The 55,752-nt window shown below is 64.3% G+C and carries 62 protein-coding genes; 5 read left to right on the forward strand and 57 right to left on the reverse strand.

What is annotated here, in order from left to right:
* The 5 genes from G3N96_RS09405 to G3N96_RS09425 all read right to left on the reverse strand — a co-directional run.
* A partial coding sequence (locus tag G3N96_RS09405; protein WP_277399436.1) for a 2'-5' RNA ligase family protein occupies positions 1-278 on the reverse strand: 278 nt, incomplete at its 3' end.
* Entirely contained in the window at positions 275-1,765 is a 1,491-nt protein-coding gene (locus G3N96_RS09410) for a sodium:alanine symporter family protein (protein ID WP_124583768.1), read from the reverse strand. The genes G3N96_RS09405 and G3N96_RS09410, both read right to left, overlap by 4 nt.
* A gap of 361 nt (positions 1,766-2,126) precedes the next feature.
* Positions 2,127-3,593, reverse strand: a complete 1,467-nt coding sequence (locus tag G3N96_RS09415; RefSeq protein WP_206137033.1) for a glutamate synthase subunit beta — start codon at positions 3,591-3,593, stop codon at positions 2,127-2,129.
* An 85-nt stretch (positions 3,594-3,678) separates the two neighbouring features.
* Positions 3,679-8,382 (reverse strand): glutamate synthase-related protein, encoded by a 4,704-nt coding sequence (locus tag G3N96_RS09420; protein WP_206137034.1) that lies wholly within the window; start codon positions 8,380-8,382, stop codon positions 3,679-3,681.
* Positions 8,383-8,671: 289 nt separating this feature from the next.
* Positions 8,672-9,385, reverse strand: a complete 714-nt coding sequence (locus G3N96_RS09425; RefSeq protein WP_006477151.1) for a transposase — start codon at positions 9,383-9,385, stop codon at positions 8,672-8,674.
* A gap of 193 nt (positions 9,386-9,578) precedes the next feature.
* On the opposite strand from G3N96_RS09425, the gene G3N96_RS09430 reads away from it, so the two are divergent.
* Positions 9,579-10,310 carry an OmpW family outer membrane protein gene (locus G3N96_RS09430; protein WP_124583758.1) on the forward strand — a complete coding sequence of 244 codons (732 nt, stop codon included), beginning with the start codon at positions 9,579-9,581 and terminating at the stop codon, positions 10,308-10,310.
* 170 nt (positions 10,311-10,480) lie between these two features.
* Here G3N96_RS09430 and ugpQ read toward each other — a convergent pair whose 3' ends face one another.
* From ugpQ to G3N96_RS09490, 12 genes are all read right to left on the reverse strand, one after another.
* Positions 10,481-11,254 (reverse strand): glycerophosphodiester phosphodiesterase, encoded by a 774-nt coding sequence (gene ugpQ / locus G3N96_RS09435; protein WP_124583756.1) that lies wholly within the window; start codon positions 11,252-11,254, stop codon positions 10,481-10,483.
* 28 nt (positions 11,255-11,282) lie between these two features.
* Positions 11,283-12,368 carry a sn-glycerol-3-phosphate import ATP-binding protein UgpC gene (locus tag G3N96_RS09440; RefSeq protein ID WP_206137035.1) on the reverse strand — a complete coding sequence of 362 codons (1,086 nt, stop codon included), beginning with the start codon at positions 12,366-12,368 and terminating at the stop codon, positions 11,283-11,285.
* Between the two features lie 32 nt (positions 12,369-12,400).
* Complete coding sequence (gene ugpE, locus G3N96_RS09445; protein WP_089444814.1) at positions 12,401-13,246, reverse strand: sn-glycerol-3-phosphate ABC transporter permease UgpE; 846 nt, start codon at positions 13,244-13,246, stop codon at positions 12,401-12,403.
* A complete protein-coding gene (gene ugpA, locus G3N96_RS09450) occupies positions 13,243-14,127 on the reverse strand; it encodes a sn-glycerol-3-phosphate ABC transporter permease UgpA (RefSeq protein ID WP_206137036.1) in 885 nt (294 codons plus the stop codon). Before ugpA ends, ugpE begins: the two co-directional genes overlap by 4 nt.
* Positions 14,128-14,230: 103 nt before the next feature.
* Positions 14,231-15,565, reverse strand: a complete 1,335-nt coding sequence (ugpB, locus tag G3N96_RS09455) for a sn-glycerol-3-phosphate ABC transporter substrate-binding protein UgpB (RefSeq protein WP_206137037.1) — start codon at positions 15,563-15,565, stop codon at positions 14,231-14,233.
* Positions 15,566-15,655: 90 nt separating this feature from the next.
* A complete protein-coding gene (locus tag G3N96_RS09460) occupies positions 15,656-16,840 on the reverse strand; it encodes a deoxyguanosinetriphosphate triphosphohydrolase (protein ID WP_241022567.1) in 1,185 nt (394 codons plus the stop codon).
* A gap of 65 nt (positions 16,841-16,905) precedes the next feature.
* Positions 16,906-17,985: a 3-dehydroquinate synthase gene (gene aroB, locus G3N96_RS09465; protein WP_206137038.1), complete on the reverse strand. Its 1,080-nt coding sequence runs from the start codon at positions 17,983-17,985 to the stop codon at positions 16,906-16,908.
* Positions 17,982-18,536 (reverse strand): shikimate kinase, encoded by a 555-nt coding sequence (locus tag G3N96_RS09470; RefSeq protein WP_089424313.1) that lies wholly within the window; start codon positions 18,534-18,536, stop codon positions 17,982-17,984. The genes aroB and G3N96_RS09470 overlap by 4 nt, the downstream gene beginning before the upstream one ends.
* A 40-nt stretch (positions 18,537-18,576) precedes the next feature.
* On the reverse strand, positions 18,577-20,208 hold the full coding sequence (gene pilQ / locus G3N96_RS09475) for a type IV pilus secretin PilQ (RefSeq protein WP_206137039.1): 1,632 nt from the start codon (positions 20,206-20,208) through the stop codon (positions 18,577-18,579).
* Positions 20,205-21,074, reverse strand: a complete 870-nt coding sequence (locus G3N96_RS09480) for a pilus assembly protein (protein WP_206137040.1) — start codon at positions 21,072-21,074, stop codon at positions 20,205-20,207. The genes pilQ and G3N96_RS09480 overlap by 4 nt, the downstream gene beginning before the upstream one ends.
* Positions 21,071-21,679 carry a fimbrial protein gene (locus G3N96_RS09485; RefSeq protein ID WP_206137041.1) on the reverse strand — a complete coding sequence of 203 codons (609 nt, stop codon included), beginning with the start codon at positions 21,677-21,679 and terminating at the stop codon, positions 21,071-21,073. The genes G3N96_RS09480 and G3N96_RS09485 overlap by 4 nt, the downstream gene beginning before the upstream one ends.
* Positions 21,676-22,602 (reverse strand): competence protein ComA, encoded by a 927-nt coding sequence (locus tag G3N96_RS09490; protein WP_206137047.1) that lies wholly within the window; start codon positions 22,600-22,602, stop codon positions 21,676-21,678. The genes G3N96_RS09485 and G3N96_RS09490 overlap by 4 nt, the downstream gene beginning before the upstream one ends.
* A 220-nt stretch (positions 22,603-22,822) precedes the next feature.
* Here G3N96_RS09490 and G3N96_RS09495 point away from each other — a divergent pair, with 220 nt between their 5' ends.
* A complete protein-coding gene (locus tag G3N96_RS09495; RefSeq protein ID WP_179255031.1) occupies positions 22,823-25,213 on the forward strand; it encodes a penicillin-binding protein 1A in 2,391 nt (796 codons plus the stop codon).
* A gap of 91 nt (positions 25,214-25,304) precedes the next feature.
* Here the strand turns inward: G3N96_RS09495 and cyaY are convergent, their stop codons facing one another.
* Positions 25,305-25,634 carry an iron donor protein CyaY gene (gene cyaY, locus G3N96_RS09500; protein ID WP_124583742.1) on the reverse strand — a complete coding sequence of 110 codons (330 nt, stop codon included), beginning with the start codon at positions 25,632-25,634 and terminating at the stop codon, positions 25,305-25,307.
* 36 nt (positions 25,635-25,670) lie between these two features.
* Between cyaY and G3N96_RS09505 the strand changes: the two genes are divergently transcribed.
* Positions 25,671-25,946 carry a lipoprotein gene (locus G3N96_RS09505; RefSeq protein WP_089455451.1) on the forward strand — a complete coding sequence of 92 codons (276 nt, stop codon included), beginning with the start codon at positions 25,671-25,673 and terminating at the stop codon, positions 25,944-25,946.
* 78 nt (positions 25,947-26,024) lie between these two features.
* On the opposite strand, the gene msrQ is transcribed toward G3N96_RS09505, so the two are convergent.
* The 5 genes from msrQ to G3N96_RS09530 all read right to left on the reverse strand — a co-directional run bounded on the left by msrQ (position 26,025) and on the right by G3N96_RS09530 (position 32,155).
* Positions 26,025-26,711: a protein-methionine-sulfoxide reductase heme-binding subunit MsrQ gene (gene msrQ, locus G3N96_RS09510; protein WP_124583740.1), complete on the reverse strand. Its 687-nt coding sequence runs from the start codon at positions 26,709-26,711 to the stop codon at positions 26,025-26,027.
* A gap of 20 nt (positions 26,712-26,731) precedes the next feature.
* Positions 26,732-27,727, reverse strand: a complete 996-nt coding sequence (gene msrP / locus G3N96_RS09515) for a protein-methionine-sulfoxide reductase catalytic subunit MsrP (RefSeq protein WP_124583738.1) — start codon at positions 27,725-27,727, stop codon at positions 26,732-26,734.
* Positions 27,728-27,885: 158 nt separating this feature from the next.
* The gene (gene ccsB, locus G3N96_RS09520; RefSeq protein ID WP_124583737.1) at positions 27,886-29,076 is read right to left on the reverse strand and encodes a c-type cytochrome biogenesis protein CcsB; all 1,191 of its coding nucleotides are present in this window, start codon (positions 29,074-29,076) and stop codon (positions 27,886-27,888) included.
* 4 nt (positions 29,077-29,080) lie between these two features.
* Positions 29,081-31,297, reverse strand: a complete 2,217-nt coding sequence (locus G3N96_RS09525) for a cytochrome c biogenesis protein ResB (RefSeq protein WP_206137042.1) — start codon at positions 31,295-31,297, stop codon at positions 29,081-29,083.
* Between the two features lie 204 nt (positions 31,298-31,501).
* Complete coding sequence (locus tag G3N96_RS09530) at positions 31,502-32,155, reverse strand: c-type cytochrome (protein WP_206137048.1); 654 nt, start codon at positions 32,153-32,155, stop codon at positions 31,502-31,504.
* A gap of 214 nt (positions 32,156-32,369) precedes the next feature.
* Here G3N96_RS09530 and yihA point away from each other — a divergent pair, with 214 nt between their 5' ends.
* Both yihA and hemB read left to right on the forward strand, forming a co-directional pair.
* Positions 32,370-33,029, forward strand: a complete 660-nt coding sequence (gene yihA / locus G3N96_RS09535; protein ID WP_089444802.1) for a ribosome biogenesis GTP-binding protein YihA/YsxC — start codon at positions 32,370-32,372, stop codon at positions 33,027-33,029.
* Between the two features lie 252 nt (positions 33,030-33,281).
* Positions 33,282-34,280 carry a porphobilinogen synthase gene (gene hemB, locus G3N96_RS09540; RefSeq protein WP_089424302.1) on the forward strand — a complete coding sequence of 333 codons (999 nt, stop codon included), beginning with the start codon at positions 33,282-33,284 and terminating at the stop codon, positions 34,278-34,280.
* 144 nt (positions 34,281-34,424) lie between these two features.
* On the opposite strand, the gene dsbD is transcribed toward hemB, so the two are convergent.
* The 34 genes from dsbD to rpsG form a co-directional block, all read right to left on the reverse strand.
* A complete protein-coding gene (gene dsbD, locus G3N96_RS09545) occupies positions 34,425-36,281 on the reverse strand; it encodes a protein-disulfide reductase DsbD (protein ID WP_206137043.1) in 1,857 nt (618 codons plus the stop codon).
* Positions 36,274-36,600 (reverse strand): divalent-cation tolerance protein CutA, encoded by a 327-nt coding sequence (gene cutA, locus G3N96_RS09550; RefSeq protein ID WP_206137044.1) that lies wholly within the window; start codon positions 36,598-36,600, stop codon positions 36,274-36,276. The genes dsbD and cutA overlap by 8 nt, the downstream gene beginning before the upstream one ends.
* 202 nt (positions 36,601-36,802) lie before the next feature.
* Positions 36,803-37,198, reverse strand: coding sequence for a 50S ribosomal protein L17 (gene rplQ / locus G3N96_RS09555; protein ID WP_006477175.1), 396 nt, complete (start codon positions 37,196-37,198; stop codon positions 36,803-36,805).
* Between the two features lie 137 nt (positions 37,199-37,335).
* Complete coding sequence (rpoA, locus tag G3N96_RS09560; protein ID WP_006477176.1) at positions 37,336-38,313, reverse strand: DNA-directed RNA polymerase subunit alpha; 978 nt, start codon at positions 38,311-38,313, stop codon at positions 37,336-37,338.
* Between the two features lie 124 nt (positions 38,314-38,437).
* On the reverse strand, positions 38,438-39,061 hold the full coding sequence (gene rpsD / locus G3N96_RS09565; RefSeq protein WP_021161733.1) for a 30S ribosomal protein S4: 624 nt from the start codon (positions 39,059-39,061) through the stop codon (positions 38,438-38,440).
* Between the two features lie 154 nt (positions 39,062-39,215).
* Complete coding sequence (gene rpsK, locus G3N96_RS09570) at positions 39,216-39,617, reverse strand: 30S ribosomal protein S11 (protein WP_004197937.1); 402 nt, start codon at positions 39,615-39,617, stop codon at positions 39,216-39,218.
* Between the two features lie 28 nt (positions 39,618-39,645).
* Entirely contained in the window at positions 39,646-40,011 is a 366-nt protein-coding gene (gene rpsM / locus G3N96_RS09575) for a 30S ribosomal protein S13 (RefSeq protein WP_006477178.1), read from the reverse strand.
* A gap of 38 nt (positions 40,012-40,049) precedes the next feature.
* Entirely contained in the window at positions 40,050-40,166 is a 117-nt protein-coding gene (gene rpmJ / locus G3N96_RS09580; RefSeq protein WP_004199844.1) for a 50S ribosomal protein L36, read from the reverse strand.
* 20 nt (positions 40,167-40,186) lie between these two features.
* The gene (gene infA / locus G3N96_RS09585; RefSeq protein WP_004521905.1) at positions 40,187-40,405 is read right to left on the reverse strand and encodes a translation initiation factor IF-1; all 219 of its coding nucleotides are present in this window, start codon (positions 40,403-40,405) and stop codon (positions 40,187-40,189) included.
* A gap of 7 nt (positions 40,406-40,412) precedes the next feature.
* Positions 40,413-41,762 (reverse strand): preprotein translocase subunit SecY, encoded by a 1,350-nt coding sequence (secY, locus tag G3N96_RS09590; RefSeq protein WP_006482915.1) that lies wholly within the window; start codon positions 41,760-41,762, stop codon positions 40,413-40,415.
* Between the two features lie 42 nt (positions 41,763-41,804).
* Positions 41,805-42,239 (reverse strand): 50S ribosomal protein L15, encoded by a 435-nt coding sequence (gene rplO / locus G3N96_RS09595; protein ID WP_006477180.1) that lies wholly within the window; start codon positions 42,237-42,239, stop codon positions 41,805-41,807.
* A 26-nt stretch (positions 42,240-42,265) separates the two neighbouring features.
* The gene (gene rpmD, locus G3N96_RS09600) at positions 42,266-42,448 is read right to left on the reverse strand and encodes a 50S ribosomal protein L30 (RefSeq protein ID WP_006400644.1); all 183 of its coding nucleotides are present in this window, start codon (positions 42,446-42,448) and stop codon (positions 42,266-42,268) included.
* 15 nt (positions 42,449-42,463) lie between these two features.
* The gene (gene rpsE / locus G3N96_RS09605; RefSeq protein ID WP_006482895.1) at positions 42,464-42,982 is read right to left on the reverse strand and encodes a 30S ribosomal protein S5; all 519 of its coding nucleotides are present in this window, start codon (positions 42,980-42,982) and stop codon (positions 42,464-42,466) included.
* A gap of 14 nt (positions 42,983-42,996) precedes the next feature.
* Positions 42,997-43,362 (reverse strand): 50S ribosomal protein L18, encoded by a 366-nt coding sequence (gene rplR / locus G3N96_RS09610; RefSeq protein WP_006477183.1) that lies wholly within the window; start codon positions 43,360-43,362, stop codon positions 42,997-42,999.
* A gap of 12 nt (positions 43,363-43,374) precedes the next feature.
* Positions 43,375-43,905 (reverse strand): 50S ribosomal protein L6, encoded by a 531-nt coding sequence (gene rplF, locus G3N96_RS09615; protein WP_085042828.1) that lies wholly within the window; start codon positions 43,903-43,905, stop codon positions 43,375-43,377.
* Positions 43,906-43,923: 18 nt separating this feature from the next.
* Positions 43,924-44,319, reverse strand: a complete 396-nt coding sequence (gene rpsH / locus G3N96_RS09620; RefSeq protein ID WP_011350677.1) for a 30S ribosomal protein S8 — start codon at positions 44,317-44,319, stop codon at positions 43,924-43,926.
* A gap of 14 nt (positions 44,320-44,333) precedes the next feature.
* Complete coding sequence (rpsN, locus tag G3N96_RS09625; RefSeq protein ID WP_011350676.1) at positions 44,334-44,639, reverse strand: 30S ribosomal protein S14; 306 nt, start codon at positions 44,637-44,639, stop codon at positions 44,334-44,336.
* Between the two features lie 7 nt (positions 44,640-44,646).
* Positions 44,647-45,186, reverse strand: coding sequence for a 50S ribosomal protein L5 (gene rplE, locus G3N96_RS09630; protein ID WP_006477186.1), 540 nt, complete (start codon positions 45,184-45,186; stop codon positions 44,647-44,649).
* A gap of 16 nt (positions 45,187-45,202) precedes the next feature.
* Positions 45,203-45,511, reverse strand: a complete 309-nt coding sequence (rplX, locus tag G3N96_RS09635) for a 50S ribosomal protein L24 (protein WP_006477187.1) — start codon at positions 45,509-45,511, stop codon at positions 45,203-45,205.
* A gap of 9 nt (positions 45,512-45,520) precedes the next feature.
* Positions 45,521-45,889, reverse strand: a complete 369-nt coding sequence (gene rplN / locus G3N96_RS09640) for a 50S ribosomal protein L14 (RefSeq protein ID WP_006482918.1) — start codon at positions 45,887-45,889, stop codon at positions 45,521-45,523.
* A 309-nt stretch (positions 45,890-46,198) separates the two neighbouring features.
* Positions 46,199-46,471: a 30S ribosomal protein S17 gene (gene rpsQ / locus G3N96_RS09645; protein ID WP_006477189.1), complete on the reverse strand. Its 273-nt coding sequence runs from the start codon at positions 46,469-46,471 to the stop codon at positions 46,199-46,201.
* A complete protein-coding gene (rpmC, locus tag G3N96_RS09650; protein ID WP_006400652.1) occupies positions 46,468-46,662 on the reverse strand; it encodes a 50S ribosomal protein L29 in 195 nt (64 codons plus the stop codon). Before rpmC ends, rpsQ begins: the two co-directional genes overlap by 4 nt.
* 9 nt (positions 46,663-46,671) lie before the next feature.
* Positions 46,672-47,088 (reverse strand): 50S ribosomal protein L16, encoded by a 417-nt coding sequence (gene rplP, locus G3N96_RS09655; RefSeq protein ID WP_006482873.1) that lies wholly within the window; start codon positions 47,086-47,088, stop codon positions 46,672-46,674.
* 2 nt (positions 47,089-47,090) lie between these two features.
* A complete protein-coding gene (gene rpsC, locus G3N96_RS09660) occupies positions 47,091-47,891 on the reverse strand; it encodes a 30S ribosomal protein S3 (protein WP_006482899.1) in 801 nt (266 codons plus the stop codon).
* Positions 47,892-47,902: 11 nt separating this feature from the next.
* Complete coding sequence (rplV, locus tag G3N96_RS09665; RefSeq protein WP_004199272.1) at positions 47,903-48,232, reverse strand: 50S ribosomal protein L22; 330 nt, start codon at positions 48,230-48,232, stop codon at positions 47,903-47,905.
* 12 nt (positions 48,233-48,244) lie between these two features.
* A complete protein-coding gene (rpsS, locus tag G3N96_RS09670) occupies positions 48,245-48,520 on the reverse strand; it encodes a 30S ribosomal protein S19 (protein ID WP_004199273.1) in 276 nt (91 codons plus the stop codon).
* Between the two features lie 10 nt (positions 48,521-48,530).
* Positions 48,531-49,358: a 50S ribosomal protein L2 gene (rplB, locus tag G3N96_RS09675; protein WP_006482900.1), complete on the reverse strand. Its 828-nt coding sequence runs from the start codon at positions 49,356-49,358 to the stop codon at positions 48,531-48,533.
* A 2-nt stretch (positions 49,359-49,360) separates the two neighbouring features.
* Positions 49,361-49,675 (reverse strand): 50S ribosomal protein L23, encoded by a 315-nt coding sequence (gene rplW / locus G3N96_RS09680; RefSeq protein WP_004199275.1) that lies wholly within the window; start codon positions 49,673-49,675, stop codon positions 49,361-49,363.
* Entirely contained in the window at positions 49,672-50,292 is a 621-nt protein-coding gene (rplD, locus tag G3N96_RS09685; RefSeq protein ID WP_011350675.1) for a 50S ribosomal protein L4, read from the reverse strand. The genes rplW and rplD overlap by 4 nt, the downstream gene beginning before the upstream one ends.
* Positions 50,292-50,942 carry a 50S ribosomal protein L3 gene (gene rplC, locus G3N96_RS09690; protein ID WP_006482922.1) on the reverse strand — a complete coding sequence of 217 codons (651 nt, stop codon included), beginning with the start codon at positions 50,940-50,942 and terminating at the stop codon, positions 50,292-50,294. Before rplC ends, rplD begins: the two co-directional genes overlap by 1 nt.
* A 177-nt stretch (positions 50,943-51,119) precedes the next feature.
* Positions 51,120-51,431: a 30S ribosomal protein S10 gene (rpsJ, locus tag G3N96_RS09695; RefSeq protein WP_004199280.1), complete on the reverse strand. Its 312-nt coding sequence runs from the start codon at positions 51,429-51,431 to the stop codon at positions 51,120-51,122.
* 287 nt (positions 51,432-51,718) lie between these two features.
* Positions 51,719-52,909, reverse strand: coding sequence for an elongation factor Tu (gene tuf, locus G3N96_RS09700; protein ID WP_011350666.1), 1,191 nt, complete (start codon positions 52,907-52,909; stop codon positions 51,719-51,721).
* A gap of 39 nt (positions 52,910-52,948) precedes the next feature.
* Positions 52,949-55,051, reverse strand: a complete 2,103-nt coding sequence (gene fusA / locus G3N96_RS09705) for an elongation factor G (protein ID WP_089472003.1) — start codon at positions 55,049-55,051, stop codon at positions 52,949-52,951.
* Between the two features lie 123 nt (positions 55,052-55,174).
* Entirely contained in the window at positions 55,175-55,645 is a 471-nt protein-coding gene (gene rpsG / locus G3N96_RS09710; RefSeq protein ID WP_006477195.1) for a 30S ribosomal protein S7, read from the reverse strand.
* Between the last annotated feature and the right edge of the window lie 107 nt (positions 55,646-55,752).

The raw sequence follows: 55,752 nt of genomic DNA on the forward strand, positions 1-55,752 counted from the left end.
TCGGCGACGATCAGCCGCGCACGCGGCAGGCTCGGCCACCACGCGATCCGTTCGACCGGCATCAACGGCAGCGCATGCGCGGCCGCGAGCGCCGGCAGGCACGCGGCCAGCGCGTCGCAGCACGCCCGCTCGATCGCGCCGACGAACGCAAGCGTCACATGCAGTTGCGCGGGCAGCGGACGCCGCGCGCCCCGGGTGACCGGCAACGCGTGCAGCGCGTCGCGCGATGCCGCATCGGGCATCAGCGCGACGAACACGCGCAGCCGGTCGCCGTTCATGACTCGCTCGCCACCGCGCGCGGCGCGCGCGCCGGATCAGCCGCGGCCGGACGTTGCGGCAGCGGGCCATGCTCGCCCCACACGTCGGTCGGCAGCACGTTCGCGAGTTCCGGGATCGTGTTTCGCGTGAACACCGGATCGGCCACGCCTGCCTCGCGCTGGCGGCGATAGTCGCGCCAGGCCGCGTGCGCGTACTTGCCGAGCGCGAGGATCGCGATCAGGTTGATGATCGCCATCAGCCCCATGCTCGTATCGGCCATCGCCCACACGAGCGGCAGTTGCCCGACGCTGCCGAACATCACCATCGCGAGCACCGCGACGCGGAACAGCGGCAGCACGCCGCGGCGCTTCGTGATGAATTCGACGTTGCCTTCCGCATACGCGTAGTTGCCGATCACCGACGAGTACGCGAAGAAGAAGATCGCGAACGCCATGTAGATGCCGCCCCAGTCGCCGACGTGGCTCGCGATCGAGCGCTGCGTGAGCGCCGCGCCTTCCATGCCGGTGCCCAGTTCGTACTGGCCCGACAGCAGGATCACGAAGGCGGTCGCGCTGCAGATCACGATCGTGTCGACGAATACGCCGAGCATCTGGATCAGCCCCTGCACGACCGGATGCCGCGTGCTGGCGGTTGCCGCCGCATTCGGCGCGCTGCCCATGCCTGCCTCGTTCGAGAACAGCCCGCGCTTCACGCCCATCGCGACCGCCTGGCTCACCGCATAGCCCGTCAGGCCACCCGCCGCCTGCTCGAGGCCGAACGCGCTCTTCACGATCAGCGCGATCACGCCCGGCACCAGCGCGATATGCGTCGCAACCGCATAGACCGCCAGCGCGAGGTAGCCGATCGCCATCAGCGGCACGATCACCTGCGCAACCGCCGCGATCCGGCGAATCCCGCCGAAGATGATCGGCGCGGTCAGCAGCACGAGCCCGAGACCGACCGTCGCGCGGCTCCAGCCGAACGACGTGTCGAACGCATCGGCGATCGCGTTGGCCTGCACCGCGTTGAACACGAAGCCGAACGCGAGGATCAGCGACAGCGAGAACAGCACGCCGAAGCCGCGCGAGCGCAGGCCCGTCTGGATGTAGTAGGCGGGGCCGCCGCGATAGCTGCCGTCCGGATGCGACACCTTGAAGATCTGCGCAAGCGTCGCCTCGACGAACGCGGACGACATCCCGACCAGCGCCGTCATCCACATCCAGAAGATCGCACCCGGCCCGCCAACGGTCAGCGCGACCGCGACGCCGGCGATGTTGCCGGTGCCGACGCGGCTCGCCAGCCCGGTCGCGAACGCCTGGAACGACGAGATGCTGCCCGGCTCGCCCTTGCTGCCGACCAGCTTCACGCTGAGCAACAGCGCCTTCAGCTGGATCATCCGGAACCGCAGCGTGAACCAGAGGCCCACGCCGAGCAGCAGCGCGATCAGCACGTAGTTCCACAACACGCCGTTGACGGCGTCGATCAGCCCTTGCACGAGTGCTTCCATCCAGAATCCTTGTAAATAGGGTCAGTCACATGCAGCCACCGCGAATGCGGTCCAAGGGGCGACATGATATGACAGTTTTCAAGGATTATTACAAAACGAAAGGTTTGGGATGGCGGGAAATTGCGGCCGGATGTGATCAGATTAGGCGACGCTTCGCGAAAATGCGGAGTCGCCAGGGTCGTAAAGCCGCGACATGGGACCGTGCCGTGGCGCGCCCGGGCGGTGGTCGACGCGCCGAAACGCCGGTCGGGCGCACGATACGGAGCGCGCGGCGCGCGCCGCACGATCACCGAATCGCGTGCGCAAAAAAACCGGGCGCCCTTTCGGACGCCCGGTTTCCACGACGGCTACCGACCTACGCTTATCGCGGCAGGTTCGAATGCCCCATCAGGTACGCATCGACCGAGCGTGCGCACTGGCGGCCTTCGCGGATCGCCCACACGACGAGCGACTGGCCGCGGCGCATGTCGCCAGCCGCGAACACCTTGTCCACCGACGTGTAGTACGAACGATCGCCTTCGGTCGCTGCACGCGCATTGCCGCGCGCATCCTTCGCGACGCCGAATGCCTCGAGCACGGGGGCTGCCGGCTGCGTGAAGCCCATCGCGAGCAGCACGAGGTCGGCCTTCATTTCGAACTCGGAGCCCGGCACTTCCTGCATCTTGCCGTCCTTCCACTCGACGCGCACCGCGATCAGCTTCTCGACCTTGCCGTTCTTGCCTTCGAGACGCTTCGTCGCAACGGCCCAGTCGCGCTCGCAACCTTCGTCATGCGACGACGACGTGCGCAGCTTGATCGGCCAGTACGGCCACACGAGCGGCTTGTTTTCCTCCTCCGGCGGCTGCGGCAGCAGCTCGAACTGCGTGACCTGCTTCGCGCCGTGACGGTTCGACGTGCCGACGCAGTCCGAACCCGTGTCGCCACCACCGATCACGATCACGTGCTTGCCCTTCGCGAGCAGCTGGTCCGTGAGCTTGTCGCCCGCGTTCACGCGGTTCTGCTGCGGCAGGAAGTCCATCGCGTAATGCACGCCTGCGAGTTCGCGGCCCGGCACCGGCAGGTCGCGCGGCGTTTCCGAACCGCCGGCGATCACGACCGCGTCGAATTCTTCCTTCAGCGTGTCCGGCGAGATGGTTTCCTTCGCGAGGCTGCCGATCGACTCGGGCAGCGGATCCTTGCCGATGAACACGCTGGTGCGGAACGTCACGCCTTCCGCTTCCATCTGGCGCATGCGGCGGTCGATCAGCCACTTCTCGAGCTTGAAATCGGGGATCCCGTAGCGCAGCAGGCCGCCGACGCGATCGTTCTTCTCGAACACCGTCACATCGTGGCCCGCACGCGCGAGCTGCTGTGCGGCGGCGAGGCCCGCGGGGCCCGAACCGACGACCGCGACCTTCTTGCCCGTCTTGTGCTCGGCCGGCAGCGGCTTCACCCAGCCCTCCGCCCAGGCCTTGTCGATGATCGCGTGCTCGATCGACTTGATGCCGACGGGGTCGTTGTTGATCCCGAGCGTGCACGCTGCCTCGCACGGCGCCGGACAGATGCGGCCCGTGAATTCCGGGAAGTTGTTGGTCGAGTGCAGGACTTCGATCGCCTGCTGCCAGTCCTGGCGGTAAACGAGATCGTTGAAGTCCGGAATGATGTTGTTGACCGGGCAGCCGTTGTTGCAGAACGGGATGCCGCAATCCATGCAGCGCGCGCCCTGGACCTTCGCGTCCGCGTCGGTCAGTGCCGCGACGAATTCCTTGTAGTGCTTCACGCGCGTGAGCGGTGCTTCGTACGCCTCGTGGCGGCGTTCGAACTCCAGAAAACCGGTTGCCTTGCCCATAAGGTGCTCTTCTGTTCGGTGTATCGGGTGGGGGAGCCGCGCGCGGCAGTCATGCGCGCGCGGCATTCGCTATGTCGTTCGTCGCTCAGGCGGCCAGTTCTTCCTTCGCCGCCTTCTTCGCACCGATCTCGCCCAGCGCGCGCTTGTATTCGTGCGGGAACACCTTCACGAACTGGCGGCGCGCCGCGTCCCAGTTTTCCAGCAGCGACTTCGCGCGCGGCGAACCCGTGAACTGGAAATGACGCTCGACGAGCCCCTTCAGCAGCGCTTCGTCCGTCGTGCCTTCGTGCCAGAGCGCGCGGTCGACCGTGCGCTCCTGCTCGGCCTGCTGCAGCACCGGCTCGAGCGCGACCATCGACTTGTTGCACTTCGCCGCGAACGTGCCTTCCGGATCGTAGATGTACGCGAGACCGCCCGACATGCCGGCCGCGAAGTTGCGCCCGGTCTCGCCGAGCACGACGACCGTGCCGCCCGTCATGTATTCGCAACCGTGGTCGCCCGTGCCTTCGACGACCGCCGTCGCGCCCGAGTTGCGCACGCAGAAGCGCTCGCCCGCCACGCCGCGGAAGAACGATTCGCCTTCGATCGCGCCGTACATCACCGTGTTGCCGCAGATGATGTTTTCCTCGGACTTGCCGCGGAAGTCGTTGGTCGGGCGGATGATGATCCGGCCGCCCGACAGGCCCTTGCCGACGTAGTCGTTGCCGTCGCCGACGAGGTCGAGCGTCACGCCCTTCGCGAGGAACGCGCCGAAGCTCTGGCCGGCCGTGCCCTTCAGCTGGATGTGCACCGCGTCGTCGGCCAGGCCGTCGTGGCCGTGCTTCTTCGCGATCACGCCCGACAGCATCGCGCCGACCGTCCGGTTCACGTTGCGCACCGGCTGGATGAACGACACATGCTCGCCGTTCTCGATCGCGGCCTTCGCCTTCTCGATCAGCACGTGGTCGAGCGCGCGCTCGAGGCCGTGATCCTGCACGTCGACGTGACGCGGCGCGACGTCCTCGCATTCTTCCGGCTGGTAGAACACGCGCGAGAAGTCGAGGCCCTTCGCCTTCCAGTGCTCGATGCCCTTGCGGGTGTCGAGCAGGTCGGCGCGGCCGATCAGGTCGTCGAACTTCGCGACGCCGAGCTGCGCCATGATCTCGCGCACTTCCTCGGCGACGAAGAAGAAGTAGTTCACGACGTGCTCGGGCTGGCCCTTGAACTTCGCACGCAGCACCGGATCCTGCGTCGCGACGCCGACCGGGCACGTGTTCAGGTGGCACTTGCGCATCATGATGCAGCCTTCGACGACGAGCGGCGCCGTCGCGAAGCCGAATTCGTCCGCGCCGAGCAGCGCGCCGATCACGACGTCGCGGCCCGTCTTCATCTGGCCGTCGGCCTGCACGCGGATGCGGCCGCGCAGGCGGTTCAGCACCAGCGTCTGCTGCGTTTCGGCGAGGCCGAGTTCCCACGGCGTGCCCGCATGCTTGACCGACGACAGCGGCGACGCACCCGTGCCGCCGTCATGGCCGGCGATCACGACGTGGTCGGCCTTCGCCTTCGCGACACCGGCCGCGACCGTGCCGACGCCCACTTCCGACACGAGCTTCACGGAGATGCTCGAGCTCGGGTTCACGTTCTTCAGGTCGTGGATCAGTTGCGCCAGATCCTCGATCGAATAGATGTCGTGGTGCGGCGGCGGCGAGATCAGGCCGACGCCCGGCACCGAGTAACGCAGCTTGCCGATGTATTCGGACACCTTGTGGCCCGGCAACTGGCCGCCTTCGCCCGGCTTCGCGCCCTGCGCCATCTTGATCTGGATCTGGTCGGCCGACGCGAGGTACTCGGCGGTGACGCCGAAGCGGCCCGACGCGACCTGCTTGATCTTCGAGCGCAGCGAATCGCCATCCTTCAGCGGAATGTCGCTGACGATTTCATCGCCGATCACCGACTTCAGCGTCTCGCCCGACTTGATCGGAATGCCGCGCAGTTCGTTGCGGTAACGCTTCTCGTCCTCGCCGCCTTCGCCGGTGTTCGACTTGCCGCCGATCCGGTTCATCGCGATCGCAAGCGTCGCGTGCGCTTCGGTGCTGATCGAACCGAGCGACATCGCGCCCGTCGCGAAACGCTTGACGATGTCCTTCGCCGATTCGACGTCGTCGATCGGGATCGCCTTGGTCGGCTCGACCTTGAACTCGAACAGGCCGCGGAACGTCATGTGACGCTTGGTCTGGTCGTTGATCAGGTGCGCGTATTCCTTGTACGTCTGGTACGAGTTGCTGCGCGTCGCGTGCTGCAGCTTCGCGATCGAATCCGGCGTCCACATGTGGTCTTCGCCACGCACGCGGTACGCGTACTCGCCGCCCGCGTCGAGCATGTCGCGCAGGACCGGGCTGTCGCCGAACGCGTCGCGATGCAGGCGGATCGCCTCTTCCGCGACTTCGAACAGGCCGATGCCGCCGACCTTCGACGCCGTGCCCTTGAAGTACTTCTCGACGAGGTCGCTCGACAGGCCGAGCGCTTCGAAGATCTGCGCGCCCGTGTACGACATGTACGTCGAGATGCCCATCTTCGACATCACCTTCTGCAGGCCCTTGCCGACCGCCTTCGTGAAGTTGTAGACGGCCTTCTCCGGCGACAGGTCGCCCGGCAGCCCTTCGGCCATCTTCGCGAGCGTTTCCATCGCGAGGTACGGGTGCACGGCTTCCGCGCCGTAGCCCGCGAGCAGCGCGAAGTGGTGCGTCTCCCGTGCGGAGCCCGTCTCGACGACGAGGCCCGTGCTCGTGCGCAGCCCCTGCTGGACGAGGTGCGAGTGGATCGCCGACGTGGCAAGCAGCGCCGGAATCGCGACATGCTCGGCGTCCGTCTTGCGGTCCGACACGATCAGCATGTTGTAGCCCGACTTCACCGCGTCGACGGCTTCCGCGCACAGCGACGCGAGGCGCGCCTCGATGCCTTCCTTGCCCCAGGCGACCGGGTAGCAGATGTTCAGCTCGTACGCGCTGAATTTGCCGCCCGTGTACTGGTCGATCGCGCGGATCTTCGCGATGTCCTTGAAGTCGAGCACCGGCTGCGACACTTCGAGACGCATCGGCGGGTTGATGTTGTTCGTGTCGAGCAGGTTCGGCTTCGGGCCGATGAACGACACGAGCGACATGACCATGTTCTCGCGGATCGGGTCGATCGGCGGGTTCGTGACCTGCGCGAACAGCTGCTTGAAGTAGTGATAGAGCGTCTTGTTCTTGTTCGACATCACCGCGAGCGGCGAGTCGTTGCCCATCGAACCGACGGCTTCCTCACCCTGCTGCGCCATCGGCGCCATCAGGAACTTGAGGTCTTCCTGCGTATAGCCGAACGCCTGCTGGCGGTCGAGCAGCGCGGCGCCCTGCGTGCGGCCGGCCGCGACTTCCTCGGCCTTCGGCTCGATCTCGTCGAGCTTGATGCGCACGGCGTCGATCCAGCTCTTGTACGGCTTCGCGTTCGCGAGGTTGTCCTTCAGTTCCTTGTCGTCGATGATGCGGCCGTGTTCCATGTCGATCAGGAACATCTTGCCCGGCTGCAGGCGCCACTTCTTGACGATCTTCGATTCGGGGATCGGCAGCGTGCCGGCTTCCGACGCCATGATGACGAGGTCGTCGTCGGTGACGATGTAGCGCGCCGGACGCAGGCCGTTACGGTCGAGCGTCGCACCGATCTGGCGGCCGTCGGTGAACGCGATCGCGGCCGGGCCGTCCCACGGCTCCATCATCGCGGCGTGGTATTCGTAGAACGCGCGGCGGTTCTCGTCCATCAGCGTGTGCTGTTCCCACGCTTCCGGGATCATCATCATCACCGCGTGCACGAGCGGGTAGCCGGCCATCACCAGCAACTCGAGACAGTTGTCGAACGACGCGGTATCCGACTGGCCCGGGTAGATCAGCGGCCACAGCTTCGGCAGATCGTCGGCGAGCACGTGCGACGCGATCGCGCCGGTACGCGCGTTCAGCCAGTTCACGTTGCCCTTCACGGTGTTGATCTCGCCGTTGTGCGCGATCATCCGGTACGGGTGAGCCAGCTCCCACGCCGGGAACGTGTTGGTCGAGAAGCGCTGGTGCACGAGCGCGAGCGCCGACACGACACGCGTGTCCTGCAGGTCGCGGTAGTACACGCCGACCTGGCCCGCGAGCAGCAGCCCCTTGTAGACGATCGTGCGCGCCGACATCGACGGCACGAAGTATTCCTTGCCGTGCTTGAGCTTCAGCGCCTGGATGCGGTGGCTCGCCGTCTTGCGGATCACGTAAAGCTTCCGCTCGAGCGCGTCCGTCACCATGATGTCCTTGCCGCGGCCGATGAAGATCTGGCGGATCAGCGGCTCGCTCGCCTTGACCGTCGGCGAAATCGGCATCGCATGGTCGACCGGCACGTCGCGCCAGCCGAGCACGACCTGGCCTTCGGCCTTCACCGTCCGCTCGAGCTCCTGCTCGCACGCGAGACGCGACGCGTTTTCCTTCGGCAGGAAGATCATGCCGACCCCATATTCGCCGGCCGGCGGCAGGTTCACGCCCTGCTTCGCCATTTCCTCGCGATAGAACGCGTCCGGAATCTGGATCAGGATGCCCGCGCCGTCGCCCATCAGCGGATCGGCGCCGACCGCGCCACGGTGATCGAGGTTCTCGAGGATCTTCAGACCCTGCTGAATGATCTCGTGGCTCTTCTTGCCCTTGATGTGAGCGACGAAGCCGACGCCACAGGCGTCGTGTTCGTTTTGCGGGTCATACAGACCTTGTGCGGCGGGCACCGCGGCGAGCGGCTGCTGGTGGTCGTTCATGGGGACACCGTCGTAAAGGGGGCCTGGAGGCCGTTGAACCATTTTCTTGTTGCCGTCGATCCCGCTCCCGACGGGAGACGGCGCGGCCGACAGTGGATGGGCATGCTTCGCCCGGACCACCGGAATTCGGAATATACGCGACGAATCAAAGGAATAGCAACAAAAACCGCTTGATCGGACCCCAATTAAATGCACGCCTCGATCTGGTGCCGTTTTAATGGGGCCGTATCGTTTTGGTGCAAAAAGAAGCGGCGCCCGCAGCGCCGCCTCCTGAACCGCCGTTCCTGCGTTACTGCTGGATCGGCGGCGTGTTTTCACGCACCTTTCTGGGGCGTCCGCGCGGCAGCGGCGACACGCGCCGGTTCGCGGTACGCGCCGCCCATTCGCGATAATTCTCGCCGCCGAGCACCCAACCCTTCAACGTCGCCTGCTGCAGCTGGTCGGCCTGGCGCTCGTCGAGCGGCTGCTCGCATAGCTCCTTGTACGCGCGCTGGCGGTCGAACGGCGTATTGCCGAGCGCCCAGTAGAGCGGATGGTCGGTGATCAGGCTGTCGACGGTGAGCCCGACGTGGTGCCGGTAGCTCGACCAGCGATAAGCCTCGGGGGTCGCGACGAGCTGCGCGCGCACCGGGCTCATCTCGACCACGCGGCTCGCGAGCAGGAAATAGCGCTCGCCTTCGATCACGGTCGCGCGATAGCGGCCTTCCCACAGGGTGCCGCGCCGCGAATAGCGCCGGTTGAAATGCGCGACGTAGCGGCGACCGACGGCCTGCATCGCCTTCGGCAGGCTGGCTTCGTCGCTCGGCGTCACGAGCAGTTGCACCTGGCGCGGCAGCAGCACGTAGGCATGCACCGACAGGTGATGATCGCGCGCGGCGGCCTTCAGGCAATCGATGAAGAGTTCGTAGTCCTGGTCGTCGACGAACGCGGGTTGCTGATCCAGGCCGCGCAGTATCACGTGCTGCGGCTGGTCGGGAACGTAGAGTCGTGCTAACCGTGCCATGCTGAATGTCCGTTTGAACGCGTTAGGAAATACCCGGGGGTCCGAAAATGCGCACCTGCGTAGAATGCCTGTCCCCGCCGGGCGCGAAAGCGTACGGTCGTACGAAACCTAGGGAGAAAACTCTAACTTACGAGCTTGTTTGGTTTTAAACGCAGTCGTCATAATGAGCACGCCTTTGATCGGAGGAGACACAATGAAACGAAAACTGGCCATTACGGGGGCCGCAGCGCTCGCATTCGCTTTCGCGGGCGGTACGGCACATGCACAATCCGCAGGTGATTTCTACGTCAGCACCGGCTGGTTCCACCTTTCGCCGCAGGACAGCAGCGATCCGCTGTTCGTCTACGGCGTAGGCGGCACGCCCATCAACCAATCGATTCCCAACACCGGCGCCGGCATCAACGACGCTGATACGCTTGGTCTCGCAACGGGCTACTTCATCACCGACCATATCTCCACCGAGCTCGTTATGGGGATACCGCCGAAGTTCGACATTACCGGCAAGGGTCAGTTCGAAAGATTCGGCGTACTCGGCCGTGCGTACCAGTGGAGCCCCGCCGTATTGCTGCGCTACCACTTCAACGACGCCAACGCGAAGTTCCGTCCGTATGTCGGCATCGGCGCAACGTACGTCTGGTTCACCGGCGCAAAGATCACGAACAGCAGCTTCGAGAACGGCGTGCTCGGCGGCCCGACCAGCGCCACGACCAGCAACCAGTGGGCGCCCGTCTTCAACGCCGGCTTCACGTACAACTTCACGAAACACTGGTTCGCAGGCCTGTCGCTCTCGTACATCCCGGTCAGCGTGACCGCGACCTTCACGACGGCCCGCCGGACGCCGGTCGGGACGCTGACGGAAACGTCGAAGGCCCACATCTCGCTGAACCCGATCGTCACGTACCTGAACGTCGGCTACCGCTTCTAAGCGTAGTCGAATATTTGGGGAATGGTTAATCCTGCTGCAATTTGTAGCGGATTTTTCCTGGCGTAACGTCTCCACGATGCAAAACGCCCCGGCGGAAATCCCGTCGGGGCGTCGTTTTTTCGCGTCAGGCACGTTCCGCGCAAGGGTTTCGCCGGCCGTCGGCGCGGCCGTCAGGGGATGGCGATGTCGTCCAGCGCAGCCGGACCGATCAGGTCGATCCGGTCCGTGCAGACCGCGTCGACACCCCAGCGCGCGAGTTCGCGTGCCCGTTCGAGGTCGTTTACCGTGTAAACCAGGATGCGCAGCCCGGCCGCCTTGATCGCGCGCACGAGCGGTTCGTCGAGCTGTTTGTGGTCTGCATGCAACGAAACGCAGCCGAGCGCGCCGACGACTTGCGCATGCCAATCATCCGGCACGGACTCGTAGAGCATTCCGCGCGGCAGCGCAGGCGCCGTCGCGCGTGCCTGTTGCAGCGCATCGAACGAGAACGACGACAGGAGCGGCGGAACCGCGGCATCACGCCAGTACACGGCCGCGTCGGCCGCCACGCGCTGCCCCGTCTCGCGCTCGCGCCCCGGGCACGGCTTGATCTCGACATTCGCGGCCAACCCGTGGGCGAGACAGCGCGCCGCCGCCGCCTCGAGCGTCGGCATCCGCTCGCCCGCGAAGCGGGCGTCGCGCCACGCGCCCGCATCGAGCGCGGCCAGCGCGTCATACCGCATATCCGCCGCCGCGCCGTGACCGTTCGACGTGCGATCGACCGTGTCGTCGTGCAGCAGGAACGTCACGTCGTCGGCCGACAGCTTCGCGTCGAACTCGACCATCCGGTGGCCACGGCGCGCGCCCTCGTCGAGCGCGGCGAGCGTGTTCTCCGGCGCGAGCGTGCCGCCGCCGCGATGGGCGACGACGCGCGGATAAGGCCACCAGTCGGTACGGATCGTCATCGTCGGTCTCTCGGCAAGGTCAGCAGGTTCAACCGGCACGCTTGCCGGTCTCGGGATCGAAGAAATGCAGCCGGTGCGCGGGCAGCGCGGCCGCCAGCGCCGTGCCGCGCGCGGGACGGTCCGCATGCGGCAGGCGCACCGCGACGTCGTGACTGCCCCACCGGCCGTGCGCGAGATTGTCCGCGCCGAGCAGCTCGCACGAGTCGACCGGCAGTGTCGCCTGCGCGACGCCCGGCTGCGGCGTCATGTGTTCGGGGCGCACGCCGAGCACCCAGTCGCGCCCGGCGGCGATCTCGCGGCCGATGCCGGGGGCGCCCGCGACCGGCAGCGCGGGGCCGCCGCCCGCGACCGTAAACGTCTCGCCGTCGTCCGACAGCCGGCCGTGCATCAGGTTCATCGCGGGCGAGCCGATGAAGCCCGCGACGAACACCGTCGCCGGCTTCTCGTACACGTCGACCGGCGCGCCGATCTGCTCCGCGTAGCCGCGGTTCATCACGATCACGCGCTGCGCAAGGGTCATCGCCTCGATCTGGTCGTGCGTCACGTAGACGCTCGTCGTCGCGAGCCGCGCATGCAGCCGCTGGATCTCGAGCCGCATCTGCACGCGCAACTTCGCGTCGAGGTTCGACAACGGCTCGTCGAACAGGAACACCGACGGCTCGCGCACGATCGCGCGCCCCATCGCGACACGCTGCCGCTGGCCGCCCGACAGTTCGCGCGGCCGCCGCGCGAGCAGCGGCTCGAGTTCGAGGATCTTTGCGGCCGCCGCCACCCGCGAATCGATCGTCGCGCGCTCGATCCCGCGGATCTTCAGCCCGTAACCCATGTTCTGCGCGACCGTCATGTGCGGGTACAGCGCATAGTTCTGGAACACCATCGCGATGTCGCGATCCTTCGGCTCCAGCGCGTTGACGACGCGCTCGCCGATCGCGATCTCGCCGTCCGTCACCGTCTCGAGCCCCGCGATCATCCGCAGCAACGTCGACTTGCCGCAGCCCGACGGGCCGACCAGCACGATGAATTCGCCGTCGGCGATCTCCACGTCGATGCCATGCAGCACGTGCTGCTTGCCGTCGTAGGATTTCCTGACGCCCTTCAAGCTCAGCGCAGCCATTCTTGGTCTTTCTCCCGGTTGCCGTCCGTCATTTATTTCTCGGAATCGACGAGGCCGCGCACGAACCAGCGCTGCATCGCCAGCACGACGACGAGCGGCGGGATCATTCCCAGCAGCGTCGCCGCCATCACGTATTGCCATTCGGTCGCGGCGTCACCGCTCGCGATCATCGTCTTGATACCCACCACCGCCGTCGACAACGAGGCCTCCGTCGTGATCAGGATCGGCCACAGATACTGGTTCCAGCCGTAGATGAACGTGATCACGAACAGCGCCGCGATGCTCGTCTTCGACAGCGGCAGCACGACGTCCCAGAAGAATCGCAGCGGCCCCGCGCCGTCGATGCGTGCGGCATCCATCAGCTCGTCGGGCAGCGTCATGAAGAACTGGCGGAACAGGAACGTCGCGGTCGCCGATGCGATCAGCGGCAGCGTGAGCCCCGCGTAGGTGTTCGTCAGGTGCAGCGTCGACACGACCTGCACGGTCGGGAAGATCCGCACTTCCACCGGCAGCATCAGCGTGATGAAGATCAGCCAGAACGCCGTGTTGCGGAACGGAAAGCGGAAATAGACGATCGCGTACGCGGACAGGATCGACACCGCGATCTTGCCCACCGCGATGCCGAGCGCCATCGCGAAGCTGTTCACGAGCAGGCGGCCGAACGGCGCGGTCGTACCGCCGCTGCCGTGCCCCCAGATGTACGCGACGTTCTCGAACAGGTGCGTGCTCGGCACGAGCGACAGCGGCACCGTGAACACTTCCTGCGCGTTCATCGTCGCCGCGCAGAATGCGACGTAGACGGGAAACACGATCAGCACGACGCCCGCGATTAGCACCGCGTGGCAGAACAGGTCGAAGCCCTTGCGATTTTCGATCATGCGTATTGCACCCTGCGTTCGACGAAGCGGAACTGGATCACCGTGAGCCCGACGACGATGATCATCAGCACGACCGACTGCGCGCCCGAGCTGCCGATGTCGAGCCCCTGGAAGCCCTCCGCGAAGATCTTGTAGATCAGCGTCTTCGTGCTCTGCGCCGGACCGCCGCCGGTGGCCGCGTCGATCACCGGGAACGTGTCGAAGAACGCGTAGACGAGGTTCACGACCAGCAGGAAGAAGCTGGTGGGCGACAGCAGCGGCAGCACGATGTTGAAGAAGCGCCGCACCGGCCCGGCGCCGTCGATCGCCGCCGCCTCGATCAGCGAGCGCGGAATCGCCTGCAAGCCCGCGTAGAAGAACAGGAAGTTGTAGCTCACCTGCTTCCACACCGACGCGAGCACGACCAGGAACATCGCCTGCCCGCCGTTCAGCGCGTGGTTCCACACGATGCCGCTCTTCGCGAGCGCATAGGTGATCAGGCCGATGCTCGGGTTGAACAGGAATGCCCACAGCACGGCGGCGATGGTCGGGGCGACCGCGTACGGCCAGATCAGCAGCGTGCGGTACACGCGCGCGCCGCGGATCACGCGATCGGCGCACGCGGCGAGGACCAGCGACACGACGAGCCCGCTCACCGTGACGAGCGAGCTGAACACGAGCGTCGTGCGGAACGAATCGAGATACAGCGGATCGGCGAACAGGTGCGTGAAGTTCGCGAGGCCGACGAATTCGCTCGACGTGCCGAACGCATCCTGCATCTGCGTCGACTGCCATAGCGCGACGCCGGCCGGCCACAGGAAGAACACGGCGGTGATCGCGAGCTGCGGCGCGATCAGCAGGTACGGCAGCAGGCTCGCACCAAAACGGGAACGGGATTGCATCGCGGATATCCGATCAGGCGTAACGGAAAGGGGCGCGTGCCGCCGGCCGGCGCACGCATCCGGACAGGACGCGACGCGGCCGGCGGCACGGCGCGATGCGGGCTCAGCCGCCCGACTTCTCGAAGCGGCGCAGCAGTTCGTCGCCGCGCGACGCGGCCGAATCGAGCGCATCCTTCGGCGACTTCTTCTGCGCCCAGACCTGTTCGAACTCCTCGTCGACCACCGTGCGGATCTGCGGCATGTTGCCCAGGCGCAGCCCCTTCGTGTACGGCAGCGGCGGCTTGTTCAGCATCTGCTTGATCGCGGTTTCGGCGCTCGGGTTCTTCGCGTAGAAGCCCTGCTGGCGCGTGAGGTCGTACGCCGCGGTCGTCACGGGCAGGTAGCCCGTGTCCTGGTGCCACTTCGCGGCGACCGCCGGAGAAGCCAGGTACGCGAGGAATTTCGCGACGCCCTTGTAGGTCGCAGAATCCTTGCCCGCCAGCACCCACAGGCTCGCACCGCCGATGATCGCGTTCTGCGGTGCGCCCTTCACGTTCGCGTCGTACGGCATCATGCCCGTGCCGTAGCTGAATTTCGCGAACTTCTGCACGTTCGCGAGCGCGCCCGACGACGTCGTCAGGATCCCGCAGTCGCCGCTGTAGAACTTCGCCGACGCTTCATCCTTGCGGCCCGCGTACGTGAACGTACCGTCCTTCGCCATCTGCTGCAGGAACGAGATGTGCGCGATCTGTTGCGGCTTGTTGAATTCGAGCACCGCGTCGGTACCGTCGAAGCCGTTGTTGCGGCTCGCGAACGGCAGCCCGTGCCACGCGCTGTAGTTCTCGAGCTGGATCCAGCCCTGCCAGCCGGTCGTGAAGCCGCACGCCATCCCCGACTTGCGCAGCTTCTCCGCATCGGCCTGCACGTCGGCCCACGTCTTCGGCGGCTGGTTCGGGTCGAGCCCGGCCTTCTTGAACGCGTCCTTGTTGTAGTACAGCACCGGCGTCGAGCTGTTGAACGGCATCGAGACGAGATGGCCCGTCTTCGCGTCGCTGTAGTAGCTCGCGATGGTCGGCACGAACGCCTTTTCGTCGAGCGGCACGCCGGCCTGCTTGAACACGTCGTAGACCGGCACGACGGCCTTCTTCGCCTGCATCATCGTGGCCGTGCCGACTTCATAGACCTGGAGGATCGCCGGCGCGTTGCCGCTGCGATAGGCGGCGATGCCGGCCGCGAGCGCCTGGTCGTAGGTGCCCTTGAAGACCGGCACGATCTTGTAGTCGCTCTGCGACGCATTGAACTGGTCGGCGATCGCATTGACCCGCTCGCCGAGCGCGGCCTCCATCGCATGCCAGAACTGGATTTCCGTCGCGGCGAGCGCCACGTGCTGTACCCCGAACATCAGCGCGCCGCCGAGCGCGATCGAACGAACCAGTGTCCCCGCAGGCTTCTTCTTCATCGACCTCTCTCCTATGAAAACGTTACCAACAGCGTGTGCAACATTCCCGTCGCCATTGAACCGGCGAAGTCTAGTGATCGTTTGTGACAGTCAGTTGTCGCCGATGACGAACAGGCGCTGATACTCCTTCAGCGCGAAGCGGTCGGTCATGCCGGCGATGTAGTGCGCGACGAGGCGCGGCTGCTGCGCGGTGTCGTCGGACTGGTACGGCGGCGGCAGCAGGCGCGGATCGTCGATGAACGCGTCGAACAGGCCGGTGACGACGCGCTGCGCCTTGCTCGCCATGCGCATCACCTTGTAGTGGCGATAGAGGTTCTTGAAGAGGAAACGCTTGAGGGCGGCAGCTTGCGCGGCGACCGTTTCGCTGTGCGACACGAGCGGCGGCGCGGCGCGCACGTCGTCGAGCGATGCGGGCGCGACACGCGCGAGATTGCGCGTCGTCTCGTCGATCAGGTCGACGATCAGCGTGTTGATGATACGGCGCACCGTCTCGTGCACGAGACGGCGGCCTTCGAGGTACGGGAATTCGGCGAGCGCCGCCTCGTAGTGGCGCTGCCACAGCTCGACTTCCGCGAGCTGCTCGATCGTGATCAGGCCGGAACGCAGGCCGTCGTCGACGTCGTGGTTGTTGTACGCGATCTCGTCCGCGATGTTGGCGAGCTGCGCTTCGAGCGACGGCTGGCGACCTTGCAGGAAGCGCTCGCCGAGCGCGCCGAGCTTGCGCGCATTCTCGCGCGAGCAGTGCTTCAGAATGCCTTCGCGCGTCTCGAAGCACAGGTTCAGCCCGTCGAACGCGCCGTAGTGCTCCTCGAGCTCGTCGACGACCGCCAGGCTCTGCAGGTTGTGCTCGAAGCCGCCGTGCTCGCGCATGCAGGCATTCAGCGCGTCCTGCCCGGCATGGCCGAACGGCGTATGGCCGAGATCGTGCGCGAGCGAGATCGCCTCGACGAGATCCTCGTTCAGGCGCAGGTTGCGCGCGACCGAGCGCGCGATCTGCGCGACTTCGAGACTGTGCGTGAGGCGTGTGCGGAACAGGTCGCCCTCGTGATTGACGAAGACCTGCGTCTTGTATTCGAGCCGGCGAAATGCGGTCGAATGGACGATGCGGTCGCGGTCGCGCTGGAATTCGGTGCGCGCCGCCGGCGGTGCTTCCGGATGGCGACGGCCGCGCGACTGCGACGCGTGTGCGGCATACGGAGCGAGATGGGCTTCCAGCGCCGCCAGCGTCGGCGGCTCGGCCACCGGCGCAGCTGACGCGTGGCCGGCTTCGGGCAGTGTGCTGCTGGATGTCTCGCTCACGTCTCCTCCATGTCAGGGGCGCCGGGGCATCCGGGCCGCCGTTAGCGGGTGGTCTGCGCCAGTGTGGCGAACACGGCTTCGTCCGGCGCCTGCGTGATCAGCGTATCGCCGAATCGCTTCAGCAGGATGAACTTGATCGCGCCGGCCTCGGCCTTCTTGTCGACGCGCATCAGGTCCATATAGCGCGCATCGCCGAGCGCGGGCCCGCGGGTCGGCAGGTGCGCGGCCGCGATCACCGCATCGAGACGCTGCCGCGACGCTTGGTCGAGCAGGCCGAGCCGTACCGACAGGTCGCCCGCCATCACCATCCCACAGCCGACCGCTTCGCCGTGCAGCCATTCGCCGTAGCCGAGCCCGGCCTCGATCGCATGGCCGAACGTGTGGCCGAAATTCAGGATCGCACGCAGGCCGCCTTCGCGTTCGTCGGCCGCCACCACACTCGCCTTGACCTCGCACGAGCGCTTCACCGCATGCGCGAGCGCAGCCGGATCGCGGCGGTTCAGCGCGTCGACGTTCGCCTCGATCCAGTCGAAGAATTCCGCATCGGCGATCGCGCCGGTCTTGATGATCTCGGCGACGCCGGCCGCCAGTTCGCGGTCGGGCAGCGTCGTCAGCGCGCCGATGTCCGCGATCACGGCCTGCGGCTGGTAGAACGCGCCGATCATGTTCTTGCCGAGCGGGTGGTTGATGCCCGTCTTGCCGCCGACCGACGAGTCGACCTGCGACAGCAGCGTCGTCGGCACCTGGATGAACGGCACGCCGCGCATGTAGCTCGCGGCGGCAAAGCCCGTCATGTCGCCGATCACGCCGCCGCCGAGCGCGACGAGCGTCGTCTTGCGGTCCGCGCGGTCGGTCAGCAGGCCGTCGAAGATCAGGTTCAGCGTTTCCCAGTTCTTGTACGCCTCGCCGTCCGGCAGCACGACCGTCGACACGCGCTTGCCGAGCGGCGCAAGCGCCGCGCGCAGCGCGTCGCCGTAGAGCGGATCGACCGTCGTGTTCGTGACGATCGTGACGGACGAGCCCTTGATATGAGGCGCGAACAGCTCGGCGCGGCCGATCAGGCCAGTGCCAATGTGAATCGGATAGGCGCGGTCGCCCAGGTCGACGTTGACAGTAATCATGCTTGTAGCGGCTTGGCGATGACGCCGGCCAGTTCGAGTTGCATCAGCACCATGTTGACAAGACCGTTGACCGACGGACGGCCGGTCTCGATGACGAAATCCGCGCATTCGCGGTACAGCGGGTCGCGTACCTCGTACAGCGCCTCGAGACGCCCCTTCGGATCTTCGGTCTGCAGCAGCGGGCGGTTCTTGTCCTTGCGTGTACGCAGCCACAGATCGTGCGGATTGGCGCGCAGGTAGACGACGATGCCGTGGTTTTTCAGGCAGTCGCGGTTTTCCGGGCGCAGCACCGCGCCGCCGCCCGTCGCGAGCACGATGTTCTCGCGCTGCGTGAGATCGGCGATCACCTGCGTTTCGCGATCGCGAAACCCGGCCTCGCCCTCCATCTCGAAGATCACCGGAATGCGCGCGCCCGTGCGGGCCTCGATTTCGTGGTCGGAGTCGAAGAACGTCCTGTCGAGACGACGCGCGACCGCACGGCCCACGGTGGTCTTACCCGCTCCCATAAGGCCGACGAAAAATACGTTTGCATGTGGGTCCCGCGCTTGCAACGGCTTCCTCTGCTTCAATCTTGCTGGTGTGTGGCGCAGCTTACTGGCAAAGCGGCTGCCTTGTCGAGCCTGCGCCGGCGGCTTCCGGCCCCGTTTTCTCGGCATCCGTGCTGACCGCGCCGCGCGCATTGCAGCGCGCATCGACGACGGTCGGCGTGATGAAGACGACCAGTTCGTTACGTTGATCGCGTTGCGCGCGGTGCCGGAAAAGCGCGCCCAGAAACGGTATTTTGCCCAAGAGCGGCACGCGCGTCACATCGTTCCGGTTCAGTTGTTCATAGATCCCGCCGATCGCGACCGTCCCGCCGTTCTCGACCTCGACGCGCGTCTGGACGTGCTTCGTATGGATCGCCGGGCCGGCTGCCGTCGGCTCGCCGATGCTGTCCTTCGTCACGTCCAGGTCGAGCACCACGCGCCCGTCCGGCGTGATTTGCGGCTCGACCTCCAGTTTGAGCGTGGCCCGGCGGAACTGCACGCCGCTCACGCCGTTCCCGACCTTCGCCTGGTACGGCAACTCCGACCCCTGTTCGACGATGGCCTTGACGCGATCGGCGGTCACCACGCGCGGACTCGAAACGATCTGGCCCCGCCCCTGTGCCTCGAGCGCACTCAGTTCGACGTCGAGCACACGGCTGAGCGGCGCGGCGAACAGCGTGAAGCCGGCGGTTGCCGCTTCGAAGCCGCCGAGCGGCCGCGCAGCCAGGTCGAGCGCGTTGCGGGCACCGGTCGTATACGTGCCGCTCTCGCCCGACGGCGGCCGCTCCTGCGCCCGCAGCGCGACGCGTGCGCCGAGATTGCGCGAAAAGCCCTGCTCGCCCTCGACGATGCGGGCCTCGATCCGGACCTGCCGCGACGGCCGGTCGATCGCATCGATCAGGCTCGCGACGTGGTCGAGGCGCGGCGCGAGATCGGTGACGAACAGCAGGTTCGTGCGCGGATCGGCCGCCGCTGCGCCACGCTTCGACAGCAGGCGCTGGCCGGTCGCGCCGGCAAGCAGTCGCTGCACGTCCTGCGCACGCGGGTAGTGCAGCGCGAACGTCCGGCTCGCAAGCGGCTCCAAGTCCGCGGCCCGCGCGTGCATTTCGAAGCGCTCGCGTTCGCGGGCGGCCAGCTCGACCGCCGGCGTGACCCATATCACGTTGCCCCGCCGGGTCATCGCGAGCCCGTGCGTGTCGAGTAGCGTGTCGAAAGCATCGCGCCAACGGACATTGTTCAGACGTAACGTGACGGTGCCGCGCACCTGCCCGCTGACGACGATATTGAGCCCCGTGAACCGCGCGAACGCGTCGAACGCGGCCGCGAGCCCTGCGCTCTGCAGATTCAGCGAGATCCGCCGCGTGTCGTCCGCATCGCCCGGTTGCCGGGCCGCAGCGTCGCCCATCCGGGCCGGTGGCGCCAACGGGATCGGCGGCCCCTCCAGCCCGGGTGCCGAGGTGGCGGCCTCCGCCTGAAGCGCCGCGCGAGCCGCTTGGTCGAACGGCGGCGGCTCGGCCTCCGTCGCTACGGCGTGATCCGCCCCGACCACCACGCCTTGGGGCAACGGAAGGCCGGGCACCTGCGTATCGAACGATGCGGCAGGCCAGACGGCCGGCAGCGGCGGCAACGACGCGCTTGCACTGGCCGCGGTCAATCCGGCCCAAACGGCGAGTATCCGGCATCCGGGCTCGATCATGGCCGCCTCCCGTCGTCCAGCGCGACCCGGTACGCGCCGTCCGCTGTTGCGAGCGTCACGGCGACGGGGTCGACGCGCACCACCCGCGCGGCCCCGAGGGTATCGCCGGGGACCACGGCAGTGAAAGCGCCATCACCGTCGTCGAACAGCGCGAGACCTGCATGACCGTCGCGAATGGTGCCGGCCAGGCGGACAGCCGCTCCCTCCGCTTCAGACGAACCGGCCTCGCCGAACGGATCGGCGCCGGGCGCGTCGGCCAGAACCGACGCCTCTCCGCCCGTGGTCGTTGGCGCCGGCAACTCCGGAAACACGTCGACGGACATTTCCACGCGCGCGGCCTCCTTTCCCCGTTCGACACGCAGCGCGGACGGCACTGCCAGAACCGGGAAGCGGGCCAGCCCGCCGACCATCTGCAGCAACGCGTGAAAGCGGCCCTCCGCGACGATGCGCACGGTGCGCCGGCCGTCCGGCACCGCGCCATCGGCGCGCAGCGGTTCGATCGATACGTCGCGCAGCCCGCTCGACGCGGCGCGATCCGCCAGTTCCAGCATCAACGCAGCCCATTCCGGCGTACGCGGCGAGCGATCGCCGTGTGCCGCCGCCGGCTGCACGCCGCGTTGCCGTGCAGCGGCAGCCAGGACACGCCGAGCGTCGGCCTCCCGCATCTGCGCCGCGGCGAGCAACGCGCGGCCATGCGCGAGCCCGCTCCAGTCGGCGGCATTCGCCAGATGAATGCCGCCCGCCAGCACGGCCGCGAACGCGAGCCCACAGCCTGCGACGTGCGCAGCCGCCGGCGACACGCGCCGCATGCCGCCCCGCCATCCGTCGCTGCGCAGTGCGGACCGATGCGCGAGCACCGCCGTCATGCGCCACCTCCCGACGCTTTCCGGGACGCCATCGCGTCGAGCCAGCGCAGCTGGACCGAGAACCGGAACGGCATCCCGCCTGTCACGACCGGAGCACCGGAAACAGGCTTCAGTGCATCGATATCGATCCGCCAGCCACGTTGCTCGCGCGCCATCCCCCCGAGCCATCGCGCGGCCGCCCGATAGCTCGCGGCACGCACGTCGAGCACGGCACCGGCCGACGTCGTGCGCAGCGCATCGAGCCGGACGGTGCCGTCGCGCACCTGCGCCAGCGTGGCCAGCAGCCCTGCGACGTGCCGATAAGGCGCGGCGAGCGCGGCCGCCTGCGCGTCGTGTTGCGCGGCAACGGCCGCAGCCTTGGCTGCGCGTGTCGCAGCCCCCAACTGCGGCTGCAACTCCCGCAGCCGCGCCTCCACAGTCGCGCGCTCGGCATCCACGCGCCACCGCGCCCCGCTGGCGGCGCCCGTCCACAGGCCGACGCCGAGCACACCGAGCAGAATCGCCGCACCGCACTGCGTGGCCCGGCGACGTCGCAACGCGTGCGCCAGCCGCTCGCGGTACGGCAGCAGGTTGAAACCGCCCGGATCCGCACGACGGGCCGTCATTCCCACACCCCGCGCAATGCCAGCCCGAATGCGACCGCCCATGCCGGGCCGCCCGGCATGCCGGCGGGCAGGCATGGTTGCCCGCTCCAGCCGGTGCAGTCGAACGACACCGCAACCGCGCCGAGCACGTCGCCAATTTCGGCGACGGACGTGTCGAAACGGGCGATACACCGCTCGTCCCCTGACACGAGTACGCAACACACCGCCCCGAGCGCGCGCTGGCGCAATGCATCGGAAAACGCCCCCGGCACGGCGCCGGACAGCGTCAGCACCGGTACGGCCAACGGGCCGTCGATTCGCCAGCCGTGCACGCCCGAGTCATGGAACCAGAGCGCCGCGTAAGGGCCCGCCTGCGCGTCGGGTTCGAATTGCGCGGCATAGCGCAACGCACGCAGCGCCGCGGCCGACTCGCCGTCGACCACCGTCAGGTCGACACCGGCCTGGGCGGCCACATCGATCCGCCGTTCGAGCAGCGCCAGCGGAGCCACGGCAATCTCGATCTCGCCGGCTCTCGCGCCGCCGTCCTGCCGCCAGTCGAACGCGAGACTGTCCGGCGCCAGCCCCGAGATGCGTTCGGCCGCCTGCCGCGCGGCGTCCTCGACATCGGCCCGCCCGGCCAGGTCGAGCGTCGCGGTGCGCATCTCGTCATCGTGCAACGCCATCACGCCGCGCGCGTCGCACCGCACCCCGGCCGCCGACAGCCTCGACACGGCGGCGGCCAGCGCACGCGCAACCGCCGCCCAGCGCGCATCCTCCGGCCCGCCCGCCAACCCGACCGGCTCCCGCTCCAGCCCCTCGACGCACACCTCCGCGCCCCGGCCGCACCGGCTCAGCACGGCCACCCTCACCTCATCCGCACCGACGTCGATTCCCGTCGACCGTTGCCCACCCTGCGCAAACCGCGCTCGCCATCGTCCCGCCATCCCAGCCTCCCGAAATCGTCGCGGCCCATGCCGCGTTTCCGAGACCTGATTTTGCAAATCGGCGCGTGCGGCCGACAGTCGGCCTAACGGCCAGCATCCGCTCGCGACGGCCATGCGCGGGCTATGCTGGAAGCACGCCAGACCGCGTCTTCGCGGCGCGCGCCCCCCGCGTCAGGACCGGTCTTACCGGGCAGCTATAATCGCGGGACTGTTTTCCGGTATGCCTATGCAATCCACGACTCCTACGTCCCCGCCTCCCGCCCCGGAGCCGAAGAAGCGGCCCTGGTGGCAAAAAGTCCTGCTCGGATTCGCCACGATGTGCGTCGCGCTCGTCGTGGCCGGCGGCCTCGTGCTCGGCTATGCGCTCGTCGTTGCGTGGCCGAACATGCCGTCGCTCGACGCGCTGACCGACTATCGGCCGAAGGTGCCGCTGCGCATCTATACGTCCGATCACGTGCTGATCGGCGAATTCGGCGAAGAGCGCCGCGACGTCGTCCATTTCAAGGACGTGCCCGACTCGCTGAAGAAGGCGATCCTCGCGATCGAGGACGCACGCTTCTACGATCACGGCGGCGTCGACCTCACCGGCATCGTCCGCGCCGGCATCGTGGCGCTGACGAACGGCCATGCGTCACAGGGTGCGAGCACGATCACGATGCAGGTCGCGCGCAACTTCTTCCTGTCGAGCGAGAAGACCTACACGCGCAAGATCTACGAGATGCTGCTCGCGTACCGGATCGAGCGTGCACTGACGAAGGATCAGATTCTCGAGGTCTACATGAATCAGATCTATCTCGGCCAGCGGGCGTACGGCTTCGCGAGCGCCGCACGGGTCTACTTCGGCAAGGACCTTAAGGACATCTCGCTCGCCGAAGCCGCGATGCTTGCCGGGCTGCCGAAGGCACCGTCCGCGTACAACCCGGTCGTGAACCCGAAGCGCGCGAAGGTGCGCCAGGAATACATCCTCCAACGGATGCTCGAGCTGAACTTCATCTCGCGCGAGCAGTACGACGAGGCCGTCGCACAGCCGCTCGTCGTCAAGGGCCCGGGCCGCGATTTCAGCGTGCACGCCGAGTACGTCGCGGAAATGGTCCGACAAATGATGTACGCGCAGTACCGTGAGGAAACCTACACGCGCGGCTTCAACGTCGTCACGACGATCGACTCCGCGGATCAGCAGGTCGCGTACACCGCGCTGCGCAAGGGCATCATGGATTACGAACGCCGGCACGGCTATCGCGGGCCGGAAGGCTTCATCGAGCTGCCGGCCGGTGCCGACGACCGCGAACAGGCGATCGACGATGCGCTGCTCGAACACCCCGACAACGGCGAACTGATCGCCGCGGTCGTCACGGCCGCCAGCCCGCGCCAGATCACGGTCGCGTTCATCGACGGCAGCAATGCGACGATCGAGGGTGACAACCTGCGCTTCGCGTCGGGCGCGCTGTCGGCCAATGCGCAGCCGAATCGCCGCATCCGCCCGGGCGCGATCGTCCGCGTCGTGAAGAACGACGCCGGCAAATGGTCGATCACGCAGTTGCCGCAGGTCGAGGGGGCATTCCTGTCGATCGTCCCGCAGGACGGCGCGATCCGCTCGCTCGTCGGCGGCTTCGACTACAACAAGAACAAGTTCAACCACGTCACGCAGGCGTGGCGGCAGCCGGGTTCGTCGTTCAAGCCGTTCATCTATTCGGCGTCGCTCGACAAGGGCCTCGGGCCGGCCACCGTGATCAACGACGGCCCGCTGTATTTCAGCGCCGCCGAAACGGGCGGCCAGCCCTGGGAGCCGAAGAACTACGGCGGCGGCTTCGAAGGCCCGATGTCGATGCGCACCGCGCTGCAGCGCTCGCGCAACCTCGTGTCGATCCGGATCCTGAACCACATCGGCACGAAGTACGCGCAGCAGTACATCACCCGCTTCGGCTTCGACGCCGAACGCCATCCGGCCTACCTGCCGATGGCACTCGGCGCGGGCCAGGTCACGCCGCTGCAGATGGCGGGCGCGTACTCGGTCTTCGCGAACGGCGGCTACCGCGTCAATCCGTACCTGATCGCCGAAGTCACCGATCCGAACGGCGCGATCGTCGTGCGTGCGCAGCCGCTCGTCGCCGAGCAGAATGCGCCGCGCGCGATCGACCCGCGCAACGCGTACGTGATGAACAGCCTGCTGCAGAGCGTCGCGCAGCGCGGCACGGGCGCACGGACCAACGTGCTGAAGCGCACCGACCTCGCGGGCAAGACCGGCACGACGAACGACTCGCACGACGCGTGGTTCGCCGGCTACCAGCACACGCTCGCCGCGATCGCGTGGATCGGCTACGACAATCCGCGCAGCCTCGGCGATCGCGAAACGGGGGGCGGCCTGTCGCTGCCGGTCTGGATCGACTACATGGGCGCCGCGCTGAAGGGCGTCCCCGAGTTCAAGCCGACGGTGCCGGACGGTGTCGAGTCGCTCGGCGGCGAGCTGTACTTCACCGAGTTCGCGCCGGGCCACGGCTTCGTGTCGACGGTCGGCGTGCCGCAGGCACCGGCCGCGCAGAACGTCGACGCCACCGTGCCGCACGTCGACGAGCAGGAAAAGCAGGACATCATGAATCTGTTCGCGCACTGACCAACGGCCCGGACATGAAAAAAGCGCCCCGCGGGGCGCTTTTTCTTTGGCACGACGCGTCGACGCGCAGCCCCGGCCTCGGCCCGAGCGGTTACGGCGCGCTAAACGTGATCGGCAGGCCGGCCTGCTGCGTCGCGTATTCGGTGAGCGCCGCGAAAAACTCGGTGCCCGTGCGCGTGTCGCGCCATTCGCCGTCGATGAAACGGTAGTGGAACCCACCCGCCCTCGCGGCGATCCACACTTCCTTCATCGGCGGCTGCAGGTTGACGATGATCTTCGAGCCGTTCTCGAACGTCAGCGTCAGGACGCTGCCGTTGCGCTCCAGATCGATGTCGTGATCGCCGTCGTTGGCGTCGTCGACGGTACGCTCGACGGCCGCCAGTACGGCCTCGGCACGGGTCAGGTATTCGGTATCGGACATGCTAAACTCTATCGGTTCAATTGTTCAGGGACGATCATGCGAGTCGTTTTCCGGATGAGCGCGATTGTAGCGGCTTTGGCGATTCTTGCCGGCTGCGGTCAAAGCGGCGCGCTCTATCTGCCCACCGTGCCTCCGATGCCCAAGCCACTTCAGCAGCAGGACACCCCGCCGTCGGACGTCAAGCCGACCGATGAAAACGCGTCGTCCGACAGTGTGCCCGATTCGTCCGGCACGCCGCTCACGCTGTCACCCGAATTGTCGAGCAGCGCATCGTCGATGCCTGCACCAGCGTCGAGCCCGGCCGCGAAGTAACGGCGCGCCGCCTGCACGGCTCACGAAACAAGGCGATGACTTCCCGGTCATCGCCTTTTGTTTTTTCAGGCTGCGCCGTCACGCGCGCACGCGCCGCCATCCCCATGCGATGATCCGCCAGCCGAGCAGCACGGCGACGATTCCCGCATACAGCTTCGGCTGCGCCAGATTGTGCTTGCCGGCTCTCATCCACCAGAAGTGCAGCACGGCGAGCAGCGCGATCACGTAGATCGCGCTGTGCAGCGTCGCCCAGTGGCGGCCCAGGCGGCGCACCATCGCGCGCGGCGACGTTGCCGCGAGCGGAATCAGCAGCACGAACGCGGCAAAACCGACCGTGATGAACGGGCGCTTGCCGACGTCCTTCAGGATCGCGACGACGTCGAACCACTTGTCGAACCACAGGTAGGTCGTGAAGTGCAGCGTCGCGTAGAAGAACGCGAACAGCCCGATCATCCGGCGAAAGCGCAGCAGCGTGGCGAACCCCGTCATGCGCCGAAGCGGCGTGACGGCGAGCGTGATGCACAGGATCACGAGCGTCCAGAGCCCCGTCGAGCGCGTGACGAACTCGATCGGATTCGCGCCGAGCCGGTCGGTCAGCCCGAACAGCACGAGACGCGCGAGCGGATAAAGGCCGGCCGCGAAAACCAGCACCTTGGCCGGCGCGAGCCAGCGCGGCGCGGCGGGACGGACCGCGCCGCGCCGTGCGGCACGTGCAGCCTGGCCGGCGCCGGCCGTGGGCGCGGCCGCCAGGGGCGAAGGGGGCATGTCGTTTCTCACCGTCGCCCTCAGAAATTCTTCTTCAGGTCCATGCCCTGATACATCGACGCGACCAGGTCGCCGTAGCCGTTGAACATCAGCGTCTTGCGCTTCGGCGTGAAAAAACCGTCCTCACCGATGCGCCGCTCGGTCGCCTGGCTCCAGCGCGGATGATCGACGTTCGGGTTCACGTTCGAATAAAAGCCGTACTCGTTCGACGCGTACGTGTTCCAGCTCGTCTTCGGCTGCTTGTCGACGAAGCGGATCTTCACGAGCGACTTCGCGCTCTTGAAGCCGTACTTCCACGGCACGACGATCCGCACCGGCGCGCCGTTCTGGTTCGGCAGCACCTGCCCGTAGACGCCCATCGTCAGCAGCGTCAGCGGATTCATCGCCTCGTCCATCCGCAGTCCTTCCGAGTACGGCCAGTCGAGCACGGGCGTCGAAAGGCCGGGCATCTGCGACGGATCGGCCAGCGTGACGAACTGCACGTATTTCGCGTTGCCGGTCGGCTGCACACGCTTGATCAGTTCGGACAGCGGCACGCCGATCCACGGGATCACCATCGACCAGCCCTCGACGCAGCGCAGCCGGTACACGCGCTCCTCGAGCGGCGCGAGCTTCAGTAGCTCGTCGAGATCGAACACCTTCGGATGCAGCACCTCGCCCTCGACGCTCACCCGCCACGGGCGCGGCCGCAGCGTGCCCGCGTTCTGCGCGGGGTCGCGCTTGTCGGTGCCGAATTCGTAGAAGTTGTTGTACGTGGTGATGTCCTTGAACGGCGTCACCTTGTCGGCCGCGACGAACTTCGGATTCGTCTTCGCCGCAAGCTTCGCGGCCCGCGCATCGGGCGACGCATAGGCAGCCAATGCTGCGCCGCTGCCGCCGAGCAACCCACCCGCCGCCGCGAGGCCGGCCGCCTGCAATACGCGCCGCCGGTTCTCGAACACCGCACGCGGCGTGATTTCGCCGGGCGCAATATCGCCACCGGTCAATACGTTCCGCAAAGGGCGTTTGATCCACATCGTGCTGCTCCTCCTGCCTGCGCCGCGCGCAGTTTCATGAGCGTTCGACCCGGCCCGTCTTGCGCCGTTCGACGCCCGGACCGCCCGCCCGTTACAAAAGAAAACCGCCGGGCACGCAGTGCACCGGCGGTCTCATAGTCGGACGAACAGCGGAAATCTTACAGCTTGCCGTAGCTGTGCAGCCCGGACAGGAACATGTTGACGCCGAGGAACGCGAAGGTCGTCACGAGCAGGCCCGTGAGCGCCCACCATGCGGCCACCGTGCCGCGCAGGCCCTTCATCAGGCGCATGTGCAGCCACGCCGCGTAGTTGAGCCACACGATCAGCGCCCAGGTTTCCTTCGGATCCCAGCTCCAATAGCCGCCCCATGCTTCGGCAGCCCACAGCGCGCCGAGAATCGTCGCGATCGTGAAGAACGCGAAACCGACCGCGATCGACTTGTACATCACGTCGTCGAGCACGTCGAGCGTCGGCAGGCGATCGGCGAGCACGCCGCGCTCCTTCATCAGGTACGCGACCGACACCATCGCCGACAGCGCGAAGCTGCCGTAGCCGATGAAGTTCGCCGGCACGTGGATCTTCATCCACCAGCTTTGCAGCGCCGGCACGAGCGGCTGGATCTGCTGCGCGTCGCGCGCGACCGAGTACCACATCAGGAAGCCCACGGCCGCGCTGATCACCAGCAGCACGAACGCGCCGAGCGCGCGCGTGCCGTAGTGGCCTTCGTAATACAGATAGAGCAGCGCGGTGATCAGGCTGAACAGCACGAACACTTCATACAGGTTCGATACCGGAATGTGCCCGACGTCCGCCCCGATCAGGTAGGACTCGTACCAGCGCACCATCAGGCCGGTGAAGCCCATCAGCACGGCGACCCACGTGAGCTTCTGGCCGATCGCGGAGCCCGACGCCGAGCGCGCGAGCAAGCCGATCCAGTAGAAGATCGTCGCGAGCACGAACAGCGCGCTCATCCACAGGATCGCCGACTGGCTCGACAGGAAGTACTTGAGGAAGAACGCCGAATCGGCGCGCGCGAGATCGCCCTGGTAGATCTGGATCGACAGCAGCGCCAGCACGGCGATCGACGCCATCATCAGCCGCGCGGGCTTCCAGCGCCAGCCGAGCGCGATGAGCGCCGGCACGGTGCCGATCATCACCGCCGTGTCGTAGTAATCCATGTGCGCGTTGTAGTGCACGAGCGCATAGCCCGCGCCCACCACGAGCGCCAGTGCGAACAGCCAGTCGAGCAGCGACAGGCGCGCGAGGAACGGACGGTCGTCGAACAGCGGCGCCGTGACCGGAGCCTGGGCCGACGCCCGATGGGAAGAGGAGACTTGCGTGAGATCCATGATGTTACCGGGTGGAATTCTCGGAATCGGAACCGCCGCCGGCTGGCGGACGGGCCGTCGATGCCGCACCGGCCGGCGCGGCGTCGCGAGGTGCGGCGTGCAAGGCGGCACCGGCCGCGTCGCGCGTCTGCACGAACTCTTTCTCGAAATCGAAGGTCTTGCGGGCCGTGGACATTGCCATCACCACATCGACGCCCGAACCGGCGTCCTTCAACCAGAACCAGAGGCGCCGCTCGCGCACGTAGAACATCGAGAAGATGCCGGCGACCAGCAGCAGGCTGCCAAGATACACCAGATTCTTGCCGGGTGCGCGCGTCAACTGAAATACCGAAGCTTGCACCTGCTTGAATGAGTCAAGCTGCAAATAGACCGGCGATCCATACAAAAAGCTGTCGGATAGCGCGTTGATCGCGTTCTGCACGAAGCGGATCGTGTCGGTGCCCTGCTGCGCCGCCGGCTCGCCCGCCCGCTCGCGCGCGATCTGCCACACCTCCCACATCGAGCCCTCGAGCATCCGCAGCAGCAGGCTCGCGGCCTTCTCCTGCTCGGCCTTCGGCACCGAGCGGTCGATGAACGTCGCCACGGCCTGGAAACCGCCGATCGGCTGGCCATCGGCGCCACGGCCGACGCTGTCGTCGCCCGCCGCAAAAAGGGTCAGCACCTTCAGCGCGCTGTCCTGCAGGCGGCTGCGCAGCGATGCGTCCATGCCCGGCAGCGAACGCTGCGCGAAACGCGCAGCGGCCTCGGCGCGCGCGGACGGATCCTCGAGCGCGGCACGCAGGTGCATCCATTCGCCGATCGAATCCTGGCTGTCGGCCGGAATCCGCATGTAGCGGAACGGGTCGTTCGGGCTCGCACGCACGCCGGCGAGGAACACGCGCTCGCCGTTCATGTCGACGGGCAGCATGTAGTTGTTGAATTCGCGCGCCTGGCCGTCCTTGCCGCGGATCTTGTACTGCACGGACGGGCCGATGTTGTGGAGCTGCGTCGGCTTCGACGTCTTCGCGCCGGAGCCGAGGCGTTCGTCGAACGCTTCCTTCAGCGAGCCCGTCGTCGCGACACCGCGCACGTCCGGCTTGCCGTTCGCGTCGGCCATGTTTTCGACGTTGATCGCACGGAAATCGGAGAACTCGATCGTGTCGCCGTCGTTGCCCGGCATCTGCAGCGGCGCCGAACTGCCGATCGTCCCCTTCACGGGGAAGGTCTTCGCGTTGCCGCCGGTCATCGGGTAGGCCGTCATCTGCATCTGCGAGCCGCCGTCCTGGAAGCTCGACTGGTAGATCGACACGCCCTTGTACGTGAACGGCTTGTTGACCTCGACTCGCGCCGGGATCTTCTGGCCGGTCTCGCGATCGATCACGACGATGTCGCTCGCGAACAGCTTCGGCATGCCCGTCGTGTAGTAGTCGACGATGAACTTGTTGAGCTGGATCGAGAACGGCAGGTCCTGGATCAGCGAGCCGCTCGGCTGGTTCAGGATCGCGGTCGACACGAACTGCCCCTCGGGCACCCACGCGTAGCCGCGGAACGTCGGGTTCGACGCGGACAGGCGATGGTCGGGCGAGATCTCGCTGATCGTCGCGCTCGTGTTGACCGGGCTCTTGCCGAACATCCACATCTGGAATTTGATCGGCAGGTTGCTGTCGAGCAGGCCGCCGATACAGATCACGACGATCGCGAGGTGCGCGGAGATGTAGCCCCACTTGGTCATTGCACCGCGCTTCGCGGAGATCAGCGTCGCGCCGTCGTTCTCACGCACGATGTGCTTGTAGCCGGCCTTGGTGACGAACGTGGCGAGCGTCGCCGTGACCGTCGCGCGCGTGCCGGACGTCGTGTATTCGGCCTTGTGGTGGAACGCCCGCAGGCTGCCTTCGCGAACCTTGTCCTTCCAGCTCTTCGCATCGGCGAGCATCTTCGGCGCGTTGCGGATCACGCACAGCGAGATCGACACGACGAGGAAGATCAGGATCAGCATGAACCACCACGCGCTGTACACGTTGTACAGGCCGAGCGAGCGGAAGATGTCCGCCCAGAACGGCCCGAACTGGTTCACATAGTTCGGATACGGATCGTCCTGGGTCAGGACCGTGCCGATGATGCTCGCAATCGACAGCACCACCAGCAGCGCAATCGCGAAGCGCATCGAGCTCAGCAACTCGACCGCACGCTTCGGTGCACCCTGACCCGACTTCGACTGCAACCCCGACGTGGTAACGCTCATTCAAACTCCGACTCAGGGGAAACAGCCCCCAACGCTCACTTTGATTATTGCCCCCGAAGGGGCGGCCAGCACGCTCGTGACGGCCGGCGCGCGCTGACAAAAAAGAAGGGCGAGGCAACCGCAACGATGCGGCGCCCCACCCTTTTCTTGTTCTGACTCCGGCCGCCCTTCGGGCGCCCGGTCATTCCGTTCGCGGCTGACCGCTCAACGCAGGCCCGCGATGTAATCCGCGACGGCCTTGATCTCGTTGTCCGACAGCCGCGTGGCGATCTGATGCATCGCCTCGTTGTTGTTGCGCGCGCCGGCACCCTGCTGGAACGCGGTCAACTGCGCGACCGTGTAATCGGCCCATTGCCCCGACAGACGCGGGTACTGAACCGGGATCCCTTGCCCTGTCGGCCCGTGGCAGCTCGCGCAGGCGGGTACGCCCTTCTCCGCGATGCCGCCGCGATAGATCTTCTGGCCGATCGGCACGGTTGCCGCATCGCGCGCGGTGCCGAGCTTCGTCGTCTGCGCCCCGTAGTACGCGGCGACGTTGCGCATGTCGTCCGCGCTCAGCGCGCTCGCGAATCCGACCATCACCGCGTTGGTGCGCACCGGCCCCTTCGCGCCCGGCTGCGTCTTGAAGTCGTTCAACTGCTTGACCAGATATTCGGGATGCTGGCCAGCGAGCTTCGGGAAACTGCCCGATGCGCTATTGCCGTCGGCGCCGTGACACGACGCGCAGACCTGCCCGGCAATCGCCTTGCCACGGTCGAGATCCGGCTTTGCCGCATCCGCCGCGTTTGCCTCCGCTACGAAACCTACGAACCCTGCTGCAACCTGAAGCACCATCAGAGACTTGCACAGTCGATTCATTCGCACACCCTGTTTCGTCTTGTGGGAATTTGAGGTTCTGCAAAAAACGACGGCGTTCAGTCTACCGCAGAAGCTACATAAAAGCGCGAGGCAGGCGCCCGGTAGCCTTCGGTAAAACCGCCGTATTGTACAATATCGTGTTGAAAGCTCCGGCGCCTATCGGGGCTACCCCGCCTCCACCAAGCGGCTCGCGCCGCCCGTCCTTCCGGTTCCCATGGCCTTTCTGCTCCATCAAGCCCGCTTCTACACGACCGTCAACCATCTGCGCGACCTGCCGCCGACGGTCCAGCCGGAAATCGCGTTCGCGGGCCGCTCGAATGCCGGCAAGTCGACGGCGATCAACGTGCTGTGCAACCAGAAGCGGCTCGCCTTCGCGTCGAAGACGCCCGGCCGCACGCAGCATATCAACTACTTCTCCGTCGGCCCGGCCGCCGAGCCCGTCGCGAACCTCGTCGACCTGCCCGGCTACGGCTATGCGGAAGTGCCCGGCGCCGCCAAGGCGCATTGGGAAATGCTGCTGTCGTCCTACCTCGCGACCCGCTCGCAGCTCTGCGGCCTGATCCTGATGATGGATTCGCGCCGTCCGCTGACCGATCTCGACCGCCGCATGATCGAGTGGTTCGTGCCGACCGGCAAGCCGATCCACACGCTGCTGACGAAGTGCGACAAATTGACGCGGCAGGAAAGCATCAACGCGCTGCGGACCACGCAAAAGGGGCTCGATGCGTATCGTGACCAGGGCGTCCAGGGCAAGCTGACGGTCCAGCTGTTCTCGGCGATGAAGCGCATTGGGCTCGACGAGGCGCACGAATTGATCGAAAGCTGGGTGCGGCCGTCCGTCGCCGACGAAAAAAGCGAGCCTGTAGCACAATGATCGGGCAACGCGCGGCCGGGATCGGCGGCGCGCACCTGACGGCGCCTGCGGTTTCGGCCGGCTCATAAAAAAACCCGCCGTTGAACGGCGGGTCAAACAGCCTAATCGAAAAACGACAGGCACCCGCTCAGGGAGGAGAAGCGGGGAGCTGCACGCGACGCGTGCCGCTCGATCGCTATCATATACCAACGCTCCCGAAAATGACCTAAGGGTTCCGTAAGGTCTTACTGCCCTGATTTCTACCCAATCGCCATGAGCTTCCATCCGCTTCATCGTCCGCGCCGGATGCGCCGCGACGACTTCTCCCGGCGCCTGATGCGCGAAAACCGTCTGACCACTGACGACCTGATCTATCCGGTGTTCGTCGTCGAAGGCACCAACGAACGGCAGCCGGTGCCGTCGATGCCCGGCGTCGAACGCGTGTCCGTCGATCTGCTGATGCAGGTCGCCGAACAGTGCGTCGAACTCGGCGTGCCCGTGCTGTCGCTGTTCCCGGCCATCGAGCCGTCGGTGAAAACGCCTGACGGCCGCGAGGCAGCCAATCCGGAAGGCCTGATCCCGCGCGCGGTGCGCGAGCTGAAGAAGCGCTTCCCCGAACTCGGCGTGCTGACCGACGTCGCACTCGATCCGTACACGAGCCACGGCCAGGACGGCGTGCTCGACGAAAACGGCTACGTGATCAACGACGACACGATCGAGATCCTGATCGACCAGGCGCGCGCGCAGGCGGAAGCCGGCGTCGACATCGTCGCCCCGTCGGACATGATGGACGGCCGCATCGGCGCGATCCGCGAAATGCTGGAAAGCGACGGCCATATCCACACGCGGATCATGGCCTATTCGGCCAAGTTCGCGTCGGCGTTCTACGGCCCGTTCCGCGACGCGGTCGGCTCGGCGTCCAATCTGGGCAAGGGCAACAAGATGACCTACCAGATGGATCCGGCGAACAGCGACGAAGCGCTTCGCGAAGTGCGCCTGGACATCGACGAAGGCGCCGACATGGTGATGGTCAAACCCGGCATGCCGTACCTCGACATCGTGCGCCGCGTGAAGGACGAGTTCCGCTTCCCGACCTACGTGTACCAGGTGAGCGGTGAATACGCGATGCTGAAGGCCGCCGCGATGAACGGCTGGCTCGATCACGACAAGGTCGTGCTCGAATCGCTGCTCGCGTTCAAGCGTGCGGGCGCCGACGGCGTGCTCACGTACTTCGCACTCGACGCCGCGCGCCTGCTGAAAGCGCAACGCTAAGCGCCTGCCGGCAGGTGGAAACAAAAAACGGCGGGACACTTCGGTGTCCCGCCGTTTTTTGTTTGATGTCGACCGAGGCCGTTTGCCTTGTCGATCGTCAATTCATGCCACGCAAACGCGCCGGTTCGCCACCGGCGCGCATGGTCATACCGTCGGGACCGCAGCCCGGTCGAGGCTGCGCAGGAACGTCTCGGCCGCCTGATAGCCGACCACGCGCCCGATCTCGTTGCCGCTTCGATCGAAGAAGATGATGCCCGGCGGGCCGAACAGGTTGAAGCGCTTCAGCAGCGCCTGGTCATCCGGGTTGTTCGCGGTGACATCCGCGCGCACGAGGTGAAGTTGCGCGAGCCGCGCCTGCACGCGCGCGTCGGTAAACGTCAGATGCTCCATCTCCTTGCAGCTCACGCACCAGTCGGCGTAGAAGTCGAGCATCACGGGCCGGCTCGCCGTCTTCAGCAGCGTGTCGAGTTCGCCGCTCGAGCGCACCGATGCGAACGCGGGCCCTTCCTGACCAGCGGCCGCGCCTGCCGCCGCCGTACCACCCGACGCAACCGTGCGTGCCGCCAGCACCGCCAGCGGCTTGACCGGATCGGTCGATCCCGCGGCCAGGCCGACGAGCAGCGTGGCCGCCCAGATCGCGAGCGCAGCACCCACGCCACGGCCAAGGCGACGCCAGATCGACGTGGCGCCGGCATTCGGCGTGAACAACCCGAGCGCCGCGGCCGCGATCAGCAGCCACAACGCAGCGAGCACCATCTTCAGGCCACCGGCCAGCACCGGCCACACGATCCACAGCGCGGCTGCGAGCAGCACGATGCCGAAGAACACCTTCACGCCGTCCATCCATGCGCCGGCACGCGGCAGTACCGTCCCGGCCCCGACGCCGACGACCAGCAGCGGCACGCCCAGCCCCAGCCCCATCGCGAACAATGCAGCGCCGCCGAGCAGCGCATTGCCCGTGTGCGCGATGAAGGCGAGCACCGCGAACAGCGGCGCCGTCATGCATGCGCCGACGACCAGCGCGGACAGCGCACCCATCGCCGCGACCGCGACGAAATGGCCGCCCTGGCGCGCACTCGATGCCTCGGCCGCGCCGTTCTGCCAGCGCGCGGGCAGCGCGATGTCCTTGCCCGAGATCAGCGAGACGGCAAACGCGGTCAGCAACACGCCGAACGCACCGAGCACCCACGGGTTCTGCAGCCACGCGCCGAGGCTCTGGCCGACCAGCGCCGCGGCGATGCCGAGCACCGTGTAGACCAGCGCCATGCCGACCACGTAGGTCAGCGACAGCGCGAAACCGCGCGCATGCGTCGCCCGCGTGCCCTGGCCGATGATGATCGCCGACACGATCGGAATCATCGGATACGAACACGGCAGAAGGCTCAGCACGACGCCCGCGACGAAATACAGTCCGACGATCGTGAAGAAGCCGTGCCCCTCGAGCAGCGACTGCGCAAAATCGGCGCTGGTGACCTTGTCGAACCAGCTGCCCGCGGCAGCCGTATCGCCGGACGTCGGCGACGACGAGGCGGCGCCCAGCGCGGCGCCGTCGACCTTCACGACATGCTCGGCCGGCGGATAACAGATGCCCTCGTCCGCGCACCCCTGCGACGTCACCGCGAGCTCGAACGGGCCGGACGCCTGCTTGACGGGCACGTGCACGACGACTTCGTCACGGTAGGTCTCGACATCCTTCTGGAACGTCTGGTCGAACTTCACGTGGCCAGCCGGAAATTGCGGATCGCCGAGCGTCGCCTGTCCGCTCTTCACCGCGAACGCGAACCGCTCGCGGTACAGGTAGTAGCCGTTGGCGACCTTGAAGCGGACGTCCACCTGTCCCGGCGATTCGCTCGCACTGAACTTGAACGCCACCGACGGATCGAGGAAATCGTCGGCCGCGCGCGCGACCGACAGGCCGCCCAGCACGAGCATGAACGACAACAGGACTGCGAGGAATCGCAGCGCGCGCACGCGCACGGGAAGGGCCATACCGTTAAACATGAAATAGACGTTGAGTTTCGCTGGTCACCCACTGGCCGTACGCGGCCGATGCCGTCGTCTGCCACGAGACGATTTCGGGCGTCTCGTAAGGATGATGCGCGAGAATAAATCGCTCCAGTTCGAGCGCCCGCACGGGGCTCGTCTTGAACAGCAACTGGATCTCGTCGGCCGTTTCGACCTTGCCCTGCCAGTGGTAGCGCGACTTGATCGCGCCGAGCTCCGACACGCACGCGGCAAGCCGCGCATCGAGCGCACCGTCTGAAAGCGCCTTGGCGGTCTCGGTATCGGGCACCGTCGTCAGCATCAGCACCACTATCATCCGCGCCCTCCTGGCTGGTCTATCGGCTCCCGCCGACACGGATTGCCCACCTGGGACGCGCGCGGGCTGCCCCGTATCGTAGCGCAGCCCGCGCAACGCTGCCGGCACCGCCCTGCGACAATCGATCGCAGCCGGCGCCGGAAAAACAAAAAGGGCCAAGCAATTGCTCGGCCCCTTTCAGATACTGCTGCGTACCGGAAGCTTACTCAGCTTCTTGCACGTTTTCCGTTTCGTCGACTTCCGGACGATCGAGCAGCTCGACCAGTGCCATCGGCGCGTTGTCACCCACGCGGAAGCCGAACTTCAGCACGCGCAGGTAGCCGCCCGGACGGTTCGCGAAACGCGGACCGAGCACGTCGAACAGCTTCGCCACCGAGTCACGATCGCGCAGGCGGTTGAACGCCAGGCGACGGTTTGCCAGCGACGGCTTCTTGCCGAGCGTGATCAGCGGCTCGACGACTTTACGGAGTTCTTTCGCCTTCGGCAGCGTCGTCTTGATGACTTCGTGCTCGATCAGCGAGTTGGACATGTTACGGAGCATAGCCAGACGGTGGCTGCTCGTGCGGTTCAGTTTCCGCAGACCATGACGATGGCGCATTTCAGTTTCCTTGATTCAAAGTTTTGATCCAGCTCTTCTATCGCACCTCGATGGGTGCACGGGCCGGTAACGAAAAAAGCAAGATGCGGATTTTAAAGGAAAATCCGCATCTTTGCCAACTACAGCAACAACCAGGCTTACTTGTCGAGACCAGCCGGCGGCCAGTTTTCGAGCTTCATGCCCAGCGTGAGACCGCGCGAAGCGAGCACTTCCTTGATCTCGTTGAGCGACTTGCGACCGAGGTTCGGCGTCTTCAGCAGCTCGTTTTCCGTGCGCTGGATCAGGTCGCCGATGTAGTAGATGTTCTCGGCCTTCAGGCAGTTCGCCGAACGAACCGTCAGCTCGAGATCGTCCACCGGACGCAGCAGGATCGGGTCGATCTGCGGTGCACGCGACGGCGCTTCGGCTGCCGTTTCCGTGCCTTCCAGCGCCGCGAACACGGACAGCTGGTCGACCAGGATGCGGGCCGATTGACGGATCGCTTCTTCCGGCGTGATCACACCGCTCGTCTCGATGTTCATCACGAGCTTGTCCAGGTCGGTACGCTGCTCGACACGTGCGCTTTCGACTGCGTAGCTCACGCGGCGAACCGGCGAGAACGATGCGTCGAGGACGATGCGGCCGATGATCTTGGCCGTGTCTTCGCCGTAGCGACGAACGTTGCCGGGCACATAGCCGCGACCCTTTTCGATCTTGATCTGAACGTCGAGCTTGCCGCCCTTCGACAGGTGCGCAATCACGTGATTCGGGTTGATGACTTCGCAGTCGTGAGCCAGCTCGATATCGCCGGCCGTGACAACGCCTTCACCTTCCTTGCGCAGCGTAACCGTCACTTCGTCACGGTTATGCAGCTTGAACACCACGCCCTTCAGGTTCAGCAGCAGGTTGACGACGTCTTCCTGCACGCCATCCAGCGTCGAGTACTCGTGCACCACGCCCGCGATCGTCACTTCGGTCGGCGCGTAGCCGACCATCGACGACAGCAGCACGCGGCGAAGCGCATTGCCCAAGGTGTGGCCGTAACCGCGTTCGAACGGTTCCATGACCACCCTCGCGTGGTTCTCGCCCAGCGATTCCACGGCGATGATCTTGGGTTTCAGCAAACTGGTTTGCATGGGCTTTCCTTTTCAATACCCTCGGCTCGTTACACCGATAAGGCTGACCGGTAACAACCAGAAAATAAACAGCCGAGGCCCCTCCTTGCGCAACGCAATCGGGGTACCTCGGCCGTCAATCGGATTAACGCGAATACAATTCGACGATCAGGCTTTCGTTGATGTCGCCTGCGATTTCAGCGCGTTCCGGCATTTGCTTGAACGTGCCTTCGAACTTCTTCGCATCGACTGCAACCCAGCTCGGCATGCCGCCTTGCTCGGCCAGCGACAGCGCTTCGACGATACGCGCCTGCTTCTTCGCCTTTTCGCGGATCGCGACGATGTCACCTGCCTTCACTTGCTGCGACGGGACGTTCGCAACGACGCCGTTCACGGTGATCGACTTGTGGCTCACCAGCTGACGCGCTTCAGCGCGGGTCGAGCCGAAGCCCATGCGATACACGACGTTGTCGAGACGCGACTCGAGCAATTGCAGCAGGTTTTCACCCGTGTTGCCCTTGCGGCGGTCGGCTTCAGCGAAGTAGCGGCGGAACTGACGCTCCAGCACGCCGTAGATACGCTTGACCTTCTGCTTTTCGCGCAGCTGCGTACCGTAGTCGGACGTACGTGCGCCCGAGGTACGGCCGTGCTGACCCGGCTTGCTGTCGAGCTTGCACTTGTCGGCGAGCGAGCGGCGCGCGCTCTTCAGGAACAGGTCGGTGCCTTCACGGCGGGACAGCTTGGCCTTCGGGCCGATATAACGTGCCACTTTGCATTCCTCTATCAATCAGTCACGCAGATCTGAATCCGCGCTAGTTCGCGCCCTTTGGGGCGAACGGTGGGCTTAGTCAATCAAAAAAGCAACGCCCGTCGACGCTGAGCGGCGACAGGCAATGTGCTAGCACGAACGTGCCAGCACACCTTTAGATACGACGACGCTTCGGCGGACGGCAGCCGTTGTGCGGAATCGGGGTGACGTCCGAAATCGCGGTGATCTTGATGCCGAGGCCGTGCAGTGCACGCACTGCCGACTCACGACCCGGGCCCGGGCCCTTGATCCGCACTTCCAGATTCTTCACGCCGTATTCCATCGCGACGCGGCCAGCCGACTCGGCTGCGACCTGGGCAGCGAACGGCGTCGATTTGCGCGAGCCCTTGAAGCCCTGACCGCCCGACGTCGCCCATGCCAGTGCGTTGCCTTGGCGATCGGTGATCGTGATGATCGTGTTGTTGAACGACGCGTGAACGTGAACCACGCCTTCAGCGACGTTCTTCTTAACCTTCTTGCGAACGCGTTGCGCCGCGGTGTTCGAAGCCTTAGCCATTACGTTTTCCTGTAACTGTCAGTTCCGCTTACTTCTTCAGCGCTTGCGCTGCACGACGCGGACCCTTGCGAGTACGTGCGTTCGTACGCGTACGCTGACCGCGCATCGGCAGGCCCTTGCGATGACGAACACCACGGTAGCAACCGAGGTCCATCAGGCGCTTGATGTTCATCGTCACTTCACGGCGCAGATCGCCTTCGACGACAAACTTGCCCACTTCTTCACGCAGCTTTTCCAAGTCTGCGTCGGTCAAGTCCTTGACCTTCTTCGAAAAATCGACGCCAGCTGCCACGCAGATGCTGCGCGAACGGGTGCGGCCGACACCAAAGATTGCCGTCAGGCCGATCTCGGTGTGCTGGTGATTCGGGATGTTAACCCCTGCGATACGAGCCATTGTTTTTCCTCAAACAAAAAGCGCAAACAAACGCGCGGTCAGCCTTGGCGCTGCTTGTGGCGCGGATCCGAGCTGCAGATCACGCGAACGACGCCTTTGCGCTTGATGATCTTGCAATTGCGGCAAATGCGCTTAACCGATGCCATCACTTTCATGATAATACCCTTTTTTCAAATCACTTCGCCCGGAACACGATCCGCGCACGAGACAGATCGTAAGGCGTCAATTCAACCGTCACCTTGTCGCCCGGCAGGATGCGGATGTAGTGCATCCGCATCTTTCCGGAAATATGCCCCAACACGACATGGCCGTTTTCCAGCTTCACACGGAAGGTCGCATTCGGGAGGTTTTCAATCACCTCACCCTGCATCTGGATTACATCGTCTTTGGCCATAGTCCTTTCAACGCATCGGGATGTTGCCGCCCTTGAAGTTCGCCTTCTTGAGCAGTGACTCATACTGTTGCGACATAACGTACGACTGCACCTGCGCCATAAAGTCCATCGTGACGACGACAATGATCAGCAGCGACGTTCCACCAAAATAAAACGGCACGTTCCAGCGCAGCACCAGAAACTCCGGCAGCAAACACACGAAGACGATGTAGATCGCACCGGCCAGCGTCAGACGCGTGAGGATGCGGTCGATATATCGTGCGGTCTGATCGCCCGGACGAATGCCCGGAACAAACGCGCCGCTCTTCTTCAGGTTGTCTGCGGTTTCCCTGCTGTTGAACACCAGTGCGGTGTAGAAGAAGCAGAAAAACACGATCGCCAGCGTGTACAGCAGCACATAGACCGGCTGGCCCGGCTTCAGCGCTTCCGCAACGTTATGCAACGTATTGGAAATCCAGCTTCCCGTCGGCTGACCGGTACTGAACCAGCCGAGAATCGTTGCCGGGAACAGAATGATCGACGATGCGAAGATCGGCGGAATCACACCCGACATGTTCAGCTTCAGCGGCAGATGCGACGACTGCCCACCGTAGATCTTGTTGCCGACCTGGCGCTTCGCGTAGTTCACGAGGATCTTGCGCTGACCGCGTTCGATGAACACGACCAGGTAAGTCACCGCAGCAATCAGGACGACGATGATGATCGCCGAAATGATGCTCATCGAACCCGTACGCACCAGCTCGAACAACCCACCGACGGCATTCGGGAACCCTGCTGCGATCCCGCCGAAGATGATGATCGAGATACCGTTGCCCAGACCACGCTCGGTAATCTGCTCGCCGAGCCACATCAGGAACATCGTACCGGTAACCAGCGTCACGACCGTCGTCAGACGGAACAGCATGCCGGGGTCAGTAACGAGGCCCGGCTGGTTTTCCAGCGCAGCCGCGATACCGAACGCCTGGAAGGTCGCGAGCACCACGGTGAAATACCGCGTGTACTGCGTGATCTTCCGTTGCCCTGCCTGCCCTTCCTTCTTCAGCGCCTCGAGCTGCGGCGAGACAATCGCCAGCAACTGCATGATGATCGACGCCGAGATGTACGGCATGATCCCCAGCGCAAAGATCGTGAAGCGGGAAAGCGCGCCACCCGAGAACATGTTGAACATGCCCAGGATGCCGCCCGCCTGGCTCTGGAACAGCTTCGCCAGTTGATCCGGATCGATGCCCGGCACGGGAATGTGCGCGCCGATGCGATAGACGATCAGCGCCAGGAGCAAGAACATTGCTCGCCGGCGCAGATCGCCGAATTTCGCCGTGCTTCGACCGGGTTTTGCAAGACTCGGGCTGTTAGCCAAGTACCTTCTCCGATGAATGCAAGTGACGACGCGCTACGCGTGTCACTCGGCGAACGAACCGCCAGCCGCTTCGATCGCAGCGCGCGCACCCTTGGTGGCACCGAGACCCTTCACGACGATCTTGCGCTTCAGTTCGCCCGTCGCGATGATCTTCGCGCTCTTCGTCAGCTCACCGACCAGGCCGGCTTGCTTCAGTGCGAGCAGATCGATCTCATCGACCGGCAGCTTCTCGAGGTCGCTCAGGCGCACTTCACCGACGAATTCCTTCGTCAGCGACGTGAAGCCGCGCTTCGGCAGACGACGTTGCAGCGGCATCTGACCGCCTTCGAAACCGACTTTGTGGAAGCCGCCCGAACGCGATTTCTGACCCTTGTGACCACGGCCAGCCGTCTTGCCGAGGCCCGAACCGATGCCACGGCCGACGCGACGCTTGGCGTGCTTGGCGCCAGCTGCCGGCTTCAGGTTATTCAATTCCATATCAACTCCTTGATCCGTAGGGCCGCTTACGCGATGACCTTAACGAGGTACGAGACCTTGTTGATCATGCCGCGGACCGCCGGCGTGTCCTGAAGCTCGCTGACCGAATTGAGTCGGCGCAGGCCCAGGCCACGCACGGTCGCGCGGTGCGATTCGCGGGTCCCGATCAGGCTCTTAACGAGCTGAACCTTGACAGTTTTTTCAGACATGGTGACCACCCGGGCTTAGCCCAAAATTTCTTCGACGGACTTGCCGCGCTTCGCCGCGATGTCTGCCGGGGTGGACTGCTTGCGCAGACCGTCCAGCGTGGCGCGAACGAGGTTGTACGGGTTCGTCGAACCGTGGCTCTTCGCCACGACGTTCTGAACGCCCATCACGTCGAACACTGCGCGCATCGGGCCGCCGGCGATCACGCCCGTACCTGCCTTCGCCGGAGCGAGGAGGACAGCGGATGCGCCATGCTTGCCGTGCACTTCGTGTTGCAGCGTGCCGTTCTTGAGCGGCACCTTGAACATGTTGCGGCGAGCTTGTTCCATTGCCTTCTGGACAGCGACCGGCACTTCCTTCGCCTTGCCCTTGCCCATACCGATGCGGCCGTCACCGTCGCCAACCACGGTCAGTGCGGCGAAGCCGAGAATACGGCCACCCTTCACGACCTTGGTCACGCGATTGACCGAAATCATCTTTTCGCGAAGGCCGTCGTCGCGCTCGTCAGCCTGAACTTTCGCTTGCATCTTTGCCATGACGAATTCCTTCCTTAGAACTTGAGCCCAGCTTCGCGAGCTGCCTCAGCCAGCGCCTTGACGCGGCCGTGGTAGCGGAAGCCCGAGCGGTCGAAGGCGACGGATTCGATGCCGGCAGCCTTTGCCTTTTCGGCAATACGCTTGCCGATCAGCGTCGCGGCATTGACGTTGCCGCCCTTGCCCGACTTGTCGGCCAGTTCTGCGCGCACTTCTGCTTCGAGCGTCGACGCGCTGGCGAGCACCTTGGTGCCGCACGGCGAGAACACTTGAGCGTAGATGTGCGTGTTCGTGCGATGCACGGCGAGACGCGCGACCTGCAGCTCAGCGATCTTGATACGCGTCTGGCGAGCGCGGCGCAGGCGAGATTGAGTCTTATCCATGATTGCGCACCCTTACTTCTTCTTCGTTTCTTTGAGGATCACAACCTCGTCGGAATAGCGCACGCCCTTGCCCTTGTAGGGTTCCGGCGGACGGTAACCGCGGACTTCCGCAGCCACTTGACCGACTTGTTGCTTGTTGATCCCCTTGATCACGATTTCGGTTTGCGTCGGGGTTTCTGCCTTGACGCCTTCCGGCATCTGGTGCACCACCGGGTGCGAGAAACCCAGCGACAGGTTCAGCTTGTCGCCTTGCGCTTGCGCACGATAACCGACGCCAACCAGCGTCAGCTTGCGCTCGAAACCCTTGGTCACGCCGTGCACGGCATTCGCGATAATCGCGCGCATCGTGCCCGACAGTGCATTTGCTTCGCGGCTTTCGTTCACCGGCGACAGGTTCAGCGTGCCGTCGTTGTTCGCCACGTTCACGAGCGGATTGATCGCTTGCGTGATGGTGCCCAGCGGGCCCTTGACGGTGATCGCACCGTCGGCCAGCTTGACTTCCGCGCCTTGCAGCGCGATCGGGCTCTTACCTACTCGAGACATGTTTCTCTCTCCTCGGCTTTAAGCGACGTAGCAGATGACTTCGCCGCCGACGCCGGTAGCGCGCGCCTTGCGGTCGGTCATCACGCCCTTGGGCGTCGACACGATTGCCACACCGAGGCCATTCATGACCTGCGGGATGTCGTTACGGCCACGGTACACGCGCAGGCCAGGCTTCGACACGCGTTCGATGCGTTCGATGACCGGACGGCCAGCGTAGTACTTCAGCGCGATATTCAGTTCGGACTTCGCACCTTCCGCCTTCACGGCGAAATCGTCGATATAGCCTTCGTCTTTCAGGACTTGCGCGATTGCAACCTTGACTTTCGACGAGGGCATCGACACCGATACCTTCTCGACCATCTGCCCGTTGCGGATGCGAGTCAGCATATCGGCGATAGGATCACTCATGCTCATTTACGTTTCTCCTATTACCAGCTCGCCTTGGTCAGGCCAGGAATCTCGCCACGGAATGCGATTTCACGAATCTTGTTACGCGCGAGGCCGAATTTACGGAACGTGCCACGCGGACGGCCCGTGATCGCGCAGCGGTTACGCTGGCGGGTCGGGTTTGCGTTGCGGGGCAGTTGCTGCAGCTCAAGGCGTGCTTCGTAGCGCTCTTCTTCCGACTTGCTTTGGTCTTCGACGATCGCCTTCAGCGCATCGCGCTTTGCTGCGAACTTCGCGACCAGGCGGGCGCGCTTCTTTTCACGTTCGATCAGTGCCAGTTTAGCCACGGTAACCTCAGTTTCTGAACGGGAACTTGAAGCTGGCGAGCAGAGCCTTTGCTTCGTCGTCGGTCTTCGCAGTCGTCGTGATGCTGATGTTCAGCCCACGCAGTGCGTCGATCTTGTCGTAGTCGATTTCGGGGAAAATGATCTGCTCTTTCACACCGATGTTGTAGTTGCCACGGCCATCGAAAGCACGACCCGACACGCCGCGGAAGTCACGCACGCGGGGCAGGGCAACCGTCACGAAACGGTCGAGGAATTCGTACATCGCTTGGCCACGCAGCGTCACCATCGCGCCGATCGGGTAGCCCTGGCGGATCTTGAAGCCTGCGATTGCCTTGCGTGCCTTGGTCACGACCGGCTTCTGACCAGCGATCTTCGTGAGGTCGCCAACGGCGTTCTCGATGATCTTCTTGTCAGCGATCGCTTCGCCAAGACCCATGTTCAGCGTGATCTTGGTGATGCGCGGCACTTCCATGACCGACTTGTAACCGAACTTCTCGATCAGGCCGGGCACAACCTTTTCTTTGTAAAACTCTTGAAAACGAGCCATTTTTTACTCCGCTGCGTCAGGCGCTCAGTACAGCACCGGTCGTCTTCAGGAAGCGAACCTTCTTGCCTTCCTCGACCTTGATGCCAACACGCGACGCCTTGCCATTCGCGTCGACCAGTGCGACGTTCGAAATATGCAGGGGCATCGTCTTCGCTTCCACGCCGCCCGTCGTACCCTTCATCGGGTTCGGCTTCACATGCTTCTTGACGAGGTTGATACCTTCAACCGTCACATGCTCTGCACCGACAGCCAGCACGACGCCGCGCTTGCCCTTGTCCTTGCCAGTGACGACGATGACTTCGTCACCTTTGCGAATCTTGTTCATCGCGACTCCTTACAGCACTTCCGGCGCCAGCGAAACGATCTTCATGAATCGTTCGCTACGCAGCTCACGCGTGACCGGCCCGAAAATACGGGTGCCGATCGGCTCGAGCTTGTTATTCAAAAGCACAGCGGCGTTGCCGTCGAACTTGATCAGCGAGCCGTCTTGACGGCGCACGCCCTTGGCGGTGCGGACCACCACGGCGTTGTAAATTTCGCCTTTCTTCACGCGCCCGCGCGGCGTTGCCTCTTTGACGCTCACCTTGATGATGTCGCCAATGCCGGCATAACGACGCTTCGAGCCGCCGAGCACCTTGATGCACAGGACTTCACGTGCACCCGTGTTGTCGGCTACTTCGAGCCGAGATTCGGTCTGGATCATGGTTTGTCTTTCCCAACTTAATCCGGATGCACCACCATGATGCATTCGGTCAGTCTTGGTCCCGTCAGCCAATCGGCTGCTTGGGTTGGAACAGCAGCGACGGCAAACGAAACCCGCCATCGCAATTCGGTGAATCTTTCGGACAGGCAGGCGCCAGTCCGCTTCCCCCACCAACTTCGCCCGCGACGGGGCTCCCATAAAGAGGGAAGACCAGGATTATAACAAATAATCCTGGTCACGCAAGCAAATACTTTGCGATTTCAAGCACTTCGAGGAGAAGTGCCTGTTACTGCCTACTGCGCTGCCCGCTTAGATGACGCGAGCTGCTTCGACGAGGCGCGACACCGTCCAGGCCTTCGTCTTCGAAACAGGACGAGTTTCCTGGATTTCGACGAGATCGCCTTCGTTGTAGGTGTTCGCTTCATCGTGCGCGTGATACTTCTTCGAACGCACGACATACTTGCCGTAGATCGGGTGCTTGACGCGGTGCTCGATCAGCACGGTGACGGTCTTGTCCATCTTGTTGCTGACGACCCGACCGACCAGCGTCCGCTTCAGCGAGGTTTTCACGCTATCGTTCATTTCTGGTTCGCCTTCTGAGTCATGACGGTCCGCACACGTGCGATGTCGCGACGAACCTTCTTCAGCTGGCTCGTGTTCGTGAGCTGCTGGGTCGCGAGTTGCATGCGCAGGCCGAATTGCGCCTTCAGCAGGTCCGCCAGCTCCTTGTTGAGCGCGGCCTGGTCTTTCTGGAGAAGTTCGGAAGCCTTCATATTTTCTCCTTAGGCGCCGAGCTGGCGCACGATGAACGCCGTCTTCAGCGGCAGCTTGGCTGCAGCCAGACGGAACGCTTCGCGTGCCAGTTCTTCGGTTACGCCGTCCATTTCATAGAGCATCTTGCCCGGCTGAATCTCGGCGACGTAGTACTCCGGGTTACCCTTACCGTTACCCATACGCACTTCGGCCGGCTTCTGCGAAATCGGCTTGTCCGGGAAGATCCGGATCCAGATGCGGCCACCACGCTTGATGTGACGCGTCATTGCACGACGCGCCGCTTCAATCTGGCGTGCGGTCAGACGACCGCGACCGATAGCCTTCAGGCCGAATTCACCGAACGACACTGCGTTACCGCGCGTCGCCTTGCCGGTGTTACGACCCTTCTGCTCTTTACGATACTTTCTGCGTTTCGGTTGCAGCATCGTTATTCTCCAGTCTTGCCGTCTTCGGGCTTGCCGGCGCCGCGGCGCGGTGCGCCACGACGAGCACCCGGAGCGCCGCCTTCGCCGTCACGGCGCGGACGACGGTCGCCCGGACGCGCATTGCGACGCGGACGCTTGTCTTCGGCTACTTCTTCCACCACCGGTGCGTCGTTGCGGCCGAGCGTGTCGCCCTTGTAAACCCACACCTTGACGCCGATGATCCCGTAGGTCGTCTTCGCTTCCGAGGTTGCGTAGTCGATATCGGCACGCAGCGTGTGAAGGGGCACGCGACCTTCGCGATACCACTCCGTACGGGCGATTTCGATACCGTTCAGACGGCCCGCGCTCATGATCTTGATGCCTTGGGCACCCAGACGCATCGCGTTCTGCATCGCACGCTTCATCGCGCGACGGAACATGATCCGGCGCTCGAGCTGTTGCGTGATCGAGTCAGCGATCAGCTGAGCATCGGTTTCCGGCTTGCGGATTTCTTCGATGTTGACGTGAACCGGAACGCCCATGCGGCGTTGCAGTTCCGTCTTCAGCTGCTCGATATCCTCGCCCTTCTTGCCGATGACCACACCCGGACGCGAGCTGTAAATCGTGATGCGCGCGTTCTTCGCCGGACGCTCGATGACGACCCGACCGACCGAAGCGTTCTTCAGCTTCTTCTTCAGGTATTCACGAACACCGATGTCTTCCTGCAGCATCGCCGCGAAATTGTTGTTGTTCGCGTACCAACGCGAAGCCCAATTGCGGCTGACAGCCAGGCGGAAGCCAGTCGGATGAATTTTCTGTCCCATCGTATGGCTCCTTAATTCCCGACCGTCACAGTGATGTGACAGGATTGCTTCTCGATGCGGTTACCGCGGCCCTTGGCGCGCGCGGTGAAACGCTTGAGCGATGCAGCCTTGTCGACGTAGATGCTCTTGATCTTGAGCTCGTCGATATCAGCGCCTTCGTTGTGCTCCGCATTCGCGATTGCCGACAGCACAACCTTCTTCACGATGCCAGCCGCCTTCTTCGGCGAGAACGTCAGAACGTTCAGCGCCTTGTCGACCGGCAAACCGCGGATCTGGTCAGCCACAAGGCGCGTTTTCTGCGCCGAGATGCGGGCACCGCGATGAATTGCTTTCACTTCCATCTTGATTGCCCCTTATTTCTTGGCCTTCTTGTCGGCTGCGTGACCCTTGAACGTACGGGTCAGTGCGAACTCGCCAAGCTTGTGGCCGACCATGTTTTCCGAGATGTACACCGGAACGTGTTGACGGCCGTTGTGAACAGCGATCGTCAGGCCGATGAAATCCGGCAGAATCGTCGAGCGACGCGACCAGGTCTTGATCGGCTTTTTGTCGCGCGAAGCTGCAGCCGCCTCAACTTTCTTCAGCAAATGGGCGTCGCAGAACGGACCTTTTTTAACAGAACGTGCCATTGCCTACTCCTTAACGCTTGTGACGGCGCTGGACGATCATCGTCGTCGTGCGCTTGTTGCTACGGGTGCGATAACCCTTAGCCGGCGTACCCCACGGGCTGACCGGATCGCGACCTGCAGCCGTCTTGCCCTCACCACCACCGTGCGGGTGATCAACCGGGTTCATCGCAACGCCACGCACCGTCGGGCGGATACCGCGCCAGCGGTTCGCGCCAGCCTTGCCGATCTGGCGCAGGCTATGCTCTTCGTTGCCGACTTCACCGATCGTTGCACGGCACTCGATGTGCACGCGGCGGATTTCGCCCGAACGCAGACGAACCTGCGCGTAGACACCTTCACGTGCGAGCAGCATGGCCGACGTACCGGCCGAACGCGCCATTTGCGCGCCCTTGCCCGGCAGCATCTCGATGCAGTGGATCGTCGTACCGACCGGAATGTTGCGGATCGGCAGCGTGTTGCCTGCACGGATCGGCGCTTCCGAACCCGACATCAGCTGTTGGCCGACGGTCAGGCCCTTCGGGGCGATGATGTAGCGACGTTCGCCGTCTGCGTAGAGCACCAGCGCGATGTTCGCGCTACGGTTCGGGTCGTACTCGAGACGCTCGACCTTTGCCGGAATGCCATCCTTCGTGCGACGGAAATCGACGATACGGTAGTGCTGCTTGTGACCACCACCCTTGTGACGCGTGGTGATACGACCGTTGTTGTTACGGCCGGCGGTCGAGCTCTGCGAGTCGAGCAGCGCCGCGAACGGCTTGCCCTGGTGCAGGTTCTTGTTGACCACCTTGACCATCGCGCGGCGACCCGGCGATGTCGGCTTAACTTTAACGATTGCCATGATTACTTGGCCTCCGCTTCAAAGTTGATTTCCTGGCCGGGCTTCAGGCAAACGTACGCCTTCTTCACGTCCTTGCGGCGGCCCATCGAACGGCCAAAGCGCTTCTGCTTGCCCTTCTGAACCAGCACGTTGACGGAATCAACTTCAACCTTGAACAGCAGCTCGACAGCCGCCTTCACTTCCTGCTTCGTGGCATCCGGTGCGACTTCGAACACGACTTGCTCGTTCTTGTCGGCAACCAGCGTCGCCTTTTCCGAGATCACCGGCGCGAGCAGGACCTGCATCAAACGATGATCGTTCTTGCGAATCTCGCTCATGACAGCAACTCCTCGATCTGGGCGACCGCAGCCTTCGTGACCAGCACTTTCTTGAAGTAGATCAGCGACAGCGGGTCAGCGTAGCGCGGCTCGACAATCGCCACGTGCGGCAGGTTGCGCGAAGCCAGGTACAGGTTCTCGTCGACCGTATCCGTAATGATCAGCACGGAGTCGAGACCCATGGTCTTGAATTTTTCGGCCAGCAGCTTGGTCTTCGGCGCTTCGAGGATGATGTCCTCGACGACCGACAGACGGCCTTCACGGGCCAGCTGCGAGAAGATCGAGCAGAGGCCTGCGCGATGCATCTTCTTGTTGACCTTGTGCGAGAAGTTTTCTTCCGGCGAATTCGGGAAGATACGACCACCGCCACGCCACAACGGGCTCGACGACATACCGGCACGAGCGCGGCCCGTACCCTTCTGGCGCCACGGCTTCTTCGTCGTGTGCTTGACTTGCTCACGGTCCTTCTGTGCGCGGTTACCCTGGCGAGCATTCGCCTGGTAAGCGACGACGACCTGGTGGATCAGCGCTTCGTTGTAGTCACGACCGAACACGACGTCCGATGCGTTGACCACTGCACCTTCCTGACCATTTTCGTTCAGGAGCTTGAGTTCCATTATTTCGCCCCCTTGGTCTTGACGGCCGGCGTCACGAAGACCTTGCCGCCCTTCGCGCCCGGAATCGCACCCTTCACGAGCAGCAGCTTGCGCTCTGCGTCGATACGGGCGATTTCGAGGTTCTGCACCGTCACCGTCACGTCACCCATGTGACCCGTCATGCGTTTACCCGGGAAAACACGACCCGGATCCTGCGCCATACCGATCGAGCCCGGCACGTTGTGCGAGCGCGAGTTACCGTGCGTGGCACGGCCGGAGGAGAAGTTGTAACGCTTGATCGTACCGGCGTAGCCCTTACCGATCGACACGCCTTGCACGTCGACCTTCTGGCCCACTTCGAAAAGATCAGCACCAACCACGGCGCCATTCGACAGCTCAGCTGCCTTGGCCGCGTCAATGCGGAATTCCTTGAGGATTTCACCGGCTTCGACACCGGCTTTGGCGAGATGACCTGCCAGCGGCTTCGTCACGCGCGAGGCACGACGGGAGCCGAATGCAACCTGCACGGCCGTGTAGCCGTCGGTTTCAACAGTCTTGATCTGCGTCACGCGGTTGTCCGACACGTCCAGCACGGTGACGGGAATCGAATCCCCTTCCGCCGTGAAGATACGGGTCATGCCAACCTTGCGACCTACGAGTCCAAGGCTCATCATTTTCTCCATTCCCGACTGCGATTGGTCGGGGCTGATTTACAAAATGCCGGGCACGCAAGGCCCAACTTTTTTACGCGAATACGCGAAAAGCCAAGCATTATAGCCCGCCCTCGCGTTTTCCGCAAGCAATCAAAGACTTAGCGCCGCCCGGCAAGCCGATCGGCGCTGGAAGCCTTACTGCAGCTTGATTTCCACGTCGACGCCAGCCGGCAGGTCGAGCTTCATCAGCGCGTCAACCGTCTTGTCGGTCGGATCGACGATGTCCATCAGGCGCTGGTGGGTACGGATTTCGAGCTGATCGCGCGACGTCTTGTTGACGTGCGGCGAACGCAGGATGTCAAAACGCTGAATGCGCGTCGGCAGCGGCACCGGGCCACGGACGATTGCGCCAGTCCGCTTCGCGGTATCGACGATCTCGGCAGCCGATTGATCGATCAGACGATAGTCGAATGCCTTCAGGCGAATGCGGATTTTCTGTTGCTGCATGACGATTCCTTGGAAAGAGCGAGGCGATGTTGCATCGCCGGACACTAAAAGAACGTGAAACTTGACGCCCGCGGGGAGCGAGACATCAGGTTCCGGACGGTACTTCCACTGCTAAGCCCGCGATTCTACACGAAATTCTGGCGCGATGGTGCGAGTTTCTCGCCCCGCGCTTTCGCGTGACGGAAAAACAAAACCGGGCTCCAGCGCAAGCTGGACACCCGGTTTCGACGGTACGGACTGCATACCGCGGAATCGCGGACCCCGTCGGGATCCGCGGATCGTCGATATTACTCGATGATCTTGGCGACGACGCCGGCGCCGACCGTACGGCCGCCTTCGCGGATTGCGAAGCGCAGACCTTCTTCCATCGCGATCGGAGCAATCAGCTTCACCGTGATCGACACGTTGTCGCCCGGCATCACCATTTCCTTGTCCTTCGGCAGCTCGATCGAGCCCGTCACGTCCGTCGTACGGAAGTAGAACTGCGGACGGTAGTTGTTGAAGAACGGCGTGTGACGGCCGCCTTCGTCCTTGCTCAGCACGTACACTTCAGCCGTGAAGTGCGTGTGCGGCGTGATCGAACCCGGCTTCGCCAGAACCTGGCCACGCTCCACGTCTTCACGCTTCGTGCCGCGCAGCAGGATACCAACGTTGTCGCCTGCTTGACCTTGGTCCAGCAGCTTGCGGAACATTTCAACGCCCGTGCAGGTCGTCTTCACCGTCGGCTTGATACCGACGATTTCGATTTCTTCGCCGACCTTCACGATGCCGCGCTCAACGCGACCCGTCACAACCGTACCACGGCCCGAGATCGAGAACACGTCTTCAACCGGCATCAGGAACGCGCCGTCAACCGCACGCTCCGGCGTCGGGATGTACGTGTCCAGCGCGTCGGCCAGGCTCATGATCGCCACTTCGCCCAGCTCGCCCGTGTCGCCTTCCAGCGCCAGCTTGGCCGAACCCTTCACGATCGGCGTGTCGTCGCCCGGGAAGTCGTACTTCGACAGGAGTTCGCGAACTTCCATCTCGACCAGCTCGAGCAGTTCAGCGTCGTCCACCATGTCGCACTTGTTCAGGAACACGATGATGTACGGAACGCCAACCTGACGTGCCAGCAGGATGTGCTCGCGCGTCTGCGGCATCGGGCCGTCAGCTGCCGAGCAAACCAGGATCGCGCCGTCCATCTGCGCTGCGCCCGTGATCATGTTCTTCACATAGTCAGCGTGGCCCGGGCAGTCGACGTGTGCGTAGTGGCGGTTAGCCGTTTCGTACTCGACGTGTGCCGTGTTGATCGTGATGCCGCGCGCCTTTTCTTCCGGTGCCGCGTCGATCTGGTCGTATGCCTTCGCTTCGCCGCCGAACTTCTTCGTCAGAACCGTCGTGATCGCTGCCGTCAGCGTCGTCTTGCCGTGGTCAACGTGACCAATCGTACCAACGTTCACGTGCGGCTTGGTCCGCTCGAATTTACCTTTTGCCATGATTCTCTTCTTTCAAAAATTATCGATTGAGATAACGAATTACTTCGACTTCGCGCTGATGATCGCGTCAGCAACGTTGCGCGGAGCTTCAGCGTAGTGCTTGAACTCCATCGTGTACGTTGCACGACCTTGCGTCAGCGAACGCAGCGACGTCGAGTAACCGAACATTTCCGACAGCGGTACTTCGGCGCGCACGATCTTGCCGCCGCCAACCATGTCTTCCATGCCCTGGACGATACCGCGACGGCCCGACAGGTCGCCCATCACGTTGCCCATGTAGTCTTCCGGCGTCTCGACTTCGACAGCCATCATCGGCTCGAGGACGACCGGGTTCGCCTTGCGCATTGCTTCCTTGAACGCCATCGAACCGGCCATGCGGAACGCGTTTTCGTTCGAGTCAACGTCGTGGTACGAACCGAACGTCAGGTGAACCTTCACGTCGACGACCGGGAAGCCGGCCAGCACGCCCGACTTCAGCGTGTCCTGGATACCCTTGTCGACCGCCGGGATGTATTCGCGCGGAATCACGCCGCCCTTGATCTCGTCGAAGAACTCGTAGCCCTTGCCTTGCTCGTTCGGCTCGAGCGTGATGACTGCGTGACCGTACTGGCCGCGACCACCCGACTGCTTGACGAACTTGCCGTCGACGTCCTTCGCCGTCGAACGGATCGTTTCGCGGTAGGCAACCTGCGGCTTGCCGACGGTTGCTTCCACGCCGAACTCACGCTTCATCCGGTCGACCAGAATTTCGAGGTGGAGCTCGCCCATGCCCGAAATGATGGTCTGGCCCGACTCTTCGTCGGTCTGCACGCGGAACGACGGATCTTCCTGAGCCAGACGGTTCAGCGCCAGGCCCATCTTTTCCTGGTCAGCCTTGGTCTTCGGCTCGACAGCCTGCGAAATCACCGGCTCCGGGAACACCATGCGCTCGAGAATGATCGGGTTCGCCGGATCGCACAGCGTGTCGCCCGTGGTCGCTTCCTTCAGGCCGACCGCAGCAGCGATGTCGCCTGCGCGAACTTCCTTGATTTCTTCGCGCTGGTTCGCGTGCATCTGCAGAATACGACCCAGACGTTCCTTCTTGTCCTTCGTCGAGTTCAGCAGCGTGTCGCCCGAATTCACCACGCCCGAGTACACGCGGAAGAAGATCAGCTGGCCGACGAACGGGTCGGTCATGATCTTGAACGCGAGTGCCGAGAACTTCTCGTCGTCCGACGCGCGGCGCTCTGCCGACTCGCCGTTTTCGAGTTCGCCCTTGACCGGCGGGATGTCGACCGGCGACGGCAGGAAGTCGATCACGGCGTCGAGCATACGCTGCACGCCCTTGTTCTTGAACGCGGTACCGCACAGCATCGGCTGGATTTCGCACGCGATCGTACGGTCACGCAGCGCCTTGACGATGTCGGCTTCCGGCAGGTCGCCTTCTTCCAGGTACTTGTTCATCAGGTCTTCGTTGGCTTCAGCAGCCACTTCGACCATCTTTTCGCGCCATTCCTTGCAGGTCTCTGCGAGCTCGGCCGGGATGTCGACGTAGTCGAACTTCGTGCCTTGCGACGCTTCGTCCCAAATGATCGCCTTCATCTTGATCAGGTCGACGACGCCCTTGAAGTTCTCTTCCGCGCCGATCGGCACCACGACCGGAACCGGGTTCGCCTTCAGGCGCAGACGGAGCTGGTCGTAGACCTTGAAGAAGTTCGCGCCGGTACGGTCCATCTTGTTGACGAACGCGAGACGGGGCACCTTGTACTTGTTAGCCTGGCGCCACACCGTTTCCGACTGCGGCTGCACGCCGCCCACTGCGCAGTACACCATGCACGCGCCGTCGAGCACGCGCATCGAGCGCTCAACTTCAATCGTGAAGTCGACGTGGCCCGGGGTGTCGATGATGTTGATGCGGTGTTCCGGATAGTTGCCGCCCATGCCCTTCCAGAAGGCGGTGGTAGCAGCGGACGTGATCGTGATGCCACGCTCCTGCTCCTGCTCCATCCAGTCCATCGTGGCTGCGCCGTCGTGGACTTCACCGATCTTGTGGTTCACACCGGTGTAAAACAGAATGCGCTCGGTCGTCGTCGTTTTGCCGGCGTCGATGTGAGCGCTAATACCGATATTGCGGTAGCGCTCGATAGGAGTCTTGCGAGCCACTTTGATCCTCTACTGGGATGACACGATGCAGCCCTGCTGCATCATGCTTCAACACAAACGGGCGAGGCGCCTGAAAAGCGCACCCGCCCGGAATTTATTTCCGCTAAAAGCCCAGCCAGGCGCTTAGAAACGGAAATGCGAGAACGCGCGGTTGGCTTCTGCCATGCGGTGAACTTCGTCGCGCTTCTTCATCGCGCCGCCACGGCCTTCGGCCGCTTCGGAGAGCTCACCTGCCAGACGCAGGGCCATCGACTTCTCGCTACGCTTCTTCGCAGCCTCGCGCAGCCAGCGCATCGCCAATGCCATACGACGCGACGGGCGCACTTCGACCGGAACTTGATAGTTGGCACCACCAACGCGACGGCTCTTCACTTCGACCACCGGCTTGACGTTGTTGAGCGCAACCGTGAACACTTCCAGCGGGTCCTTGCCACCCTTGGTCTGGATTTGTTCGAATGCGCCATAAACGATGCGCTCTGCGACCGACTTCTTGCCGGACAGCATCAGCATGTTCATGAACTTGGCTACATCAACGTTACCGAACTTCGGATCCGGCAACACTTCCCGCTTGGGGACTTCGCGACGACGCGGCATGATTCTTCCTTTACTTGTTCAGTTGGAGCTGGTTCCAGCTCCGCGGCCACCAACAAACCCGATCACATCTTCACGACTAACCAGCTTGGCCGGGTGACCACTTACTC

This window comes from Burkholderia sp. Se-20373, assembly GCF_017104705.1.
Taxonomy (GTDB): Bacteria; Pseudomonadota; Gammaproteobacteria; order Burkholderiales; family Burkholderiaceae; genus Burkholderia.

Bases quoted from the DNA above. Each gene is read 5' to 3' on its own strand.
- pilQ (WP_206137039.1), bottom strand. From the start codon at position 20,208: ATGATCGAGCCCGGATGCCGGATACTCGCCGTTTGGGCCGGATTGACC.
- G3N96_RS09410 (WP_124583768.1), bottom strand. From the start codon at position 1,765: ATGGAAGCACTCGTGCAAGGGCTGATCGACGCCGTCAACGGCGTGTTG.
- rpsK (WP_004197937.1), bottom strand. From the start codon at position 39,617: ATGGCTAAGGCTTCGAACACCGCGGCGCAACGCGTTCGCAAGAAGGTT.
- infA (WP_004521905.1), bottom strand. From the start codon at position 40,405: ATGGCCAAAGACGATGTAATCCAGATGCAGGGTGAGGTGATTGAAAAC.
- msrQ (WP_124583740.1), bottom strand. From the start codon at position 26,711: ATGCCCCCTTCGCCCCTGGCGGCCGCGCCCACGGCCGGCGCCGGCCAG.
- yihA (WP_089444802.1), top strand. From the start codon at position 32,370: ATGGCCTTTCTGCTCCATCAAGCCCGCTTCTACACGACCGTCAACCAT.
- rplW (WP_004199275.1), bottom strand. From the start codon at position 49,675: ATGAGCGAGATTCGCAAGAACGATCATCGTTTGATGCAGGTCCTGCTC.
- rplC (WP_006482922.1), bottom strand. From the start codon at position 50,942: ATGAGCCTTGGACTCGTAGGTCGCAAGGTTGGCATGACCCGTATCTTC.
- G3N96_RS09490 (WP_206137047.1), bottom strand. From the start codon at position 22,602: ATGGCGGGACGATGGCGAGCGCGGTTTGCGCAGGGTGGGCAACGGTCG.
- ugpB (WP_206137037.1), bottom strand. From the start codon at position 15,565: ATGAAGAAGAAGCCTGCGGGGACACTGGTTCGTTCGATCGCGCTCGGC.
- rplX (WP_006477187.1), bottom strand. From the start codon at position 45,511: ATGAACAAGATTCGCAAAGGTGACGAAGTCATCGTCGTCACTGGCAAG.
- tuf (WP_011350666.1), bottom strand. From the start codon at position 52,909: ATGGCAAAAGGTAAATTCGAGCGGACCAAGCCGCACGTGAACGTTGGT.
- rplN (WP_006482918.1), bottom strand. From the start codon at position 45,889: ATGATCCAGACCGAATCTCGGCTCGAAGTAGCCGACAACACGGGTGCA.
- rpmD (WP_006400644.1), bottom strand. From the start codon at position 42,448: ATGTCTGAAAAAACTGTCAAGGTTCAGCTCGTTAAGAGCCTGATCGGG.
- G3N96_RS09430 (WP_124583758.1), top strand. From the start codon at position 9,579: ATGAAACGAAAACTGGCCATTACGGGGGCCGCAGCGCTCGCATTCGCT.
- rplR (WP_006477183.1), bottom strand. From the start codon at position 43,362: ATGGATAAGACTCAATCTCGCCTGCGCCGCGCTCGCCAGACGCGTATC.
- rpsS (WP_004199273.1), bottom strand. From the start codon at position 48,520: ATGGCACGTTCTGTTAAAAAAGGTCCGTTCTGCGACGCCCATTTGCTG.
- cutA (WP_206137044.1), bottom strand. From the start codon at position 36,600: ATGATAGTGGTGCTGATGCTGACGACGGTGCCCGATACCGAGACCGCC.
- rplP (WP_006482873.1), bottom strand. From the start codon at position 47,088: ATGCTGCAACCGAAACGCAGAAAGTATCGTAAAGAGCAGAAGGGTCGT.
- rpsH (WP_011350677.1), bottom strand. From the start codon at position 44,319: ATGAGCATGAGTGATCCTATCGCCGATATGCTGACTCGCATCCGCAAC.
- G3N96_RS09505 (WP_089455451.1), top strand. From the start codon at position 25,671: ATGCGAGTCGTTTTCCGGATGAGCGCGATTGTAGCGGCTTTGGCGATT.
- rplD (WP_011350675.1), bottom strand. From the start codon at position 50,292: ATGGAACTCAAGCTCCTGAACGAAAATGGTCAGGAAGGTGCAGTGGTC.
- rpsQ (WP_006477189.1), bottom strand. From the start codon at position 46,471: ATGAACGATAGCGTGAAAACCTCGCTGAAGCGGACGCTGGTCGGTCGG.
- ccsB (WP_124583737.1), bottom strand. From the start codon at position 29,076: ATGGATCTCACGCAAGTCTCCTCTTCCCATCGGGCGTCGGCCCAGGCT.
- rplQ (WP_006477175.1), bottom strand. From the start codon at position 37,198: ATGCGCCATCGTCATGGTCTGCGGAAACTGAACCGCACGAGCAGCCAC.
- hemB (WP_089424302.1), top strand. From the start codon at position 33,282: ATGAGCTTCCATCCGCTTCATCGTCCGCGCCGGATGCGCCGCGACGAC.
- ugpQ (WP_124583756.1), bottom strand. From the start codon at position 11,254: ATGACGATCCGTACCGACTGGTGGCCTTATCCGCGCGTCGTCGCCCAT.
- G3N96_RS09440 (WP_206137035.1), bottom strand. From the start codon at position 12,368: ATGGCTGCGCTGAGCTTGAAGGGCGTCAGGAAATCCTACGACGGCAAG.
- G3N96_RS09530 (WP_206137048.1), bottom strand. From the start codon at position 32,155: ATGAATCGACTGTGCAAGTCTCTGATGGTGCTTCAGGTTGCAGCAGGG.
- rplF (WP_085042828.1), bottom strand. From the start codon at position 43,905: ATGTCTCGAGTAGGTAAGAGCCCGATCGCGCTGCAAGGCGCGGAAGTC.
- ugpA (WP_206137036.1), bottom strand. From the start codon at position 14,127: ATGCAATCCCGTTCCCGTTTTGGTGCGAGCCTGCTGCCGTACCTGCTG.
- rpsM (WP_006477178.1), bottom strand. From the start codon at position 40,011: ATGGCTCGTATCGCAGGGGTTAACATCCCGAATCACCAGCACACCGAG.
- rpmC (WP_006400652.1), bottom strand. From the start codon at position 46,662: ATGAAGGCTTCCGAACTTCTCCAGAAAGACCAGGCCGCGCTCAACAAG.
- rplE (WP_006477186.1), bottom strand. From the start codon at position 45,186: ATGGCTCGTTTTCAAGAGTTTTACAAAGAAAAGGTTGTGCCCGGCCTG.
- rpmJ (WP_004199844.1), bottom strand. From the start codon at position 40,166: ATGAAAGTGATGGCATCGGTTAAGCGCATTTGCCGCAATTGCAAGATC.
- G3N96_RS09425 (WP_006477151.1), bottom strand. From the start codon at position 9,385: ATGGCACGGTTAGCACGACTCTACGTTCCCGACCAGCCGCAGCACGTG.
- cyaY (WP_124583742.1), bottom strand. From the start codon at position 25,634: ATGTCCGATACCGAATACCTGACCCGTGCCGAGGCCGTACTGGCGGCC.
- G3N96_RS09525 (WP_206137042.1), bottom strand. From the start codon at position 31,297: ATGAGCGTTACCACGTCGGGGTTGCAGTCGAAGTCGGGTCAGGGTGCA.
- rplO (WP_006477180.1), bottom strand. From the start codon at position 42,239: ATGGAATTGAATAACCTGAAGCCGGCAGCTGGCGCCAAGCACGCCAAG.
- G3N96_RS09420 (WP_206137034.1), bottom strand. From the start codon at position 8,382: ATGAACGACCACCAGCAGCCGCTCGCCGCGGTGCCCGCCGCACAAGGT.
- ugpE (WP_089444814.1), bottom strand. From the start codon at position 13,246: ATGATCGAAAATCGCAAGGGCTTCGACCTGTTCTGCCACGCGGTGCTA.
- rpsC (WP_006482899.1), bottom strand. From the start codon at position 47,891: ATGGGACAGAAAATTCATCCGACTGGCTTCCGCCTGGCTGTCAGCCGC.
- G3N96_RS09415 (WP_206137033.1), bottom strand. From the start codon at position 3,593: ATGGGCAAGGCAACCGGTTTTCTGGAGTTCGAACGCCGCCACGAGGCG.
- G3N96_RS09495 (WP_179255031.1), top strand. From the start codon at position 22,823: ATGCCTATGCAATCCACGACTCCTACGTCCCCGCCTCCCGCCCCGGAG.
- aroB (WP_206137038.1), bottom strand. From the start codon at position 17,985: ATGATTACTGTCAACGTCGACCTGGGCGACCGCGCCTATCCGATTCAC.
- rpsG (WP_006477195.1), bottom strand. From the start codon at position 55,645: ATGCCGCGTCGTCGCGAAGTCCCCAAGCGGGAAGTGTTGCCGGATCCG.
- rplV (WP_004199272.1), bottom strand. From the start codon at position 48,232: ATGGAAGTGAAAGCAATTCATCGCGGTGCCCGCATCTCGGCGCAGAAA.
- G3N96_RS09485 (WP_206137041.1), bottom strand. From the start codon at position 21,679: ATGACGGCCCGTCGTGCGGATCCGGGCGGTTTCAACCTGCTGCCGTAC.
- msrP (WP_124583738.1), bottom strand. From the start codon at position 27,727: ATGTGGATCAAACGCCCTTTGCGGAACGTATTGACCGGTGGCGATATT.
- rpsE (WP_006482895.1), bottom strand. From the start codon at position 42,982: ATGGCAAAGATGCAAGCGAAAGTTCAGGCTGACGAGCGCGACGACGGC.
- rpoA (WP_006477176.1), bottom strand. From the start codon at position 38,313: ATGCAAACCAGTTTGCTGAAACCCAAGATCATCGCCGTGGAATCGCTG.
- rplB (WP_006482900.1), bottom strand. From the start codon at position 49,358: ATGGCAATCGTTAAAGTTAAGCCGACATCGCCGGGTCGCCGCGCGATG.
- rpsJ (WP_004199280.1), bottom strand. From the start codon at position 51,431: ATGCAGCAACAGAAAATCCGCATTCGCCTGAAGGCATTCGACTATCGT.
- G3N96_RS09480 (WP_206137040.1), bottom strand. From the start codon at position 21,074: ATGACGGCGGTGCTCGCGCATCGGTCCGCACTGCGCAGCGACGGATGG.
- dsbD (WP_206137043.1), bottom strand. From the start codon at position 36,281: ATGTTTAACGGTATGGCCCTTCCCGTGCGCGTGCGCGCGCTGCGATTC.